The following is a 56,134-nucleotide window of genomic DNA, read 5'->3' on the forward strand; positions in this document are numbered from 1 at the left end:
GGAGCTGGTGTCGAAGACGTCCTACGTCTGCCGAAAGCAGATCTGAACGTGTGCCTCTATCCCGAGGTAGCCGAATCAACCTGCAGCTGGCTGGAACGCAACTTCGGCATTCCCTTCAGCCGAACAGTGCCGATCGGAGTTGGGGCGACCCACGACTTCCTTGTTGAAGTTCACAGGTTGCTGGGGATGGAGCCTCCTTCCGCTGAGGAGGGCTATCGGCGCTCACGCCTGCCCTGGTATTCCGAGTCCGTGGACTCCACGTACCTCACCGGTAAACGCGTCTTCATCTTCGGGGACGGCACCCATGCCCTTGCCGCAGCAAGAATCTGCAAGGAAGAGCTTGGTTTCACCGTGGTGGGCTTGGGCACCTACAGCCGTGAGATGGCACGACCGGTCCGGACAGCGGCGAAGGAACTGGGCTTAGAAGCATTGATCTGCGACGACTACTTAGCAGTGGAAACCGCCATGGCGGAGGCCGCCCCAGAGCTTGTACTTGGAACCCAAATGGAACGCCACAGCGCCAAGCGGCTCGGCATTCCTTGCGCGGTAATCAGTACACCAATGCATGTGCAAGACGTCCCGGCGCGCACCAGCCCACAGATGGGCTGGGAGGGGGCCAATGTGATCTTCGACGATTGGGTTCATCCCCTGATGATGGGCCTTGAAGAGCACCTGATTGGCATGTTCCGTCACGACTTTGAGTTCGTGGACGGCCACCAAAGCCATCTCGGCCATTCCGGCGGATCTGGCGCCGGCGTCGACACGAAGACAGCAGAACACGCGACCGTCGAGGTTGATGAACATGCGTTGATTTGGACTGACGACGGTGAGGCCGAATTAAAGAAAATCCCCTTCTTCGTGCGCGGCAAGGTTCGGCGCAATGCCGAGGCCTATGCCCTCCAAGTGGGCTGCAGGGAAATCAACAGCGAGACGCTGTATGACGCAAAGGCCCACTACAAAGCATGAGCAATTCCACTCAATTATTTTCAACCTATCCGAAGAAAAAATGTGCAGGGATGGCAACAGAACAGGCAGATCTTTCAATTTCTTGGTGAAAACCGGCAAGGACACATCCGCTGCTGTTGAATGAAATTGACTCCTCTTGAAAAGGTCGCTTCATGACCACGACCCTGACGCGACCGGCCGACGGCGAAGGCAGTGTGCAGGTCCACCAGGACCCAGCACTAGGCATCCAGGAGGAGACCTTGGTGATTGCCGTCTACGGCAAAGGTGGAATCGGCAAATCGACAACCTCCTCCAACCTTTCAGCGGCTTTTTCAAAGCTGGGCAAGCGGGTGCTTCAGATCGGCTGCGACCCCAAGCACGACAGCACCTTCACCCTCACCCACAAGATGGTGCCCACGGTGATCGACATCCTCGAAGAGGTTGACTTTCACAGCGAAGAGCTGCGGCCCGAAGACTTCGTGTTTACCGGCTTCAATGGTGTGCAGTGCGTTGAAAGTGGCGGCCCCCCCGCGGGCACGGGCTGCGGCGGCTACGTCACCGGCCAGACCGTGAAGCTGCTCAAGGAACACCACCTCTTGGAAGACACCGACGTGGTGATCTTCGACGTGCTTGGTGATGTGGTGTGTGGCGGCTTTGCCGCTCCGCTACAGCACGCCAACTACTGCCTGATCGTAACGGCGAATGATTTCGATTCAATTTTCGCGATGAATCGCATCGTGCAGGCGATTCAGGCCAAGGCCAAGAACTACAAGGTGCGTCTTGGGGGCGTGGTGGCCAACCGTTCGGCGGACACCGATCAGATCGACAAATTTAATGCGCGCACCGGCCTGCGCACCATGGCCCACTTCAAGGATGTCGATGCAATCCGCCGCTCACGCCTGAAGAAATGCACAATCTTCGAAATGGATGATGATGACGAGGCGGTGCAAGCCGTCCGCAAGGAGTATCTGCGCCTCGCTCAGAACATGCTGGACAAGGTCGAACCCCTTGAGGCCATCTCACTCAAAGACAGGGAAATCTTCGATCTACTTGGTTTTGACTAATCAAAAGGTGAGCCTTTAAAGGCCCACCAACTGCATCGATAGATCCCAGACCAGTTCAGCCGTGCGTGGATCCGTGGCTTTGTCAGACAACTCCTGGCTGAACTGTTCTCCATCCTTCTTCTGACGATTGCCCCAGCTCCAGTGCACGCCTGATACACCAAAATCAGGATCGGCCACCACCTGAGCAACACGCTCCCCCGCCAGAGACTGCGTCACATAACCTCCGGTGATGTTTTTCTGGAACCAAGGGAAGATCTTCCGAAACGCCCTTGGAGTGTTCCGAAACAGTGGCGTATCTGCGACACATCCTGGATAGAGGGAACTGAACACGATTCCAGTGTCATCGTGAAGTCTTCGATGCAACTCCTGGGTCGTGATCATGTTGCAAAGCTTGCTGTCCTTGTAGGCCTTACCAGGCTTAAAGGACTTACCACTTGCCATAGTGATCGGCGCCTTAAAGCCCTTCTCGAATCCAGAAAGGTCACCAAGATCCGCCGGTGCAGGGATAGGAATCTTGCCACCAAGTTCCTTGGAATTCGCCGTGACAGTGCCAAGAATGACGACACGACGCGATGGATGCTTGGACTGCTTCAAAGACTCCATCAGCATCTGGATCAACAAGAAATGGCCAAAGTGATTGGTGGCCATGGAGATCTCATAACCCTGGGGAGAACGCTCAGGCTGTTTGAGGCGTGGCTTGTAAACCGCTGCGTTGCAGACAAGAGCATCAATGGGCCCGAGAGTCGACACGGCACGACGGACGCTGTCGAGATCACCCAAGTCCATCTGAATGTGACGGACACGATCCTTGGGAATTTCGAGTGCATCCGCAGCACCGGCGGCGCGCTGAGGAGAACGATTAGCGGTAATCACACTCCAGCCCAGATTGGCCAGGGCCTTTACGGCATTGAGCCCTACGCCAGAAGTCGTTCCAGTCACCAGAACAACACCAGGGGTTCCGGTCATGAGCTCTTCTCAGAAGGCGACAGTATCGCTCCGCCGTGAAGCGTGTGAAGGGTGGTGGTCACGAAACTCAGCGCCAGATCACCCGCAACCGGTTCGGTGCGATCCACTGATCCTGCTCATCCATCAAACGCTGATCGCCACCAAGGGTGAACAGTCGATCGAAGCGTTGCTGGAGGTTGCGCAACTTCCCGGTCTCAACGTCGACAACGGCAGCAAGCTCACCATGACGCTCAAGGCGCTCCTGATAAGCGAAGGACAAGGTGACCAAGCTGATCGCCCCCACAGTGACGAGGCCGAATTTCACGCCTAGCGCCAGGAGGCTGCAAAGCTTTTCCCGTCGTTCCGTCTGAAGTTGCAGCACAGCCGCAACTGTGGCCGCATCAGGGGATGCGGCCACAGCCCGTGGATCTTCAGCACTGATTTGATTTGGAGCAGTTGCCGAAGCTCCCCGCCTTAAACGACGACGACGTGAAGCAGCACCAGCCGTAGACGTTGGCAAAGGGATGGATCGGATTCCCGCTTGTAACGCGGTGAGAAGGCCGTATCAAGGGGGAGCAGGCCCCCCTGAAACGATCAGGCGCGATAGAGACTGACGCAGAGACGCATCGCCAGCACACCAGCGTGGGCAGCCACCACGAGAGCGATGAGCACTTCTGACTGGGTAATAGAGGTGGCCATGGAATCCCTTTGAAACGCTTCCATTGTTCCTTCCCGGAGCAGCAAGACGCCATCATTCGCAAAGGCCTGTCACACCCGCATGGAAGCCTTGAGTCCTGATTCACTGGTGACGATTGACGCAAAAGCGATCAGGACACTGAACCTGCAGGCGCTTTCAGCCTGGATGGAACGCCCTCTTCAGGAGCTGCTCGATGCCGGCGCTGTCCTGGAATTGCGTTACGACTGGCCCCGTGAGGTCAATGACCCAAGAGAGCTGAGCGAATGTCCTGAACCTCGGCTGTGGGCTCTGCGTGCAGACGCGCACTACCCCTGGCTGCCTTTGTTGCTGGATCGGACCGGCGGAAGCCTGGCTCAACATGTGGCGATGTTGGTTCCCCACGATTTCAGCCCCAGCGAAGGCATTCGTTTCGACCCCCAGGCCCTTGAGATCTGGATCACTCACCGGCTGATGCTTCTAGATCAGCATGGGGCAGATGCGGGGATTCCTGGACATCAACGCGGCAATCTTTCCTTGATGGCGGCAAGCCTTGGATTCGAGTTAGATGGAGGGTTCTGGGAGCTGCTGGACCAGGCGCGATGACCCCGAGGAGAGCCGGATTTCAATGGTGCTGCCTAATGCTGGCGGGGGTTCTTCTCCAGGGCTGCTTGAGGAGATCACCAGCAGAGCAAGCCCTAACAGCACCAGCACAAGCCTCAATCCCTGCCGCGATTTCAGAATCACAGCCACAGGAACCTCCACCACCAGGGCAGCTCGGCCCAACCCCAGAGCTCATTGCCAATCTGAGCCAAGCGCCTCTCTCTTTGTCGGCTCGACGCACTGAAGACGAACGTCAGGATGGAGAACGCCTCTGGAAACTTGAGCTTCATCAAGACGATCGACGTCTGGCCAGCTGGGAGGCCGTGAGCGGATTTGCTTCCAGCCAATCACTCGATCGCCGCTGGTCTCCCGGCAATGGAGCCCCCCTGCCTTCGGGCAACTACTCCTTGGGTCTGCCTGAAGCCTTGGGAGATGACATCTGGCTCACCCTGACGCCACGCTTCGAAACGACCCGCTCCGGCTTGGGTATCCATGGTTGCAACCCCGGCAGTGGCTGCGTCTGTCTTCCAGATCGCACCTCACTGGAGGCACTCGCAAGTTGGGTGAAAACATTCCAGATCCAGTCACTGACCGTGGTGAACTAAGCCTTCAAAGAAGACAGCACGCAGGATGCGCAAAATCCACGTGTGGTTCACACAACACCAGCACCGCGAGACGCGTCCTAAAACCAGATGGAATTCATTGGATCGATGGACGCCAACATCTGGATGGCTATTGGCTTTTTGTTAGCTGCCTACTCAGTGGTGGCGAACGATTCGCTCTCTACACTCGGCACTTACATTTCATCCAACAAAAAACGCACTCCCAAGGTGGTGCAGATGATTTTCATCTGCACCGTCACGATCTTCGTGCTGATGCTCGGCTGGTCCATCAACGGCGGCGACCCTGCTTGGGGACGGCTGGCAAACTTCCCGACTCCTGAAACTTTCACCTGGGCCTACATCATTCCTCCGATTGCAGTGCTGGGGCTGACCGCCTGGGGCGCGCCCGTCAGCACATCCTTTCTGGTGCTTTCCGCATTTGCTCCCAAGAACATCCCAAAACTTCTCGAAAGCTCACTGGCTGGTTATGTCCTGGCGTTCTGTCTCGGACTGGCGGCCTGGGGCCTTGGAATGTGGCTACTGGAGCGTTGGGTGTTCAGGCGGACCCAGGAAGGCAAGGATTTCAACAAGGTTTGGTATGGCCTTCAGTGGTTCTCCACCGGCTTCGCCTGGAGCATGTGCATGGTGCAGGATCTCGCCAACATTTTCGTCTTCCTTCCCCGCGAGCTTGGATTATTTCCGATGCTGGTCTGCACCGCCATCCTCTGCATCGGACTGTGTGTGCTCGTCGCCATCGGCGGTGGTCCGATTCAGGGTGTGCTTCGCAGCAAAACCAACACCACTGATCTGCGTTCGGCCACGGTGATTGACTTCATGTTCGGACTTTGCCTGCTGTACAAGGCATTTCTCAGCAGCTTCCCGTTTAGCACAACGTGGGTGTTCCTGGGTTTGCTGGGTGGTCGTGAAATCGCCCTGCGCATCAAAGAACAGGAATTCGAATACGTGTTCACCAACCGATCCGCAGGCAGTCTCGGCAAGGTCGTCGGCAGCGATCTCTGGAAAGCGTCCATCGGCGTGATTGTCAGCCTGGTGATCGCTCTTGGCCTTCAGCCTCTGATCGCCTGGAGTGCAGCCTGAGAGCAAGCGACGACCAATCCGATCCGTGCTTTCGATCAGTGCATCTGGAGCGCTAGCTGCATGGCACGGCGACCGCTGTCGAGAGCGAGCAGCAAAGCCAGCCCCCGTAGCAACCACGCCAAGGTCTGGGGCTTGATCGAATCAAGCCGTGAAGCACTCCACTGAGCCGCCAGCGCAGCAGTCAAACCGAGCAACAGTCCAATGGAGAGCTGACCCCGACCTTCGAAAAAAAACTGAAGCGACGCGGCCGAAGCCGAACACGCCACCGCCAGCGTGCTGAACCTGATGGCCAGACGAATCGGCACATCCAGCCAGCGCACCATCAGCGGCACCATCACCAGGCCTCCTCCCAGGCCGAGCAGACCTCCTGCCAGTCCAGCCACAGCCCCAACCGCCCCCAGGCCTGTGAGAGGAACACGGAGGGAGTCATCGACCCTGCCGTCGCCCTGTTCGGCACGAATCGAGACGGTCAGCACCCAGTACATCAGGCTCTGCATCAACAACAGCTGCCAGCCAGCAGCAAACCTGCCAAGCCGGCTGAAGACCAATGCGCTTGCAAACGCCATCAGAGCAATCACCAAGCCTTCCTTCCAGGGAATGGCTCGGTGGCGCAAATGGATAGCCGTCCCGCCCAGAGCTGTGGGCACGATGGCGAAGGTGCTGGTCGCTAGTGCCTGATGGGGTGAGAGCCCCATCCAAAGCAGCAAAGGCGCGAAGATCAGACCACCGCCGATGCCCAGCAGGCCCGCCAGGGAACCCGCCAGCAATCCCAGCGGTACCGCCACCAGCAGATCACCAAGCTCCATTCGTGCCATGCCAACCACCGCATCCTGCCGGCCGGACCCTCGCGGTATCGGCCTGAGGCTGCCGTTGCTGGAGCTGGATGGCAGCGAACAGATGGCGCTGGATGCCTGGCTGCTGGACCAATGTGTGCAGGACAGCCTTGGCTCACCGGTTCTGCGCTTCTACACCTGGCCCGGTGCCTGGTTGTCGCTTGGTCACCACCAAAAAGCTCAGCCCAGCCAGTGGGAACAGCAGGCCATGGCAGGAGCATTGCGACGGGTCCGCCGCCCGAGCGGCGGCGGTGCCGTCCTCCATGCCGCTGGGCTCACCTATGCCCTGATTTGGCCCCAAGCGCCAAGGGCACGGCGTGAGGCCTATCAGCGCACGAGCCGCTGGCTGATCAATGGCTTCACTCGTCTCGGTGTGCATTTGCAGCCGGGCCAATCGGATGCTTCAGCAGGCGAGACCAACTGCTTCGCAAGTTCCACAGCAGCAGATCTGGTGGATGATCAAGGCCACAAACGCATCGGCAGCGCTCAGTTCTGGCGGCGCGGCCACCTGCTTCAGCACGGCGAAATCATGCTCTCCCCACCAGTTTCTCTATGGAGAAGTCTGTTTGAGAGCAGTCCGCCGCCGCCGATCGAGCGGCTCCAAGCAGACGCCATCATTGGGGCACTGACTGCATCACTGCAGAGCCTGTGGCCGGACTGCTCCTGGCAAGACTTCAATCTGAACCAGGAGCAATGGCAGCAGGTGCAGAGCCAAAGCGCCGCCTATCGCTGGTCTCCAACAGGCTCGTCTTCCAACAACCCCGAAGCCTGAAGAGATTCCACTGCCTGAAGCAGTGGCAACCCGAAGGGATACCCATTCTGGCGACGAGCCGCCTCCAACATCTGAGGAGGCAATCGCAGGTTGAGGGCCTTGAGCACAGCCTCGCCCACATCCCCCCGTTCCAGGGTCCCCCCAGGCAAGCCTGCACGGTTGATCACCAGCAAGCGTCCCTGGGCACTGGACTCCAAGGCCAGCACAGCTTTCCACAACGGTTCGGCCTCTCGAATGGAGGGCAGGCTGTCGAGTGGCTGCACATGATCCGCCACCGTTTGCCGATCCCACTGCTGAACAGGCAGATCCCGCAACGGTGAATCGTTGATGGTTCCGAGCCAGCGGCCACCCCGGGTGACGAGCACCCAATCCGCAAGCCGAACATCAGCCTCATCCGTCCCCTGGCCGGCAGCCTCGCCTCCCAGCCGAAGTTCGCTCATCCGACGCAGAGGCTGATCGGCTTCCAGCACTCGGAAACGACGGGCCATCGCCGATCCCACCGTGAGCTGTCGCAGCACCTTCTGGAGCATTAAAACCTGGGTCTGGCTGCGGGAGGCACCCAGGCCAAACCAGCCGAGCATCACCAGCCAAAGGGCACTGATCCCACCGCCTCTGGCAAGGAACAACCACACACCGAGAAAAATCGCGAACAGCGACAGAAAACGACCAGTGGCGGTGGCCACCTGAATGCCCCGGCGTTGACTGCCGGTGAACTGCCACACCAGGGCTTTAAGAATCAACCCCCCGTCGAGGGGAAGACCCGGCAGCAAATTAAACAGAGCCAGCACCAGGTTCACCCCTGCCAACTGGAAGACAAGATTGCCGAGCAAGGCGCTGAGGTGGGAAGCGGAATGCCCTGATGCAAACAACATCAGCGACAAAACAAGACTCACCAGAGGCCCAGCGGCAGCGACTCGAAATGCCCCCATCGCAGTGGAACACTCGCGCTCAACGCTGGCCACACCTCCCAGCAAAAACAGGGTGATACTTCGCACCTTGACGCCTTCACGCAAGGCCACGAGGGAGTGACCAAGCTCATGCAGCAAGACAGACAAAAACAGCAGCAGCGCCGTGACCAGGCCAATCAACCAGGTCAGGCCCGGGGGAAGCAGCTGAGAGGCGGGCAACTCACTCAACTGATCCCTAAAGGCAAGGGTGGCCAGTGCCAGGATCAGAAACCAGCTGGGATGCACCCGCAGAGGAATCCCCCGGATACGCATCAGCTGCCAACCTTCACCCACGGGAGTCCTCCTTCGGGCCGCATTGAGGCCCTCTTGCTTCCAATCCTAGAAACTGCTTTCCAGCAGCCTCGCCCCTGCTTCCATGCCCCACTCCGCCGTTGCCGTCAAAATCTGCGGTCTCACCAACATCAGCCAGGCCGATGCGGTCGCAGAACTGGGGGCGCAAGCGATTGGCGTGATCGGAGTAGAAGGCTCACCTCGCTTCGTTGCTGAGGCCAAACGGCGCGAGTTGTTCAAGCATCTCCAGCACCACCATCCCGCTGTGGAGCGGGTGTGGGTTGTGGCGGATTTGGATGAGCAAACCCTTGATGCGGCGCTCAGCGGCGACGGGGTCCCCTCCGTGGTTCAACTCCATGGCGATGAATCACCACAACGCTGTGCGCAGCTGCGCAGCCGACACCCCTGCACCCGCTGGTGGAAAGCCCTGCGGCTGCGCCAAGCTGAGGACCTGGTGCGTCTGCAGGGATACGGGGCCTGCGTTGATGCGCTGCTGCTGGATGCCTGGAGTCCTGACCAACTGGGCGGCACAGGCCACCGACTCAATTTGGACTGGCTCGAGACGCTGGACCGCCATCGGCCCGCTTCACTGCCCTGGTGGCTGGCTGGAGGCATCAGTGCCGAATGGATCCCAAAACTGCTCGAGAAGGTACGTCCGGATGGCCTCGATGCCTCCAGCCGCCTGGAGATCGCACCCGGCATCAAGAACCTCACAAAAGTGCAGGCCCTGATCGAAGCCGCCAGCCAAAAGCACTCCTAGCGTGGGTCGACTGCACGCCAACCATGGGTTCTACCCAGCATCGATTAATACGCCTGGGACTGCGGAGCGGTCTGATCGCCTGCATCGGCGCCCCGGTGATGCTCTGTTCAGGTGCCAGCTATGGCCAAGGAATGTTGACGGGCTGCCGACTGGAGAATGGCAGTCTTCAGTGTGTGCCTGGGCTCACCGCCTCGCCTCAGCAACAGATTCAAGTGCTGGAAGGACAAATCTCTGCCGACCAAGAACAGGAAGGTCGGATCGAGCAAACCATTGCAGGACTGCATCACTTCGTCCTTGAGGGAGACGCCCGAGAAGGCACGCTGATCAGAGCCCAACTGAAGCTGGATGGCAGCAACATCGAATCGGTGCACATCCATTGGTATCGACGCGCTGGGAATGGCCCCTGGCAACTGGTGACGAATGACTCTGAAAGCACCTACAGACTCAAGCCTGAGGATGCTGGCCAAGCTGTCATGGCAGTCCTGACAGTGACCAACGAGCAGGGAAGCGTGAGCCGTGTCAAGAGCAACACGATTGGGCCCATTGTTGGGCCCTGAGGTGCCGATCAGGTGCTCAGCAGCGCTTCTTGTTGACGAACCAGTTCAAAGAATTCCTGCTTGAGACTGGGATCGTGGCGGAAGTCACCACGCACAACCGAATTCACCATGCTCGTCTGGGGTTCGCGCACACCACGCCACTTCATGCAGTAGTGCTGTGCCTTCACGATGATCCCAAGACCCTGAGGCTGACACAGGCGCTCGATCTCGTCAGCCAGGATCATCACCGCCTCCTCCTGAATATGGGGACGGGAGAACACCCAGTCGGCGACACGGGTGAACTTGGAAAGGCCGATGACGCGACTGCCTGGTTTGATCCCGATCCAGCAGTTGCCCATGATTGGCACGAGATGGTGAGAACAAGCGGAGCGCACCGTGATCGGTCCAACGGTGTAGATCTCGTCCAGCTCCTTGACGTTGGGGAAGCTGGCCACCTTGGGCTGCTGGTGGTAGCGCCCCTTGAAGACCTCATGCAGATACATCCGAGCGACTCGCTCAGCTGTCTCTTCAGTGTTGTGGTCGTTCTCGATATCGATCACAAGGGTGCGCAGCAAATCACGCACTCGATCAGACACCTCGCTCTCGAGAGCCTGCAGTTCACCAGGGAGGATGTAGTCGGCGATGTTGTCGTTCGCCAGGAAGGAGACACCGGCGGACTTGAGACGCGCACTGATCTGTGCCGAAACGGTCGGCACGAGTTCAGCAAGGTCCTGCTGGACCAGTGCCTTGTCACTACTGAGTCCGTTGCCGTTGGCTGGAAGCGTTGAAGTCATGAAAGGCGAAATCAGAAAGCGCCGGTGGATGGCATGAGGGTGAGGTCTTCGATCACCTGTGTTGCCGGTTGCTGAGCAAGGTGAAGAAGTGCTGCGGCTGCTTGCTCGAGGGGCAGCATGGCACGCCGGTCGAAAGAGCTTTCAACCGTGGAGCTGTCCCAGAGTGGCGAATCAACGGCACCGAGTGTGAGTGTGCAGGCACGAATGCCGTTCGTACGCTCTTCTTCGGCGAGACAACGGGTAAAACTCGCCAGCGCCGCTTTTGTAGTGCAATACGCACCCCATCCGGGAAACGCATTGCGAGCTGCATGACTACTGACGTTAATCACCAGGCCACCGGCACCGCGCATGGCAGGCACAACCGCAGCACACATCTGAAACGTGCTTGTGAGATTGAGCTGTAACAACCACTGCCAGCGCTCCAACGTCATCGCAAGCAAGTCGCCGGTGTAAGCGGCACCAGCGTTGTTGATCAACACGGATGGACGCAAACCTTGCGCGAGCAATTGATCAACCGCTGGCGCAATCGCTTCCGGATCACAAAGATCACAAGCGCGATAGACAACCCTGCGACCGGTGGGGGTGAGTTCCGCAGCAAGTGACTGCAGAGCAGCCTCACTACGGGAGAGCAGGAGGAGATCCCAACCTGCTTGAGCGAACGCTTGGGCGGCCGCATGGCCGATCCCCCGAGACGCTCCTGTGATCAATACAGACGGCAACGAGCCTCAGCAAGCCAGTAGACCCTAAACAGCCAGATCGTTTTCTGTTGTTCCAGCGGTGAGGACCCGACCCATCGCTCGGAACTTGCGATAGCGCTGATCACGCAACTCCTTGGAACTCAGGGACTCCAATTCACCAAGATGGCGCTCAATCGCCTCCTTCAGCACCTCACCAGCCTGGAGCGGAGCCCAGTTATTACCGCCTGCCGGCTCGGGAAGAACCTCATCGACCACACCGAGACTGCGCAGATCCGGGCCGGTGATGCGCAGGGCAGCAGCTGCCTCAGGAGCTTTGGCCGCATCACGCCAGAGGATCGAAGCGCAGGCTTCTGGGCTGGCCACGGTATAGACACTGTGCTGGAACATCAGCAGACGATCGGCCACACCGATCCCAAGAGCTCCACCAGAGCCGCCCTCGCCGATCACCGTGGCGATGACTGGAACCCGCAGTCGAAACATTTCCCTGAGGTTGACAGCAATCGCTTCCCCCTGCCCCTGCTCCTCGGCGAGCAGACCGGCATAGGCCCCTGGGGTATCGATGAAAGAAAGAATCGGCAGCCCAAAGCGATCGGCATGATCCATCAGGCGCATTGCCTTGCGATAGCCACCTGGCGTAGCCATCCCAAAATTACGAGCCACGTTCTCTTTGGTATCCCGCCCTTTCTGATGGCCGATTAACAGCACAGATCGCTGACCGATGCGACCAACCCCCCCGACAAGTGCCTGATCATCACTGCCGCGACGGTCGCCATGCAGTTCCACCCATTCATCGCAGAACATCTGGATGTAATCCAGCGTGCTGGGGCGGTGAGGGTGGCGAGCCACCTGGATCTTCTGTGCCGGAGTCAAGCTCGAGAAGATTTCCTCACGCCTTCGGGCAGCCAGGGTTTCAAGCTGCAGGAGCTGCTGACTCACATCCACTTCCGAACTGCGCGCCAAGTCACGGATCTGCTCAATCTGCTGCTCGAGCTCTACCAGAGGCTTTTCGAACTCAAGCAGGTGACGTCGGGCCATGGCAGAAGAGGGAGGAGTAAGGGTTCAGGCGGCAGCAGCCTGGAGCTGGGGGTTGAGATTGAGGGTGGAGAAACCGTGCCGCACGGACGCATCTCCGATGAAATCCATCTTCTCAAGCGTGATGTTGTTGCGTCCCCAGCTGAAATTGGTGTGGCAGGCCTCGAACTCAAGCAGCATTGCTTCTGCGAAGCAGGCAAACATCTGTCGTTGTGGCTTCTCCATCTCGGCAATCTCCATCATCGACCAGCCAATATCACTGCCGAATTCAACGATGCCACCTTTCAGAACATGCACTCCTGCACCTGCAATCTTGGCGTCCAAGTTCTTGGGATAACCACCATCAATCATGAGGCAGGGTTTACGGAGAGAAGCTGAATCAATCTCCAGCGTGCGGGGCATGCTGGCGACCCAAACCACGACATCCGCTTCCGGTAGAGCCTCCTCGAGTGACAGGATCCGTCCGCCGCCGAGTTCCTTCTGAAGATCCTGGAGAGGCTGTTGTTGACGGGCCACAAGCAGCAGCTCACCGACTCCAGTTCGATTCACAAGCCAGCGACACACCGCACTACCGATATCGCCAGTGGCTCCCACCACAGCCACTTTGGCGGTGTTGAGGGAAATCCCCAGCAAGGGAGCATTGTTCTCAACCTGCCGACTGATGACCCAGGCGGTATGGGTGTTGCCTGTTGTGAATCGCTCCCATTCGAGGGTGGTGCTGCGCACGTGCTGATGCTGCAGCAAGTTGAAATTCTCGAAAATGATCGAGGTAAAGCCACCCAGGGCGGTGATGTTGATGCCCTTCTTCTGGGCGAGCTCCATGGCGTTCAGCACCTTGCGACGCGCCGTCTTGAAGCGGCTGAGCATCTCAGGAACGAAGCAGGAATCGATGTAGGCGCCTTGGATGGTCTTGCCAGTGGCACTGGTGACCTCGACATGCTCAACCAGTTGTGGTGGTGCACTGCACCACACATCGAGATCACCTTCGGCAATGTGATCGAACCCAAGCTCGGAAGCTTTGCGCCTTGCGGCCTCAAAACTGGTGGAATGTCCGATCAGACCAAACATGTACCGCTGTCGATCAACAGATTGAGCTTCCCTTGCCGAAACGGCTTCAGGGTTAATGCGGCCATGCTCTCACGAAAGCATGTAGCGGAAGCTACGCGAGGCGAGCGCTGGCGGTCCAAATGCAACAGGACCGCCAGGCGGAATCAGACGGCGAGGGCGGCTGCAGCCATGCGGGCGATGTCACGGGAGGTGAAGCCAATCTCGTTCAGCGCCTCTTGATACGCAATCAGGAAATCCTCGATCAGGTCTTCCTTCTCCATATGGAGCACAGCGGCATCCTTCGCCACCTCTTCAAGCATGGAGCGGATCAGTGGCAGGTTGACCCGATTGGCCTCCATCAGCTCGTCTTTGCTGGTTTCGAAATTGGCCTTGAGCCACTCCTGGCCGTAATTCAGATGGGTGTACTCGTCCTTGACGACCCCTTCAGTGATCTTGCGGGCGAAAGGATCGGCGACAGGGATATAAATGTGATAGGCCGAGATCGCAAAGGCCTCGATCAAGAGGGCCTGGATCAAGAGGCAGGTCACGACCTTGCCGTCCTTCAGAGCCTGTTGGAAATTCCCGTGCAAGGGAGCAAAGAAGGTGCGTGCGAAATCCATATCCGCGGCCACGCCCAGGTTGTTGCCGCAAGCGGTGAACCCCTTCATGTGCTTCATCTCCATCCTGGCCAGGCCCTTGAGCTCATCAGCCTGCTCGGGAATCAAGGTGCCGAGGGAGATGTAGTTGTCATGCGCTTCCTGCTCGCCCTCAATCACGATCGCGTTGATGCGGCTGTAGGCATCTTTGTAAGCCGCACTGCTGAAATCAGGCAACTGAATAGCAGTTGCGTCCTGATCACTGATGGCAGCGACCTCAGGCGAGTTGAGGGTCGGCATGGGTCGTTCCGCTAAGTAGGCAATGCGAACGACTGTAACCAGCACAACCACGATTGGCTCGTCTTAAGCCCAGGAGATCACGAGCTGAGAACAGAATCAACAGGGGGCCAGGCACTGGCAAGAAGGCTGAGAAACAAGTGCTGCCAGTGCTCAACAACGGTTTTTTCCAGCTGACGTCCGAGCTCAGCGGAGGCACCGCGGCTATCGCCCACGACTCCCGTTCGACTGAGATCGGCGGTCAACCAGGCGAAGGGAGCCGCCCCCTCCAGGCTCCATCCATCCGGAGGCGTCGCAGCGGCTGAAGGGTGGCGATGCTCACCATCCACGGGGCGCTGGTCACGCACCAAAGACGGTTCCAGCGCCAGCATCAAACTCGTTTCAGCCAGGCCGGCATGGAGACCACTATCCCCCTCCGGAAGCGGGAGCAGCTCCTTCAGACCAGGCACCCCACTCCAGAGAAAACAAGGAAGGACTGCCATGGTGGGGGTCTGCGCCCTTAGCTCCCTCGCCGCGGCCTGAAGCAATCCGATTTGGCCGCCATGGGCATTAAAGAGAACAAGACGGCGAACTCCCAGATCAGCAAGCTGACGCCCCACTGTCTCGACCAAACGGATCAGAAGATCGGACGGAAGAGAGAGCGTTCCGGGAAAGCCGACATGCTCTGGAGAGAAGCCGATGGCCTGCACAGGCAGCCGCCAGATTGGGGTATCAGGGGCTAGCCCCGACAGAATCTGATCAAGCATCCGATCCGCAAAGAGAGCATCTGTTGACAGAGGCAGATGGGGACCATGCTGTTCAAGAGCACCGAAGGGCCAGACAACGGTGGCCCCTTCTCGCTGGAGCTGCTCAGCGACCTCCGGCCAGGGGAGGCACTCAAGCCATCGCTGCGGGCTAGACATTGGACATCAGGTTGGCAGCAGACTCCCACCCTGCCTGTCAGACTGCTCGATCGACGAGTACCAGGGGCCCATGGCCGGATCAGGCAGCCCGCAGCCCAAACAACCCAAGGCCCAACCGCCTTCCGCCGAGGGGCCGCGCAAGCCCCCTCAGGTGATGCAGATCACCCGAAGGGAAGAGCAGGACCGGCTGCGCCGCGAAGCCGATGAAGCCAGAGCAGCTGCAGAAGCCGCCGTACAAAAGGCTCGTGCGCTGGAGCAAGCAGCGCAGGACGCTGGGGCTGCAGGCGGAAACACAGCCCAGCCTCCGACGCGTCCAAACGCTCCCAGCGTTGGGGATGACGCTTTGTTTGACACCTCCGAATTGGAGGGTCTATCGATGGCCGACCTGCTCGGCCCCTCTGACCGCAGCCCTCGGGCCGGGAACCAGCGCAGATCTGCTGGCTCCACCGCTTCCGCTTCTTCTGAAGACAGCCGTGCGCAGGCCCGCAGCCACAGCGTGGACGACTTCGACTTCGACGAAGAAGCATTCCTGGCGGCCCTCGATCAGAACGAGCCCATCGGCACAACCGGTGATGTCGTCGCTGGCACCGTGATTGGCCTTGAGAGCGATGGTGTCTATGTCGACATCGGCGGCAAAGCTCCGGGTTTCATGCCCAAAAGTGAATGCGGCCTGGGCGTGATCACCAACCTGAAGGAACGCTTTCCCAAAGGGCTCCAGGTGGAGGTGCTGGTCACCCGTGAACAGAACGCCGATGGCATGGTGACCATTAGCTGCCGCGCCTTGGCACTGCGTCAGAGCTGGGACAAAGTGAAGCTGCTGGAATCAGAAGGCAAGGTTGTCCAGGTGAAAGTGAGCGGATTCAACCGCGGCGGTGTGACCTGCGAACTGGAAGGCCTGCGTGGCTTTATCCCGCGCTCCCAGCTGCAGGACGGCGAAAATCACGAAGCACTCGTTGGCAAAACCCTTGGTGCAGCCTTCCTTGAGGTGAATTCAGAAACCCGAAAACTGGTGCTCTCGGAGAAAAGAGCAGCCACCGCCGCCCTCTTCTCCGAATTGGAAGTGGGCCAACTGGTGGAAGGTCACGTGGTGGCAGTCAAGCCCTACGGCTTCTTTGTTGACCTCGGTGGAATCAGCGGTCTGCTGCACCAGTCAGTGGTCACAGGCGGCAGCATGCGCTCCTTACGAGAAGTATTCGATCATGGCGATGCCGTGAAAGCCCTGATCACCGAGCTTGACCCGGGCAGAGGACGCATCGCCCTCAACACTGCCATGCTCGAGGGTCAGCCCGGTGAACTTCTGGTTGAGAAAGACAAAGTGATGGCCGAAGCCGTCGATCGAGCCAATCGTGCTCGTAACGTCCTCAGACAACAAGAACAATCAGCCGGATGATCACGGCCGACCAGCCCGCCAGCACCTCCCTGGATCGCCAGGCCGATTGGGAGCTCGATTTCTATTCCAGGCCGATCCTTGAACCGGATGGAAAGAAACGCTGGGAACTGCTGATTAGCAGCACACCTTTGCTGAACGGTGGCCAACCCTTTCGCTATTCGCGGCGCTGCCCTGCTGGAGAGGTGAATTCCACCTGGCTTGCCGCCGCCCTACGCGATGCCTTGGCCACCGCGGGAGCTGAAGGCTGGAAACCACCCAGGCGTCTGCGCTCCTGGCGAAGCGCCATGCGAACGATGGTGCAGCGGGCCGCCGCTGAACTCGACCTTGAAGTCGTGCCGAGCCGTCGCACCTATGCCCTGATCGACTGGATGGTTGAACTTGAGCGGGATGTCTACCCCCAAGAAGAGGGATTCATGGCGGGCCCCCTGGCGCCGCCACCCGTTCCAGTCAGCACCCCTGCGGTTCCTCTACCCGACGCCATCTGTGGTGACGCCTGGAGCTGGGCCAACCTTCCCCTTGGCAGCCTGGCCGAAGCAGGAGAATGGCCCATGGGATTCAATGGCCTGCTGCCGATCGACCCAGAGCTTGATCCAGACCTTCCCATCCCTGGCCTCCGCCTGTTCAGTCGCACCCGGGCCCTAGCCATCGCAGGCTGGCTGGGGGGGCTCGAACCAGTACGCCTACGAATCGATGGCCAGCAGCTCGTCCTGGATGCCGGCCAGGACGACAGTTGGCTGGTCACCGACCTCGACGCCAGCGGCACCGCGGCGGCCAAGGAAGCCCTCAGCCTGACGCGGGACCAAGCCGGCGGACTGCAGTTCATCGCCGTCCAGACCACCCCAGACAACCCCCGTTTTGAAGGCTTCTGGATGCTTCGGGATCAACCCGAGCCATGAGCAGGGCCGAGGAGACTGATCCTGATCCCTTCATCTCTCCAGACAGCACCTTTAACAGCCTTCCTGGCTGGACCTGGATCGGCTGTTATGGGGGGTATTACCTCAGCTGTGACCTGCTTGAAACCGCAGGCTTCGAGCAGGGCTTTTTCACCCGTCGCTGGCAAGGTCGAGAACCCGACGAGCTCGCCACTTACCTGTCGGCCGGCATCACGGTGCATCGTCCAAAGCAGGTGCACGGCAACACAGTGCTCGAGGCCACTAGCGCCGATCGCCCCCCCTGGCCGGATGCTGATGGTCTGGTCAGTGATCGTGGCAGTCAAAGCCTTTGGGTCTGTGGGGCGGACTGCACACCGGTTCTGCTCGCCGACCCAGAAAGCGGTCATGTCGCCGCCTGCCATGCCGGCTGGCGAGGTGTTGCCAGCGGCATCCTGCGGGAAGCGATCCAGCGGCTTGAGCAGCGTGGCGGCGGACGAGGACAACTACTCGTGGCGCTTGGTCCGGCGGTCAGCGGACAGTGTTATCAAGTTGAACAACCGGTTGCCGAGCAGGTGATGGCCTCTTTGGGGGGCGACGGGCAACGCGAACAGATTGACCCTGGCCTACGCGAACGCATCGTTCTCAACGATCCTGAGCGAGACCGCTGTCGTCTCGACATCCGAGCCGCGGCCTCAGCCCAGCTGCAGGCGGCCGGCATCAGGGCAGAGCACATCAGCCTGTGCCCTCTTTGCACCGTCACAGAAGCATCCTTGTTTCACTCGTGGCGAAGGGATCAGGTGAAGGCCGTGCAATGGAGTGGCATCGTCTCCCAAGCAGCGATCTGATCTGTTCAGTGATCTCCCAGCGTTGTCTGGATCAACGCTGGGAGATCAGACGCAGGGCCACCGCCTCAGCGGCCCTGATGCCGTCGATCGCAGCAGAGAGGATCCCACCGGCATAGCCGGCACCCTCTCCTGCTGGAGTGAGGCCGGCTGTGTTGACCGATTCGCAGTGGTCATTACGAGGGAGACGCACCGGCGATGACGTGCGTGTCTCCACTCCGGTGATCAGGGCGTCAGGATGGTCATAGTCTTTGAGACGACGCCCAAAGACCGGCAAAGCCTCCTGCAGCGCCGCGATCATGCCCACAGGCAAGGCCTGGCGCAGATCCGCAGGCTTCACCCCTGGCTGATAGGAGGGGGTGATGCTGCCGAGTTCTGTGCTGGGGCGGTCGGCCAGAAAATCCTCTAAACGTTGTGCGGGAGCGCTGTAATCGCAACCCCCTAGGGCGAAGGCCCTCTCTTCAAGAGCCTGCTGGAAGGCAACTCCAGCCAGCGGGTCCCCTGGGAAGCGTTGATGAGGTGCCAGATCCTCCTCAAGCACAGGCATCACAAGCCCGCTGTTGGCATTGCGCTCGTTACGAGAGTGCTGACTCATGCCATTGGTCACCACCCGCCCCGGCTCACTGGTGGCCCCCACCACCATCCCACCGGGACACATGCAGAAGCTGTAAACACATCGGCCATTCGTGGCATGGTGCACAAGCTTGTACTCCGCCGCACCCAACCGAGGATGGCCGGCCTTGCCTCCCCAACGGGCCTGATCGATGAGCGTCTGCGGATGCTCGATCCTGAAGCCCACCGCGAAGGGCTTTGCAAGCATGGCCACCCCCTGCTTCTCGAGCATCGAGAAGGTGTCACGGGCGGAATGGCCGGGAGCCAGCACCGCCTGCTGACAGGCCAACCGACTGCCATCTGCCAAGCGCAGACCCACTAAACGTTGCCTTGGGCCGGCAGCATCCCCCGATCCCTGCTGATCCTGGGGCTCGAGCAGGGGTTCAAGAATCAGCTCCTGTACTTTCGCCCCGAAGCGCACCTCCCCGCCAAGCTGCTCGATCCGGGCCCGCAGACCACGAACCACGGTGGCGAGTTTGAACGTACCGATATGGGGACGATGCACCGTGAGGATCTCCGGGTTGGCGCCGCTCGCAACCAACTCCTCAAGAACCTTGCGGCCATAGTGCTCCGGGTCACTCACCTGGCTGTAAAGCTTGCCGTCTGAGAAGGTACCTGCCCCACCTTCCCCGAACTGCGCGTTCGATTCGGGCTGCAAAGGCCCCTGGCCACGCCAGAAACCAAAGGTATCAGCAGTGCGCTGTTTCACGGGCTGGCCGCGCTCAAGCAGCAGCGGCCGGAAGCCCATCTGGGCCAGCAAAAGAGCCGCGAAATAGCCGCATGGCCCCGCACCGATCACAACAGGTCGACTTTGGCCATCGAGCCCGAAACCAGCCGGAGCCTGCACAACAAGCTCGTAGCCCATATCGGGCGCGATCCGCAGACGCTGATCGTCGCGATGCTTCTTGAGCAGCGCCGCCTCTCCACGCACCTCCACATCCACGCTGTAGATCAATTGGATGCGCTCATGGCGACGCGCATCGATGCTGCGCTTGATCAAGCGATGGTTCAGCAATCGATCTGGTGGAATGCGTAGGCGCCGCAGAAGCGCTGCCTCAAGATCCTGAGGGCCATGGTCGAGAGGCAGACGCACCTCGGTCAAGCGCAACACCGGCGTCTACTGCCTCAGTCATCCTCAAAACTTTACTGAGCCGGGATCAGGCGGGTTTCAGCCACCCCGGTAGGGGCACGTCCCGGACGCAGAGCGAAATCACTGGCCACACCGTCCAATCGGGCTGACCCTCCCTCGCGCCGCAGAGCGATCGCCTTGCAGAGCGAGACCGGCTGAGCAGAAGGGGCTAGCCAGGCCAGGGGGTCCCGAGTGCCATCACTGGCCAGGGGAGATGGGCCAATACTGGTGAGGGCCAGCACCCGGGCGGTTTCAAATCCGGCGGCGGCAACCAAATCGGGGGCATAGCCCCAGCGCTGTGAAAAGGCTTTGGTGAAGCCATTCCAGCCAGGGCCATGGGCCGGCTGGCTCAGCACAATCTGAGGCCAAGGCTGGGGAGAGACAGCAGAGGCTTGGGTACTGCTGAGCAACCAAATCCAACCGGGATCACGACCACTGACTAGTCCGATCTGACGCTCGCGGAGTGCGACTGCGAGGTCGCCATCAGGAGGAGCCGCCACCACCAAGGCATCAGGACCAAGCCAGTCAAGATCCTTGGTGAGCAGAGCCCAGCGTTCCCGATCACCCGGTGTGATCGACTGGACACCGTTCTGGGTGTACGAAAGCACCGTGCCGCCGAGGCCCTCAAACAGCTCTGCGAAGGGTTGAGCGACGTCCCCCTCCAAAGCCGTGGGATCACTCACCACCATCACTCGGGTCCAGCCACGATCGATGGCAGCCTTGGCAAGGGCTCTCAGGTCGTCCTGCCGAGACGGCAGCAAGGGCAACAGTCGACCCTGCTCATCAAGACCGCTGAGGCTGTCAAGAGAGGGGCCGCGCTGATGCCCCAGCAAGACGCGCGCATCACCAGCCTGCGCCAACCGGCTGAAGCGACGCAGATCAGCCGCATAGGGCGCCACCACCAGAGACGGCACAACCGGTTGATTGTCAGCATCTCGAGCGAAGAGAGCGGTCGGATCCTGATCCCAGCCAAGGGAATGAATCACGATTGCAACAGGATCCGCCCCGCAAGCACGCACCGCCTGCTCACCGAGCACAAGCCCCTGCAGAAAGGATTGCCGTGCGCTTTCAAGTCCCTCAGGGATCACCAGAACCACGGGAGCGGTGATCTGTCGGCTGGCAGCCATGGCCTGGCAACCCACAACGCTGGCCACCACAAATAGAGCTGAACGCCAACGCAAGGACGACAACCTTCTGAACCACGATGGCCGCTGAGTGTTGTCGTTGGGGTCCGCCTCGGGGGGAAGGGCCATGGGGGAAATCCCGGCCGTATCAAGCTAGGGAGAGCTGTCTTGGCCGTCCGTTTTTGTGACAGGATCTGACTCGGGGATCAGATAGGTCAGAAGTCCCACAGCCGGCAACAGGATGCCCAGTCCGACCGCGAGAGGTCGATTCGCTCCTGCCGCTTCATTCCAGATCGCTGTGCATAAGAAAGCAACTCCCAGCACGATGCAAGGCACCATCACCACTCCAGAAGCAACACGATTACGAGACACGGTCAGGCAGCGGAGCAAGTAAACCGGGCAAGGCCGGCATCCGCCAGTTCCAGACTGAGATCTTGATCCTCTCCAAGGGGAGTAACCCGTGCCAACAGTGTGCCTTCAAGCACTCCTTCAGGCCGAAAATTGACCCGTCGGCGTCGAGGGAGAGCCTTTTTCAACCATTCAGTGGCAGCCTGCTCATCGGCTGGGTCCACCTCCAGGCAAGCCAGCTGAACGGTGTAATTGCGGTTGCGATCACCGATCTGCAGCAAGGACGACGATCGGACCTGCAGCACCTCCGCCCCCCAGGCATGCAGTGGCCAGGCGATCAGAACCACCAACAGCAGGGCAACCGAACAGGCTCGACGGCTCCAAGCCGGGATCAACGCCGCCAGCGTCATCAAAGCGATGCCCCGCAAGAGGGACAAAAGCGATGTTCATGACTGGTCACTGCACCGCAAGAGCCGCAAGTTCGGGTCGGATCCATGGCCAATTCGGGATGGGAGGGCAAGCCCACCATCTGAGCATTGCTGCAGCCCGGCGGCACCATCGGATAGCAATTCTCACCGCGCCGCACTCGCACATCGATCAGCATCGGCCCTGGCGTCTGAAGGGCCTCCTGCAGTCGGGGCACCAGCATCTCGCGCGAATCGATGCGCATGCCACCAACCCCGAAGGATTCAGAGAGCGCAACAAAATCAGGCATGCCGGTCTGCATGTTTGAAGCGGAATAGCGCTCCTCGTAGAAACTTTCTTGCCACTGGCGCACCATGCCTTGCCATTGGTTGTTAACGATGACGACCTTCACAGGCAGTTGATACTGCGCGAGGGTTCCCAACTCCTGAATGTTCATCAGGATGCTGGCGTCACCCGCCACACACACCACCGTGCTTTCTGGGAAAGCGGCCTGTGCCCCCAAGGCAGCAGGCATGCCGAAGCCCATGGTGCCAAGACCAGCACTGCTGATCCACTGACGAGGTCCATTGCGCAGATATTGGGCCGACCACATTTGATGCTGCCCCACATCGGTGGTGACGATCGCCCCGGTGGCGAGATCGCGGAGGGCAATCAGGACTTCCTGGGGATAAATGGGCCCATCAGGCGTCGGCACGCTGAGTGGATAGCGCTGTTTCCAGCTGTCGATCTTCTCCAGCCACGGAGCGGTCGAAGGACTCACCTCCCTTTGGCGACTCTGCTGAACCAGCTGAGTCATGCTCTGGGCCAGATCACCCAGCACCGCCACATCGGCACGGCGCGTTTTGCCGATCTCAGCCGGATCAATCTCGAATTGCACAACACGAGCCCTAGGGGCGAATGTATCGAGCTTTCCTGTGACACGGTCATCGAAGCGAGCACCCACTGCGATCAGCAGATCGCATTCGGTCACTGCGAAGTTGGCATAAGCAGTGCCATGCATCCCGAGCATGCCCACTGCGAGAGGATCATTCTCGTCAAACGCGCCCTTGCCCATCAACGTGGTGGTCACGGGCAGCTTGTGGCGATTGGCCAACTCGGCCAAGGATTCATGCACACCAGCGGAAATCGCTCCACCCCCCACGTAAAGCAAGGGACGCTGAGCCGCCTGGATCAGATCCAGGGCTGCGGCAAGTGCAGCAGGATCAGGAGGCTGCGGCAGACGGAAGCCGACGGGCACCACGGAGCCTGGTTCCATCGGCACATAATCGAATTCCTCCTGTCCCACATCCTTGGGGATGTCGATCAGCACAGGACCAGGGCGCCCGGAAGCGGCGATAAAGAAGGCCTGGGCTACCACGGAAGCAAGATCGGCTGGATCCCGAACCACCCAGGAATGCTTCACAATCGGAAGGGTGATTCCGAAAATGTCGGTCTCTTGAAAAGCATCGGTGCCAATGGCCGGACGGGGCACCTGACCAGTGATCACCACCATCGGGACGGAGTCCATCTGGGCGGTGGCGATGCCAGTGACCAGATTCGTTGCTCCAGGACCTGAGGTTCCGAAGCACACGCCCACGCGCCCAGTAGCACGCGCATAGGCATCAGCGGCATGGGTTCCCGCCTGTTCATGGCGCACAAGAATGTGACGCACCCATCCCTGTTGCTCTGCCAGATGCAGTGCGTCGTAAATCGGCAGGATCGCGCCGCCTGGATAGCCGAAGATCGTGTCCACACCGTGACGACGGAGTGCATCCATCAGCGCTTCAGCACCGGTGATCCGTTGCCTGCCGTCCTGAATGGACGTACCAGAGACCGTCGGCGCAGAAGTCAGGGTCACAGCGTCGTCACACAGGGCCAACCTTCAGATTAAGGTCCAACCCGTCAGCTGGTGCTGACGAACGCTCAGAGCAGCCCGAGCGCATGCAGCGGACCGTGACCACTGACCAGTTCCAGGAGAAAAGCGGAGAAACCCAACATGGCCAGGCGGCCGTTCCACACCTCCGAACTGTTGTTCCATCCCCACTCCCATTTCTCCTGGGGATAAAGCTTGACAGTGGTGGGCAATTCAGCGGCCTGGTCGAGATTCACCTCCGGACCCGCAAGGCTGTCAGCCACCATGTCAGCCAGGCCTTTGATGAAGGGGGGATAGGTGTCAAGGGCACGGACACGCCGGAAGTTGACGACCCCTGCTTCGGTGGCCAACTCCCGGTATTCGATATCGATCTCTTCAAGAGTTTCAATGTGCTCGCTCACGAAGCTGATCGGAACGACAACCAGATCACGGGTTTTCGCCTCACCAAGCGCCTCTAGGGCTTCTTCGGTATAAGGCTTGAGCCACTCGACCGGACCAACCCGGCTCTGGTAGGCGAGGGTATGGGGATTGCTGGAGCCAAGAATTGACTCCAATTCGGCCATGATCAAGCCTGCACAGGCCTGGATCTCCTGCTGATAAGGGTCTCCCGCCTCTTCGACATAACTCTTGGGCACACCGTGGGCACTGAAGAAAACGTGAGCCTCCTCAGGCACATCTGAGGCGCGGATCTGCTCAGCGATCAGTTCAGCCATGGAGCGGACGTAGCCAGGATGGTCGTACCAGCTACGAATGCAGCGCAGAGGGAGGTTATGGAAAGCGGGGTCGAGCTGACGGAGACGCTGCAACTCACGAAAGCTTGAACCGCTGGTGCTGATCGAGAAATGGGGGTAGAGGGGAAGCACCACCACTTCATCAATGCCATCGGCCTTGATGTCTGCGACTGCAGATTCTGTGAAGGGATGCCAGTAGCGCATCGCCACATAGGACGTGGCCTCGATGCCGCGCTGACGCAACTCACTCTGCAGCTCACGGGCCTGCTGCTCTGTGATCCGGCGCAGGGGGGATCCTCCACCAATGGAGCGATAGGCCTCCTGAGACTTGCGACTGCGCAGGGTGCTGATCAACCAGGCCAGAGGTTTCTGCAGGGCCGGATTCGGCAATCGAATGATCTCCGGATCCGCAAACAGGTTGTAGAGAAAAGGCCCTACATCCTGGATTCGTTCCGGGCCTCCGAGGTTGAGCAGAAGGACGCCGACCCGGGCCATGAAACACCCGCACTTTCAAATTCGACTTGAGCGTAACCCGCATCGACGCCAAGGTGACGACAAAATGACGCCCGCCTCCCCATGACCACCACCGTGGATCTGAGCGACGATCTGGAGGTCATCAACAGCGCCATGAGCAGCGATGGCATTCGACTTCGCATCGAGAAGCGCGGTGAACGCCTGAATTTGCGGGGTCCGCTGCCCTGTCGAACAACGCCTGGTCGCACCAGGATGCAACGGCTCAGCCTCGGGGTGCCAGCCACCACTGACGGTCTGCAAGAAGCCAAGCAGCTTTTGCTTTTAGTGGATCTCCAGCTGCGCCGCGATCAGTTTGATTGGCAGCAATGGACGAAGCAGACAGCGCGCCCCGCCAGCGATCTCTCCAAAACGTCATCCAGGCGATCTGAAGGGAGGTCGTTGCAGAGCAGCGATCCGATCACCCTTCAGTTGGCGGGCTTTGAGAAGAGCTTTTTCTGCGACCCAATCCGGCGACGCTCACCTGCCGGCAGCCGCACGACCTGGAGTTCTGCCTACAGGCCCTACCTCAGACGCTTGAAGGGAATCGCTGAGGAGCGCAACCTCAGCCTGGGCACCGAACTGCTGGCCCTCACCCTCAGCAGTTATGCAGACGCCAGCCGCAGCCGTCAACAGTGCGCCACCAGTCTCAGCGCCTTGGCGCGCCACTACGCCATCCCCCTGCCTGACAACTGGCGAGCGGAAGCGGCGGGCTACGGGCTGCATCGAGCACGGTTCCGTCAGCTGCCCAGTGATGGCCAGATCTTGGAGGCCGTACTGCGAATCCCAAACCCCGGCTGGCGGCTGGCCTTCGGCCTGATGGCCACCTACGGGCTCCGGAACCACGAGTTGTTCTTCGCCGACCTCAGCGCGCTTGCCCCAGGGGGAGACCACGTGCTGCGAATCCTGCCCACAACCAAAACTGGCGAACATCAGGTCTGGCCGTTCCATCCCGACTGGGTGGAGCGTTTCCAGCTGTGCGAACTCGGTCGCACCCCCAACCTGCTACCGAGCATCAACACCGATCTGAACCGCACCACACTGCAGCAGGTGGGACGGCGGGTTGCTGAACAGTTCCGTCGTTATGAGCTGCCTCTCACCCCCTACGACCTCCGCCATGCTTGGGCCGTACGCACGATCCACATCGGCCTACCTGACACCGTTGCTGCCAGGATGATGGGCCACTCGGTTGCGATCCACACCCGCACCTACCACCACTGGATCACCCGACGTGATCAGCAGCAGGCGGTGGATGCGGCGCTCGCCCGTCAAAAAAACACTGGATGAGACGGCATTGGCTGCCGATAGCAGCGTTGCTGCTCAGTCCAATCCTTCAGCGGCAGGATGAGTGCTGTGACTGACGTCCGAAGTCACATCCTTTCCCGTTCCTGATGAGTTCGTTTCTAAGGCCCCTCGCCTACCGCCATCGCTGGATCTACGACACGGTCACAGCGGTGTCATCTCTGAGCGTGGGCGGGGTGCAGCGCCTCAGGGGACTAGGGCTTGAAGTCATGAAGGCCAGGCTTCAGCCCGGGGCTTCCGTGCTGGACCTGTGCTGCGGCAGCGGGGAAGCAGCAGCCCCCTGGCTATCGGCCGGCTTCAAGGTGACCGGACTGGATGTCTCGCCCCTGGCCCTGAGTCTCGCTGCCAGCCGCCATCCTGACCTGAAACAGGTCGAGGCACTCGCCGAGGCCCCGCCCTTAGCCGATGCGTCATTCGACGCCATTCAATTAAGCGTGGCGCTGCATGAATTTCCCCGCCACGAACGCGAGATCGTGCTTGGGCAATGCCTACGGCTGCTGCGCCCGGGGGGATGGCTGGTGCTGGTGGACCTCCATCCAGCTGGCCCTTGGCTGCGCCTGCCCCAGTGGCTGTTCTGCGCGCTGTTTGAAACCGACACCGCGACCGCCATGCTGGAGGACGACCTTCCCGCCCAGCTCAGAGGGCTTGGCTTCACCCAGGTGGAGCAGGAACTGCTGGCCGGCGAGGCCTTGCAGCGCATCACCGCCTCTCGCCCCACCGCTCGGCTCCCCGGAGAACAGTCATGAACAACAGCAATCTGGACCAGACCGCAGCCGAGCTGGGTATGGGCGGTCGACTGGCCCCTGAACAGGACAACGCGGGCTATCGCAAGCGGATGGAACGGCGTCAGCAGGTCCAACGCCAGCGCGTGGAAGAACGGAATAAGGAAAAAGGCCTCCTGCTGGTGTTCACCGGTCAGGGCAAAGGCAAGACCACTGCAGGACTCGGCCTGGTCCTGCGCACATTGGGCCACGGGGAGAGGGTAGCGATTGTGCAGTTCATCAAAGGTGGATGGGAACCGGGCGAGGCCAGAGCCCTGAAAGCCTTCGGCGATCAGGTGGCTTGGCATGCCCTTGGCGAAGGATTCACCTGGGAGACACAAGACCGTGAACGTGACCAGCAACTTGTGGGCAATGCCTGGCAGACCGCCCTGGGCTACCTGAAAGATCCATCCATCAAGCTCGTACTCCTCGACGAGCTGAATGTTGCTCTGAAGCTGGGCTATATCGAGGTCAGCACTGTGCTGGACGGCTTAAGCCAGCGCCCAGAGCTTTGCCACGTCGCGCTCACGGGACGGGGAGCCCCACCAGAACTGATCGAAGCAGCCGATCTCGTCACTGAAATGACGCTGGTTCATCACCCGTTCCGAGAGCAGGGGGTGAAAGCACAGGCTGGTATCGAATTCTGAATACTTGATTCAGCTCTGCTCAAGATCAGTCTTGAGCAGAGCTGTGGCTGCTGTCAGCACCGACAAACCGCTCACCAGCAAGGCGCGGTGAACGATCGGATCACGCCAGCAAGAAGGATCCTGACTGGCACGGTCAAGGGCCGATAACGTGAGCCTCGCCATCACCCCACTGCGTGGCTTGCCGTGATCAGGCATGTGGGGGTCTCGGTTACACCATGCAAGCGCGTTTTCTTGTCCTGACCAGCCCTCGGCGAGAGGTCAAGACACAGGGAAACCCCTTGCTACTGTCGACAAGATCTGGTGGCTGAATGGCATACAAGCGCGCCCTGCTCAAACTCAGCGGTGAAGCGCTGATGGGTGATCAGGGATATGGCATCGATCCCGAGATCGTTCAGTCCATAGCCGAGGATGTCGCCAGGGTGATCGCCAGCGGCACAGAGCTCGCCATCGTTGTGGGTGGAGGCAATATCTTCCGCGGCCTGAAGGGGTCTGCCGCTGGAATGGATCGAGCCACGGCCGACTATGTGGGCATGCTGGCAACGGTGATGAATGCGATCACCCTGCAGGACGGCCTGGAGCGAGCCGGAGTCCCCACCCGGGTGCAAACAGCGATTGCCATGCAGGAGGTTGCTGAGCCCTACATCCGCCGCAAGGCCATTCGCCACCTGGAGAAGCGAAGAGTGGTGGTGTTCGGAGCTGGCTGCGGCAATCCCTTCTTCACCACCGACACCACGGCAGCGCTTCGCGCAGCCGAAATCAATGCCGATGTGGTGTTCAAAGCCACCAAGGTCGATGGCGTCTATGACAAGGACCCCGCCAAGCACGCCGATGCCGTGAAGCATGAAAGGCTCACCTTTCAGCAGGTGCTCAGCGGTGAACTAGCCGTGATGGACAGCACTGCCATCGCCCTTTGCAAAGACAACAACATTCCTATCGTTGTTTTCAATCTGTTCGAACCTGGCAACATCGGCAAAGCCGTGGCTGGCGAGCCGATCGGTTCCCGCATCAGCAACTAAATCCGTTATGTCGAAACAAGAGCTCGAAACCAGCATGCAGAAGTCGGTGGAATCCACCCAGCGCATGTTCAACACCATTCGCACAGGCCGGGCCAACGCCTCATTGCTGGATCGCATCAGCGTCGAGTACTACGGCGCCGACACCCCACTGAAGTCGTTAGCAACCCTCTCAACACCCGATTCCCAAACCATCCAAATTCAGCCCTTCGACATCAGTTCCCTCGCCTCGATCGAAAAGTCCATCGCCATGAGCGAACTCGGATTCACCCCCAATAACGACGGAAAGATTATTCGTATCAACGTTCCTCCCCTCACCGAGGAGCGGCGCAAGGAGTTCTGCAAGCTGGCTTCCAAATACGCCGAAGAGGGCAAGGTGGCGCTGCGAAATATTCGCCGCGATGCGATCGACAAGATCAAGAAACAAGAGAAAGACGGTGACTTCTCTGAGGACCAAAGCCGCGACGAACAGGACATTGTCCAGAAGACGCTGGACAAGTTCATTGGCATTCTTGAGAAGCATTTGGCCGACAAAGAGGCCGACATTCTCAAGGTCTGAGCGCAAGAACCAGCGTGAGCAGCTCTGACGTGGTGGTGATCGGTTCAGGAGCAGCAGGTGCTGCCGCTGCCTTTCACCTCAGCCAAGCAGGCCATCGCGTCACGGTGCTGGAAAAAGATGGCGGCAGCGAGGCGCCATTGCTCCAATCACACCACTCGCGCATCAAACCCTGTGGCGGTGGCATGGCAGCCTCAGTGCAGCAGTGGTTTCCCTTCCCTCTTGCGCCGGCAGTTGATGAAGTCATCGAGCGAGTGGAGTTCAGCTGGTGTCTGACCGATCCAGTCGTCGCCGAGCTACCAGGGTCGGCCCCGTTCTGGATCGTCCGCCGCGAACGGCTTGATTCGCTTCTGATCGAACGGGCTGTTGAACGGGGTGCTCACTTGCACCAAGGCTTCGAAGTCACCGAGCTGAGCAGGCACGAGTCAGGCTGGCGAGTTCTCAGTGCTGATGGACGTGCGATCGAAGCGCGAGCAGTGGTGATCGCGGATGGTTCTGCCTCGCCTTGGCCCGAACGCTTCGGCCTTGGACCTGGCAAACCACATTGCGCCAGCACCACTTCAGTACGGCTTGAGGGGCGGGGATCACTGCGGCCTGGCTCCGCCCGATTCGAATTTGGGCTTGTGCATCACGGCTTCGCTTGGGCTTTCCCGATGGGTGATGGAGTGAATGTGGGCGTCGGCACCTTCATCGGTCGCCATGCCGCCGACAGTGACGCGATCCTGTCCCAACTATTGCCAGACCTGGGGTTCTCCGCTGACGCAGGTCTGCGACAGCAAGCGCAGCTGCGGGTTTGGAACGGCCATCACCCCCTGCACGCCGATGGCATGGTTGCGGTGGGAGACGCGGCGTCGCTTTGCGATCCATTTCTGGCAGAAGGCCTGCGACCTGCCCTGATGAGTGGCTGTGAAGCCGCCTCCAGCCTGGACCTCTGGCTTCGGGGAGAGCAAAAGGATCTCTCGCTTTACTCGCAGCAGATGCGAGCACGATGGGGCGATTCGATGGCCTGGGGAAGGCGCATCGCCCAAGTGTTCTATCGCTTTCCGAAAGTGGGGTATCAACTCGGCATCAAGCGACCCACCGCCCCGCAGCGCATCGCCCAGATCCTCTCTGGAGACATGGGCTATGGCGACATCGCCCAACGCGTGATTAAACGGCTGCTGCTGAAACGGAGCTGAAGAGACTAACCAGCAGCCAGCTCAGACCCAGAGTTGACAGCGTTGGATCAGGAGCGGTCGCTCAGTTTGAGATCACGCAAGCGCTCATCCACCGAGGCCAGCAACTCAATTGCAAACATTGGAGACTCCTGCACAGCAAAGAGAAACTTCTCGCGGTTCATTTCGATCAAACGACAGGCTGTTTCAGCCATCGCCGTGCCAAGACGACGATGATCCGGGGTCACCAGAGCACCCGAACCAAACACATTCCCTGCTGCGATCAATTCGTAGCCCTCGCTGCCATCCTCAGTTCTCCACCCCAATCGCACGGTCCCCTCAAGCAGACCAAACATCGAAGCACCGGATTCTCCAGCAGAGAAAATCACTTCTCCAGCCTGAGCAACTCTCACCTCACTGGTGGAAGCAAGAGCGCGCATGGTGTCAAGTGCGTTCAATCTCCCAGCTCCAGAGCCATGTCTGATTCAAGCTCAAGAGGGCTTCCTGACGATGTCAAGAGCCCTACCGAAGAGCAATCAGGTGTTGCGAGACAACTGTTGAGCGAAACGGTGCGGAGTTTGCACTCAGGCTGTCGTGAGTGAAAGAGCCGCGCCAAAACCAGAACGAACCTCCTCCGGAGTCAGGCGTCCATCGTGATCCTGATCAAGGGCGTCGAAGACAGCGTCACTACCCAGCCATTCATCACGCGTGATCGAACCATCTCCGTTCATGTCGTTGAGCAAGAAAATCTCCTGAACGGCATGCCGAAAAGCGGCCCCTCCCTCGAGTTCAGCCAAGCGGTGAGCCAGCTGCGCCTCAAGGGTTTCAATCGCCTTGCTGAAGCCCTTAATGCCCTCACTGAGCTTGTCGGTGGCCATGCGATCGTCGGCCATCATCGAATCGAAGCCCTGACGATCTAGATGGATTTGGGGCTCACCACCAGTGGGATTGCCTCCATCAAGCTTGCGCACGAGTGGAGCCTCCGTGCTGCGGAGTTGATCAAGCAGTTTCGGGGAAATGGTGAGAAGATCACACCCCGCCAACTCAACAATCTCATCGGTGTTGCGGAAACTCGCTCCCATCACCTCTGTGTTGTAGCCGTAGGTCTTGAAGTAGTTGAAGATGCGGGTTACGGACAGCACGCCGGGATCCTCTGGACCGGGATAGGCATCCCGCCCTGTCTCGGCCTTGTACCAGTCAAGAATGCGACCAACAAAGGGAGAAATCAGGGTGACGCCGGCCTCCGCACAAGCGACGGCCTGGCCAAAACCAAACAGAAGCGTGAGGTTGCAGTGAATTCCCTCCTTCTCCAGCACCTCCGCCGCTTTGATGCCCTGCCAGGTGGAAGCAATCTTGATCAGCACATGGTCATTGCTGATTCCTGCATCGTTATAAAGACGGATCAGCTTGCGACCCTTCTCAATCGTGGCCTCAGTATCGAAGCTCAAACGGGCATCGACCTCGGTGGACACACGGCCTGGAACGATTTTGAGAATCTCCTTACCGAAGATCACACAGATCTCATCAAGGGCCTCATGCACAACGTCCTCGACCGGCGCATTACTGCCAAGCAGTCGGCGTGAGGAATTCAAAGCCTCATCGATCAAGCTCTGGTAAGCGGGGATCTGAGCGGCAGCCAGGATGAGGGAAGGGTTGGTGGTGGCGTCCCGCGGTGTGAAACGACGGATCGCCTCCAGGTCGCCGGTGTCGGCCACGACAACGGTCATGGCGGACAGCTGTTCGAGAAGAGAGGCCATGGAAGCGAAGTACGGCTCTAGGTCCGTAACGTAGCCAGCCCAGCGGAACTGGCACCCCCCTGTTTGTTAACCCGCAGAAGCTGGTGCCCCATCAAGAGCAACAGCAGGACGACGCGCGGGCTGATGGGCAGTGCGGCCTCCGCTGGGCGGAATTTTCTCGATTACAAGCAGACCATCGATGATCTGTTTGGCCACCGGCACCGCAACGGTAGAACCGTAAGCATTCCCACCCTGGGGTTCATCCACCACGACCAACACCACGTAACGAGGGTCCTCGATCGGAAGGGTGGCCACAAAGCTGCAGATCTTGGCGCCTGGCACATAAACACCGTTGAGAGCTTTCTGGGCCGTGCCTGTTTTACCCCCAATGCGGTACCCCGCAGTTCTGGCACCCTTGCCGCTGCCTTTCTCCACCACCGATTCCATCCAAGCCAGCACGGTGCGCGTCACCTCAGGACGGATCAACGGTTGTCCCAGGGTGCGATTGCGTCTGGCCAGACCATCGCCGGAACGCAACCCACGGGTGATATGGGGACTCACCATGCGTCCACCATTGGCCAGCAGTGCATGCAGCTGCACCAGCTTCAACGGGGTGAGTGAAAAGCCCTGACCGAAGGCCGCAGTGGCGGGCTCGATTGGCTGAGTGGTGAATTGCTGACTGGTCTTGAGTTGCCCGGCAACAGCCCCGGGGAGATCGGTGTCGGGCTTGGACTCCAGACCAAGCTTCGACAACCACTGCCAATAGCGCAGTGGTTCCAGGTTGCGCATCGCCTGCACCATGCCCACGTTGCTCGACACCTGCAGCACAGTGGCGAAATCGATTACACCGTTGGCACCCTTGTCATGGTTGAAGATCGGCCATCCTCCGATCTGAAGCTGACCGATGTCATTCACCGTGTCATTAGGCCCGATCACCTTTTCCTGGAGCGCGATCGCCAGGTTGATCGGCTTAAAGGTCGAGCCGGGTTCGTAGAGATCCTGCACCGACCACTCACGAAACAGAGCTGGCGGGAAATCCCAGTAGCGGTTGGGGTCATAGGTGGGTGTCGATGCCAGTGCCAGGAGTTCCCCATTGCGCACATCCATCACAATCGCCACACCCTTCTTCGCGCTCCACTCCTTAACCTGCGCCGCGAGGGCCTTCGCGGCTAGCTCCTGAAGACGGGCATCAAGAGTGAGCTGAAGCCGAAGGTCATCACCAAAGAAAATCCCTGGGCTGAGGTTGTCCGGTAGGGGGGTGCCATCCGCTCCTCTGCGCAGACTGCGGGATTGCTCATGGCGTTGCAGATCGCGATCTCGGCTCTGCTCCAAACCCGCCTGTGGCTCACGCTCCAGGTTCAGGAAACCCACCACATTGGCGAACAGATTGCCCTGGGGATAGACCCGATGGGAGTAGGCCTCGAGATCAAGACCACTGATACCGAGACGTCTTACCTCTGAGGCGGTTTCCGGATCCAAGCCTTCCGCCAAACGAATCCCTGAGGGTCGATCGCCCATGCGCTGAACCAGATCGGCCATGGGCAGAGCCAACAAACCCGAGAGGCGACGTGCAAGATCAAGAGGCTGACGGACGACAGACGGGTCATCCCCTGGAAAGCGAAAGTTGTTGGGATGGGCCCAAAGACGAAAGCGTTCCTCATCCAGGGCCACAAGACGTCCTGCACGGTCGACGATCGGACGGCGGGTCCCAAGCGGATCGGTTCGCTGGGTCTGAACACTGCGGGCCCGGGCTTCAAGAGCGGAAGACTGCATCACTTGCAGCCAGGCCATACGACCCATCAGGCCGATTAGGCCCAGACAGAGCAACGTGAACACCCAACGCATGCGTGCTGCCGGGACAGGTTCAAGAGGAATCACCCGCTGGCGTGGGCGGCGACGGCTTCGACGACCGGCTTCCGGGTCGGTCATGGTGTCAATACCCCTGCTGGATCGGCTGATCCATCCAGGTCTGGATCATGGCCAGCTGGTCGACATCCTGAGCAGGCGCACTGGCCTGTGGGCGATCGAGATAAACGAGATTGGCCGCTTGAGTGGGCACCATCGTGGCCGGAAGACTGGCCTGCTGAAGCAGATGACGTTCAAGCGTCGCCGTTGACTCGGTCAGACGATGGGAGAGGCTGCGAGTTTCCTCCAATTGGCGGAACGCCACCGTCCAACGGTGCTGCCAGTGAAGCGTCAGACCCGACAGAGCTACGACAGCCAAAACGACACCACAAAGGGATCCATCTGCAACACGATGCAGACCAGCCAACAAAGGCGATCGACGCGCCATCCGCTGCGCCGACATCGATCCCTGGATCAGCTCGAATGCCCCTGACGCTGCAGAGCGCTCTGCAGGGACAATCCGTGACTGGGGAACGGCGCTCACGTCATCGACGCGTCAATGTGTCAGTGAACCATTCGCAAGGGCGTCCCGCAAGCCCGAAAACACCAATGAGAGCAGGGATCTGCTGATTAAGAGCCCAGAAGGATCAGATTGAGGAAGGTGGCCGCATTCCAGCAGGCGTGCATCACCACACAGGGCAGCAGACGACCACTACTCAGACGCAGCAGGGCGAGGCCGATGCCGAGCACCAGCAGGGGCGGCAGCTCACCAATGCTGAGGTGGGCCACGGCAAACACCAGGCCGCTGATGACCACGCCCCAGCCTCGACCAAGCACCCGAGCGAGAACGGGCAGAAGCACACCCCGAAACACCAGTTCTTCAAAGAGAGGTGCAAGCACAACAGCAGTGAGAGCCAGCAGGACAAGAGCCCAGGGATTGTCATTACGCAGCACCATCTCCAGCAGGGGGTTACTGCCGCCTTGATCACCAACCAGCTTCCCCGTCAGCCAACCTGTCAGCACCACGGGGGGCATCACCATCAACCAGCCGCGCACGCCCTGCAGCAGGCCCGTGAGCCAAGGAGAAGGGCGCCACTGGAGCCATCCCCCAACCGGCATCTCCACTCTCTCAAGGCCACCGAGTTGAAGGCGAAGGATTCCCAAGGGAGGAATTGCAAGGGCGATGTAACCGATCAGCACCGCAATCGCCTGACCGAGAGCCCCGGTCTGCCCCTGTGAGATCAGCGCGATCAGGGGACTGACCAGCACGGGCAGCAACACCTCCCCAAGCAAGACGAATCCTCCGGCCACGAGGATCGCCATGTCCGCCGGTGTGAGCAACGGACCAACCAGAGGGGGCCAAGCGGGCAGCTTTCCGCGAAAGCGCGACCAGAGATGGCGGATCAGCAGCCCCACTCCAGTCAGCAGCGCTGCGATTGGCAACAATTCGGCCAGCAACAGTCGCTGGGTGGCCTGCGCAGCAGCGTTCGCATCGCTGGGATCCGTGCACCAGACCTTGCTGCCACCTAAGGCCTCACAGCTGAGCTGTCGCAGCAGCGGATCCATCGCCGGATCGGAAAGCAGCGCCTCGTTGGCTTCTGTGAGCCTCCCACCTTGCTCATAAGTAGAAAGAGCTTGTTGCATTGCGCTCAATTCAGGCCTCTGCATCGGCAAGGCGAGGGCTGCACTGCGCTGAGCCTCATCCCTAGTCAGTGCCGCCAACAGAAGCCGCTGGCGATCATCGAGCCGATCGAGCGGCACCTCCTCTAGGGCTTCAAGCATCTGAGCAGAAGGATCCCCTCCCACCAGCAGGGGCCTCAACTGCGGTGGCAGGGACGGTTCTGCCAACAGGGCCTTCTCCTGCTGCTGCAGAGAGAGAGCCGGCGTGACGGAGTCGCGGCTGAGGCTACTGATCAACCCCATCACCCAGACGAGCATCGCCAGCACAAGGGAGATCAGAGCCAGCAATGATTTGGACAGCCGGCGATCGGTCGGCGAAGACGTCAACGGATGCGGAGCAACAGACACCGATTCTCTCCGCTGGCGACAGAAGCGGACGACAGAAAGGGGACCTGGCCCCCAATACGATGGCCGCGCCCCTCCCCACAAACCGTTGTCTCTCCGTCTTCTTCTGGTGCGCCACGGCCTGAGCAGCTTCAATGTGGAGCGCCGGATTCAAGGAAGGGATGACCTTTCCGTTCTGACAGCGGCAGGTGAGGAACAGGCGAGCCGAACGGGTCGAGCCCTGACTGACGTACCGATCAGTGCGGTGTACAGCTCTCCGCTGAAGCGGGCCAGCGCGACCTGTGAAGGCTTACTCAAGGCCAGGGGCGGCGACTCCCTCACTCCAGTCATGGATGACGGACTTCTGGAAGTGGATCTCGAACCTTGGAGTGGAATGAGCGCCGACGAGCGAGCCGCCCGCTACCCGGAGGCCTACCAGGCCTGGCGTCTTCATCCCGAAGAGCTGGAACTGACCCGGAAGGATGGCCGTGCCTACCGTCCTGTGCAGGAGCTGATGGCGCAGGCAAGGCATTTCCTCGATCGCCTCCTGGAGCAACATCCCACTGACGGCAACGACACAGTGCTGGTGGTGGGCCACAACGCCATTCTCCGTTGCTTGATCCTGGTGCTTCTTGGCGAACCCTCCCAGGGCTTCCGTCGTCTCCAAATCGACAACGCCTCGCTCTCGGTGTTCAACCTCAATCCGAAGGCCAGCGGCGGCCACCAAGTGCAGATCGAATGCCTGAACAACACAGCGCACCTTGGCCAGGGACTGCCGAAAAAAGGGGACGGAGCTCGACTGGTGCTGGTGCGCCACGGTGAGACCAACTGGAATCGTCAGGGCCGTTTCCAGGGACAGATTGACATCCCCCTCAACGACAACGGCCATGCCCAGGCTGAAGCGGCTCGAGGATTCCTCGAATCGGTATCGCTGCAAAGGGCTTACAGCAGCTCAATGACTCGGCCACGTCAGACCGCTGAAGGCATCCTTCGCTCCCATCCAGGGGTGCCCCTGACGGAGACTCGTGGCCTCGTGGAGATTGGCCACGGCCTCTGGGAAGGCAAGCTCGAAGACGAGATCAAAGCGGAGTGGGCAGATCTTCTCGAGGAATGGAAACGCACGCCTGAAACGGTGCAGATGCCAGAGGGAGAAACCATCCAAGACGTTTGGGAACGCTCTGTGAACACCTGGGACACGATCGCGGCAAGCCTTGAGCCTGAAGAAACTGCTCTGGTGGTCGCCCATGACGCGGTGAACAAAACCATTCTCTGCAAGCTGTTGGGCCTCACTCCAGGCGACATTTGGTCCGTGAAGCAAGGCAACGGTGGGGTGACGGTGGTCGACATGCCGACGGATCCGGGCCAGCCTTCGGTTGTGACCTGTCTCAACCTCACATCCCACCTCGGAGGGGTTCTCGATCGCACCGCTGCAGGAGCCCTCTGAGCTCATGCATCAGACCGTGCTTCTCGATCCCGTTCGGATCCTGGTTGGGTGTGGGCAGGATCCGATTGAGAAGGGTGCCGCCCTCATCCGGAACCATGAGCTGGTGGCCTTCGGAGAGGAGGCACGCCAGCAGGCAGCCAGCGAAGCGGTGCCGGTTCAGCCAGCACCCAACCAGCTGCTTGCCCCTTGCCTTGTGGATCCTCATTCCGTTCTGGAAAAGCCTTTCGGTGAGCAAGCCGAGAACCTCAACAGCCTGCGCCATGTCGCGGCCAGATCCGGGTATGGACAAGTGGCGCTATTGCCCCAAGCGAACGCCTGGAGGGATCGTGTCGAACGCCTCCAGGGATGGGGCAGCGATTGCAGTGATGTGCGCATCCACCTTTGGGGTGCGCTGAGCCTGGATGGTGCAGGCCAGCAGCTCAGCTGCCATGGCGATCTGCTCGACCAGGGAGCCATCGGTCTGTGTGACGGCGAGGCCATGCCCGCCACAGGGTTGCTGCAGCGCAGTCTGGTGCTGGCGGAGGGAGCGCATGCACCGATCCTGGTCGCGCCGCGGGATCCCAGCCTGCAGGGCGATGGCATGGTTCGCGAGGGCGTGGAAACGCTGAGGGCCGGATGGCCGATCGATCCGGTCGCCAGCGAGACCATCCCCATGGGGCAGTTGCTGGAACTGCAACGGCTCTATCCGGACCAACCCCTATGGGCGATGAACCTTGCCACAGCAGACGGTGTCAACCTGCTGGAGCAAGCGACTGTTCGACCCACGGCCAGCGTGCATTGGTGGCATCTCGTCACGGATCGGAGCAGGCTCCCATCAACGGCCCCGGGATGGTGCGTCACCCCTTCCCTCGGGGGGATCGATGATCAAAAAGCCTTGACCAGAGCCCTCAAGCACGGATTGATTGGCGCAGTCGCTGTTCATGCCGTTCCCCTCGACCCAGAGGATTGCCTGTTACCTCCCGGACAACGTCGACCTGGCCTGATCGGTCATCAGCTGGTGTTACCACTGCTCTGGCAAACGCTTGTGCGCGAACAAGGGTGGACGATTCCTCAGCTCTGGGGTGCCCTCAGTTTCGGCCCCTCACGCTTGCTGAATCAACCCAGTGAGGAGTTGGCAATCGGTAGCAATCGTTGGCTCCTATTCGATCCCGAGGCACTCTGGCGGCCAAGCCCCGACCATCCCGATGCTTCGAGGGGGGGCAATCAACCGATGCTCAATCTCGAGATCAAGGGGGCCGTGGTGGCCTGTGGACTCAGGAGTCCAGAGCGCCGGCCCGATCCCAAGGAAGAAAGCGCCAGATCGCTCGGCCGATGATCGCTGACTGGGGCAAAAAGTGAGTGCCAGGCCAATAGCGGCCATCCCAGCTATTGCTTCGGTTGTCGCCCAGCACCAGCACATGTCCGTCAGGAACAGTGACATTGAGAGGTGCACAGCGACTCATCCCCTGCGCATCAACAGGGCAGTAATTGGTGACATAGGGCTCGTTGAGCTTGTCCCCATTAACCGTCACATCACCTCGGGGGGTCACCACGACGCGATCCCCAGGCTCCCCGATCACACGCTTGATATAGGCATCACAGGATTTAGGGGAAACGTCAGGAATTCTGTTGATAAAAGGAATATTGGCAGGAAGACAACGCCACAGAGAAGGGGCGAGGCTGTCCGCCTTCAGCACAGGATCGAAGGCATAGGGCGCATCAAACACCACAATCTCCCCGCGGCGAGGCAGGCGGAAGCGGTAGGCCATCTTCTCGATAATCAACATGTCGTTGATTTTCAGACCAGGCAACATTGAACCGGATGGGATATATCGCGACTCGCCAACAAACATCCTCAGACCGAAGTAGAGGGCAATGGTGAAAAGAACAGGCGCCCAAAAATCCCAGAAGGGATGACCACGGTGCTTTGCCCCCAATCGGTCCTTCGTTTTTGCGTCGTGACCTTGCTGCCCCCTTTCTGCCGGCGTCTGATCGGCGGGCTGATCGTCTCTCTGCGCGTCGGCCAATGCGGCTTAAAAGGAATGATTGCTCAGGATAGGCGCGATGGGCCTCAGCTTCTAGCCTGGGATTCAGAGAAACAGCTCATGGTCCGCCCCCGCTGGCAAGCATTGCAGGCCACCTCGAAGGGCCGGTTCTGGAAACGCTGGGACCAGGGGCTGGCTCTGATCGCAGCAGCCAACCTTGCATGGGTTCTGTTTGACGCCACCTACGTACCGCTGCGCAACTTCTGGTTGCAGCGCACGCTGTACCCCCTTCCTTCAGTGAGCCTGGGGATTCCCCTGCCCTGGTTGCCGGACATTACCCCGTTCTATGACCCGGTGAAGGGGATTGCACCCCACCGCGACACGACCGCCTACATCGCCCATTTCCGCGCACTGGAGAAGCGAGCTCAAGCACAGGGCATCAACAGCACAGCGGCTCGCCAACATCGGCTCGAGATGGTGGTGCGCAACAGCCAGCTGATCGACGAAAACCCGTTCGTGGGTTCCGGCAATGCCGGCACGCTGGAAAAACTGAAAAATCGGCTCCGGGCAAGGGCGGGTCTTGACTCCCCCAAGCAAGCTGCCGCCCACCTACTTGGCGACACCTACCTGAGTGACCACGACTGGGAACAAGAGCGAGCATTCTGGAACCAGCGCATCCTGCCCTTAGCAGCCACCAACTACTGGCGTGGCATCAACGACAGCGGCCAGCCAATCGACCATTCCTGGCGGATTGATACGCCCTTTCAGATCCTTTTTCTGATCGACATCCTGCTCAGGGCGGTTCGGCTGAAACGTCGTTATCCGGCGATTGGCTGGAGAGACGCCCTGCTGCGTCGCTGGATCGACCTACCGCTGTTACTGCCGTTCTGGAGGCTGCTGCGCGTGGTTCCCGTGACAGAACGCCTTTCAAATGCCCAGCTCATTCAGCTGGAACCCCTGCGAAAGGTTGTGAGTCGCGGCGTCGTGGCCGTGCTGGCACTGGAACTGTTTGAGGTGCTCACGGTGCGCATTCTCGATGCGATGCAGCAACTGATTCGCTCACCCCAGCTACCCAAGCGCATCAGGAATCTGCGCAGCCATCAGTCAGTGGATGACAACGGTGAGCGTGAACTCGCGGAACTGCTAAGGCTGTGGATTCCCCTGCTTCTCACCCAGGTGAGTCCTGGCATGCGTCCCCAACTGGTTGCTCTATTTAGCCATGCTCTGCAGCGCAGTCTCAACGATGTGATGCTGCCGACAGCGCTCAGGGATCTGGCTCCGGTCCAGAAAGCAGAAAACGAATTCAGCCGCCAGCTGGCCGTTGGGATGGTGGATGGACTTCTAGGCCTGTCACGATCAGCCGGTGACAGACTCGGGAAACGAGACATCGAACTGGAGGATCTCTCCATTGATGTGCTCGATCGGTTCTGGGAGGAACTGGCCCGAACCCTGGAGCAAGGACCGGTGCTGGACCGCAGCCAGGAACTGGTGGCAACCTTCCTCGAGGAGCTCAAACGTTCGAGCATTCGTCAACTGAGGGATCAAGGCGGAGTGACCGAACTGATCACTGAACTTGATGGCCTCAGCTTCAGCGACCAAACGCCTCGACCCACTGGTCCTGCTTGAAGCCGACCAGAAATCGCCCATCTGGCAGGGCAACGAAGGGACGCTTGATCAACTTGCCATCAGCGGCAAGCGCATCGAGAGCTTCTGGATCTGACATCGCCTTGACAACAGCAGAACCAAGAGCGCGATAACTCTGACCACTGGTATTGAACAAAGGAGCGCGACGGCCCAAATAATCAACTGCTGCGGCAAGCATTGATCGATCAGGAGGACACTCGGTGATATCGACAACCTGATGGACAATTCCCTGCTGCTCAAGCCATGCCAGCGCCTTGCGGCAGGTGGAACAGCGGGAATAACTCCACACAAGGAGTGGTTCAGCCAAGGATCACTTTCCGAACAGGTTCTTCACAGCACCGATGAGGCTGTTCGAGCCTTTACCCACACCATCGGAAGGGCGGGTGCGCACGGTCACGTCACCATTGACGCTTGTGCGGCAGCTCAGGCGGTAATTGGAAGGGCGATCAGCCAGATACACCTCTTCGACATCGCTGCGTGGGGAGAGGTTCTGGGAACCTTCAACAACCTCGACCACGCAAGTTCCACACTGGCCAACGCCACCGCAGTTGTTGAGATTGTTCAGGCCCTTATAGGGATTGATTCCTGCAGAAAGCGCTGCTTTGCGCAGATTGGCCCCCTCGATGCAACCGACCTGCTGGCCTTCCTGCTCAAAACGGATGGTGGGCACGGGTCGTTCACATGCTGGGCGCGCACCAACCTACAAGCTTGCGGGCACCATCCAACGAATCTGCAACGAATTTGCCCGGAACGTCACCGAGGGAAGGCTCAAGCCTGGGCCGCCGTAATGCAGTCCTGGAGTAGGGGCAGAACGGCATCGACATCCCTCCAGCCACCGATCGACGTCACGCGCCCTTCAAGGTTCTTGTAGACACGAAAGAATTCAGCCACGTCCTCAAGCTGATGTTCAGCGATCTGGCGAATGCTCTCGATCCCTTTCTGACGGGGATCGGCCACAGGGACGCACAGAATCTTGCCGTCGTAATGACCGGTGTCATGCATATCGAGAACCCCGATCGGCCGCGCCACAATCAGACAACCGGCAAAGGTGGGTTCCTCCATGATCACCATCGCATCTAAGGGAGATCCATCCTCAGCAAGCGTGTTGGGGATGAAGCCGTAATCAAAGGGGTATCTGACCGAGGAATGAAGCACTCGGTCGAGGGCCATGACCCCAGCCTCTTCGAAGTATTCGTATTTGTTGCGACTTCCCGCTGGTATCTCAACCACCAGGTTGACGAGACCGGGTGACGGCGAGGGAAGAAGGGAGCGAAGATCCATCCCGATCCTGCGCAATGGGGTCGTGAACGGAGACAGATGGGCGGTCTGTGAGCACTGCAGCCACCGGAAAACCAATGGTGGCCAAGGCCAAAGTGAAGCCGATCAGGAGAAGAGATGGTCCTGAGAGATCAATGCCTTCTAGGCCAGGAGGTTCAGGCGGTGAGGGCTCTGATTGAGAACCGTTGGCAGGCTCAGGGTCCATGCAAGGGTGATGGGGGACAACCCACTCGACCGTTCCGAAAGAAGAGGGTGGAGCAAGCACCACGCACAGCGTTAGCAGCGTGTGGCCTCCCAATCATGCCATCGATTTCGGCTGAAGACAGCCTGATCAGGCAGCCGGTCGTTCCTGGCGGTCCCGACGGGCTGCAAGATCAGCAGGATCAGCAGGGGCCGTCGGCAGTGAATCCAAGTGGGAACGGATCATGCGCAGCTCCTCGAGAATCGCCGAAAGGCACTGCTGTGTGGCCGTCGATGGCGAATTAAGCACCTCAACGGTCACTTCCTTAATCCGAAGCACATCCTTGGCGAAACGCGCCACCTCGTTGGGATGGAACAGGAGTGGATCCTTCTGATCGCTGCGGTACTCGGAATTGAGCTTGCGTGGATTAAAAGGTGGATTGAGATTGCGAGGATCGGTGTTGGTGTAGCGATACACCGACGCCCTTGAACGATTGAGGGATTTCTGAACTTCGTCAATCCCAACCAGGGACTCTGAACGGGCCATCACTGCATCCACGTCGGTGCCGCTTTCAACGCTCCGAGCAGGGACGGAAGGAGGAGAGTCAACCGAACGGGGAAACATGCAAGCTGCCTTCTCAGGCCAAGCGTCCCGCGGAGATTAGCAGTTGAGACTCATGTTGCAGTCTCCAATGAGACCGGTCGTGCCAGTTCAACAATCGCCTAAACAGCCTGCCTGATTCGCAGCGGTGATAGCTTCCGGCTTCACTGCAAGTCCACTCCCATGCGCGTCTCCCGCCTGATGCTGGTGACGCTGCGGGATGTGCCCGCCGACGCGGAAATCGCATCCCATCAGCTGCTGTTAAGAGGCGGCTATATCCGTCGGATCGGATCCGGGATCTACGCCTACCTCCCACTGATGTGGAGGGTGTTGCGCAAGATCAGCGCAATCGTGCAAGAGGAAATGAATGCCACCGGCGCACTCGAGACGCTGCTTCCTCAATTGCAGCCTGCAGAGTTGTGGGAACGCAGTGGGCGCTGGCAGGGCTACACGGCGGGCGAAGGGATCATGTTCCACCTACAAGACCGACAGGGCCGAGATGTGGGCCTCGGGCCCACGCACGAAGAGGTCGTGACCACCCTCGCCGGCGAGCTGCTGCGCTCCTACCGACAGCTGCCTGTGACGCTCTACCAGATTCAAACCAAGTTCAGAGATGAAATCCGCCCCCGCTTTGGCCTCATGCGCGGGCGTGAATTCATCATGAAAGACGCCTACTCCTTTCACACTGACGAAGAGGACCTGCGTCGCTGTTACAAGGAGATGGATTTGGCGTACCGCCGGATCTTCGAGCGTTGTGGGCTTGAGGCCGTGGCCGTTGAGGCAGACAGCGGTGCCATCGGCGGCGCAGCGTCCCAGGAATTCATGGTGACCGCCGATGCGGGAGAGGACCTGATTCTTACCAGCGAGGACGGCAGCTATGCCGCCAACCTCGAGAAAGCGGTCTCGATCCCTTCTGAAGCCACCCCCCTGCCCCCAGGGGAAGCCGTTGTTCTGAACACCCCTGGGCAGAAGACCATTGAGGCCCTATGCAAAGCCCAAGGCCTACAACCGCAGCAAGTGGTCAAGGTGATCGCATTGCTGGCGCGGATGGAATCCGGTGCCCAGCGGCCTGTTCTGGTTTGCCTAAGGGGTGATCAACAGCTCAATGACGTGAAATTGAGCAATGCCCTAACGAACGATCAACAGGACGGAGTGCTCGACATCACCCCGATCAGCGAGGAACAAATCGCCAATCAGGGTTTAGAAGCATGGCCTTTCGGTGCCCTCGGCCCCGACCTTGCAGACAGCTGCCTGCAAGGATCCAAATCCTGGGTGCCAGCCTTCCTGCGCTTCGCCGATCCAACCGCCCTGGAGCTGGAACGATTCGTATGCGGCGCCAACGTCGCTGATCAGCATCGCTGGGGAAGCCGCTGGGAGGAACTGGACTGCGCGCCAAAGACGGTCGATCTACGCAATGCTCAAGCAGGCGACCACTGCCTGCAGGCCCCGGACCAAACGCTGATCGCCCGTCGCGGCATCGAAGTCGGACACATCTTCCAGCTAGGCCGAAAATATTCCTCAGCTATGGAGGCCACATTCACGACGGCCGACGGCGACCAGGAGCCCTTCTGGATGGGGTGCTACGGGATTGGCGTGTCCAGGCTGGCCCAGGCCGCCGTTGAACAGCACCACGACAAAGCCGGGATCTGCTGGCCCCTTGCGATCGCACCTTTCCAGGCCGTGATTGTGGTGGCCAACATGCAGGACGAAACCCAGAAGCAGCTGGGTGAGCGGCTTTACCAAGACCTGCTCTCCAGTGGCGTTGATGCGCTGCTGGATGATCGCAGCGAGCGGGCCGGCGTGAAGTTCAAAGACGCCGACCTGATCGGCATCCCTTGGCGAGTTGTCGTAGGTCGCGACGCAGCCGAGGGCCAGGTGGAACTGGTCGACCGTGCCAGCCAAGAAACCCAGCGCCTGCCTCACGCTGAAGCTCTCCAGATTCTCCAGGACGCAATCAGCGGCAAGACCACCCGTACAGTCGTCTCAACCTGACTCCTGATTCATGCTGTCCGCCTTGAATCGTTTGACCAGCCAACTGATGCGCATCACCCTGGCCGCCTGCCTTGGGCTGTGCCTGATGCTCACAGCCTGTTCCGGCGCCGGGGCCTCCGGCCTCACCGGTGATTACGTGGAGGACACTGTGGCGGTGGTGCACACCCTGCAGTCCACCATTGCCATGGCGCAGGACGACGAGGGCAGGGCCGAGGCCGAAACGCAAGCAACTGCTGTGATCAATGCGTACATGTCTCGCTATCGCCCCCGTCCCAAAGTGAACGGATTGAGCTCGTTCACAACGATGCAAACAGCCCTGAACTCCTTGGCTGCTCACTACAAAACCTATGCCAACCGTCCCCTGCCAGACACGCTGCGCAGCCGGGTTGACAAAGAGCTGGGCAAGGCCGAGAAAGCGGCCGTTCGCGGCAACTGATTCTCAACCAGTTCGCAACAGTTCCCCCACCCCTTTTGACTGAAGGCGGGGGGAGCTGCGAAAATCGTAGATTGTGCAGATTGGCGGCTTCGGGCCGCAGTGTCTTTGGCCAACGTTGTCGTCATCGGTGCGCAGTGGGGTGACGAAGGAAAAGGAAAGATCACGGATCTCCTCAGTCGATCCGCTGATGTAGTCGTCCGGTACCAGGGCGGCGTGAATGCAGGTCACACGATCGTCGTGGACGATCAAGTGCTGAAGCTGCATCTCATTCCCTCAGGCATTCTTTATCCAGACACCGTCTGCCTGATTGGCTCAGGCACGGTGGTGGACCCCAAGGTGATGCTGGGGGAGCTCGACATGTTGATCGAGAACGGCATCGATATTTCCGGGCTGAAGCTGGCGTCGACTGCGCACGTCACCATGCCCTACCACCGCCTGCTCGATCAGGCGATGGAGAAGCAGCGCGGCGAGAGACGCATTGGCACCACAGGCCGAGGCATCGGCCCCACCTATGCCGACAAATCCCAGCGCAGCGGCATCCGCGTCATCGACCTGCTCGATGAAGCACGGCTGCGGGATCGGCTAGAAGCCCCCTTAAAAGAGAAGAACCAGCTTCTCCAGACCATCTACAACGTCGATGCTCTGGACGCAGAGGAGGTGATCAGCGAATACCTGGCCTATGGCAAACGACTGGCTCCCCACGTGGTCGACTGCACGCGCGAGATCCATCAGGCCGCCCGCAAACGCCAGAACATCCTGTTTGAAGGCGCCCAGGGCACTCTGCTGGACCTGGACCACGGCACCTACCCATATGTCACATCATCCAATCCGGTGTCGGGCGGTGCCTGCATCGGAGCCGGAGTGGGACCAACGCTGATCGACCGCGTGATCGGCGTGGCCAAGGCCTACACCACCCGCGTTGGCGAGGGACCATTCCCCACCGAGCTCGACGGCAGCCTTAACGACCACCTCTGCGACAGGGGTGGCGAATTCGGCACCACCACCGGCCGTCGTCGCCGCTGCGGCTGGTTCGATGGCGTCATCGGCCGCTACGCCGTCGGCGTGAATGGGCTCGACTGCCTCGCGATTACCAAACTCGATGTGCTCGACGAGCTCGATGCCCTTCAAGTGTGTGTGGCCTACGACCTCGACGGAGAGCGGATCGAGCATTTCCCATCCTGTGCTGAGGAATTCGCTCGCTGCCAACCCATCTTCGAAACCCTGCCAGGCTGGCAGTGCTCGACCGCGGAGTGCCGCTCCCTTGAGGATCTGCCCGAGAAAGCGATGGCCTACCTCCGCTTCCTCGCCGATCTGATGGAAGTACCGATTGCGATCGTCTCTCTCGGTGCCGGCCGCGATCAAACGATCGTGGTGGAGGATCCAATTCACGGTCCCAAGCGAGCCCTGCTCAGCGCCTGATCCTTGCCGATCCAAACCGCAATGGGTCTCGGGCCCATGAGGGGTGATACTGCCTTGATTCCACAGTGACAGCCTGATGAGTCCATCCCGGTTCGGATCCACCCGCTCACTTGATGTTGTGGGGATCGGCAACGCCATCGTGGATGTGCTCGTCCAGACCGATGACGCCTTCCTCAGCACACACAACCTCAACAAAGGGGCGATGGCGCTGGTGGATGAAGAACAAGCACAGCGCCTTTACAGCGCCAGTGGTGCGGGCATGGAGACCTCGGGTGGTTCCGCCGCCAATACCCTGGCAGGTCTGGCCCAACTGGGCAGCAAGGCAGGCTTCATCGGCCGGGTGCGAGATGACCAGCTAGGCACGATTTTCAGCCACGACATCCGAGCCGTCGGAACCCGTTTCGAGACACCTGCAGCCACGGAAGGCCCAAGCACAGCACGCTGCCTGATCTTGGTCACACCAGATGCGCAGCGCACGATGTGCACCTACCTCGGTGCATCCGTACAGCTGGAGCCGGAGGACCTGGATCTGTCCATGGTGCGGGAGGCCAAAGTTCTGTATCTCGAGGGTTATCTCTGGGACAGCCCCGCAGCGAAGCGGGCCTTCATCGCTGCAGCAGAAACCTGTCGACAGGGCGGCGGCCAGGTGGCCCTCTCCTTGTCTGATGGCTTCTGCGTTGACCGTCACCGCGACAGTTTTCTAGAACTCGTGAACGGCCATGTGGACGTGCTCTTCGCCAATGAGGACGAAATCACCTCCCTCTACGGCACCGACGATTTCGAAGCGGCTTTGGACCAAGTAAAAGGCTGTTGCAAGGTCGCGGCGCTCACCCGCAGCGAGCAGGGATCGGTCGTGCTCAGCGGCGATCAACGCTGGGACATCCCCGCCTACAGCCTTGGCACCCTGGTGGACACCACCGGCGCAGGAGATCTCTACGCCGGTGGCTTCCTGCACGGCTACACCAAGGATCTGCCACTGGAGACCTGTGGAAACATCGGCTCGATTTGTGCCGGCCAAGTCGTGACCCAACTCGGCCCCCGCTCGCAAGTGTCCCTGAGCGAGCTGGTCCAGAAGCACCTCAGCTGAGCGGCACGGGCGGACATGTGACGGCGTCCGCCACCCAGGCGCTGTAGGCGGCGGACGCTTCGGCCACCCAATGGATGATCTCGGGGGTGTCATAACTGTGCAGCTCTCGGATGCCATGTTCGAGCCGCGGCCAGCCATCACGACTGGTTTTGATCAGGAGCTGCACCTCCTCCGCACACTCGCGCCGCCCCTTCCAGCGGTAGGTGGAGCGCACGGGCCACTGGGAAACGCAAGCGGCTAGCCCCTGGTCAACCAAGGCCTGAGCCAAGGCATCGGCATGCGCCGCATCCGCCTCTGTGGTGAGCACAAGCACCAGGATCTGATCGGATCGCGACCCACGACTCTCCTCAGCAGTTGGGGAATCCATAGGAGTTCAATCCAGGCGGGCCAACATCTGCTCCACGCTATGCACCAGCAGCAGCGATGACGGCGGTGCAGGACGGCGCAGCAACCACAGCGGCAGCCCCCGATCGACGCAAACCTCATGCCAGCAGCGTTCGGCAGCACCACCAGACTGACGGCAAAGCACAGCAGTAATGCCCCAGTGGCGACAGAGAGCCTGTTCCAGACTCCCGGGACTCTCTCCCTGCAAAGGCCGAAGCAACGCCAGATGATGATCGGGCAGGCCAGCGGCCACCGCCTGACGAAGGGCCAAAGGCGTCGGCAGAACCCTGGCATAGAGGAGCGCACCTGCAGCGCGAAGCGGTGGCACCAGCCCACCTAAGTAGCGAGAGCCAAGAGCCAGCAGCAGGCGTTGACCAGCGAGGGCTTCGGCAGGAATCGACTCCACCGACTCGATCACTCGACTGGAGGACGCTGGTTGAATCGGCCGCTCATAGCGCATCAACGGACATCCGACCTGGCGAGATGCCATCACCAGCTGGGCGGTGATCTGCGTGGCGAAAGGGTGGGTGGCATCCACAAGCTGGTCGACACCCTCTTGGCGTAGACGATCGACAATGGCCTGCTCGTCTGAGAGTGCTCCGACCCAGACCCGATGCAGTGACAACGACCTGTAGGGCAGTGCTGCCGCCTCAGTCACCACACTCACACTGACTTGAAAACCTTTCGCCTGCAAAGCCGCCGCGAGGGCGGGTCCCTCCCCAGTTCCGGCAAGAAGCCACACATGCCCCTGGCGATTCCTCGGTTGGTGCATCAGGATGGCGCTCTCATTCAAACCAGCCGACGGCGATGAACCACTGCGTGCTCGAAGTGGAAGTGATCCAGGCACCCACCCTTCGCTACACCCAGGACAACCAGACCCCGATCGCCGAAATGGACGTGCGCTTCGATGGTCTGCGGGCGGATGACCCGCCTGGTCAGATCAAGGTGGTGGGCTGGGGAAACCTGGCACAGGAACTTCAGAGTCGGGTCCAACCCGGACAACGACTGCTGATCGAAGGCCGCCTGCGCATGAACACCGTGCCCCGTCAAGACGGCATGAAGGAAAAGCGAGCGGAGTTCACCCTGTCGCGCCTTCATCCTGTCGGTGGCGAGATGTCCGCCCCTGCGCCGGAAGGCGCCACCGGTCGTGCACCTGCTCCGGTCCGCCAGGCGCCCCGGGCTGCAGCCACGCCAACGCAGCCTCCGGCTCAGGAGAGTGCAGCGCAATGGAATAGCGCCCCACTGGTGCCTGACACCGACGACATCCCCTTCTGATCGCTCAATTGAGCTGACCATCCCCCTCCATGCGTTCACCTGCGCGGACCAGGAGCTGACCCAGTTCGCGCTCGAGGGCAGCAAGATCCAAGCGCAGCTCCGGCCAGCGTCCCCGGTCAATCTGTTCAAGCAACCAGGCCCGATCCTGATCGAGATCACGGATGAGGCTGTCGAGATCGGATTGATCTGGCTGGCTGGGGGAGCTGCTTTCCATCGGTCCTTTGGCATCGACTTATCCCTCCATTCTCGGGGGTGCGTCCGCAGTTGCGCGCAGCGTGCATCAGAGTGAGCCCCATGAAAGATCTGTTCTCCCCAGGCAACCTGATCACCGTTGCCGGCGGCGTTCTCACCGTTGTGGGGGTCGTGGCGTACACCACAGGTAATGCCAATCTCAGCCTGCCGACCATCTTTTACGGGATTCCGATCCTGCTGGGGGGGCTCGCGCTGAAGTCTTCTGAGCTCCCTCCAGCCCGCCGGGTGGTACCCGCTGCCACCTTCAAGGCCCAGCGTGATGGAGCCCCCCCTGAGCTGGGCAAACTTCTGGCGGATGTGACCCGCTGGCGCTATGGCCAGAAAGCCCATCTCGAATCCTCCCTTGAAGCCCTCAAGCTTTGGGATGAGGACACCCCTCCCCAGCTGCTGGAAATCGAGGAATTCAGCGAAACAGAGAGCTATGGCCTGCGGCTGCGCTTTTCGCTTGGAGCCGTTGGTTTGGAGCGCTGGCAGGAGAAACAGGAGCGCCTTGGACGTTTCTTCGCCAAAGGGCTAAGGGCCGATCTGCACGAGGTGGATCCAGACCACATTGATCTACTCCTCCTCAGCGACGCTGTACCGGCTACAGGTCAGCATGGGGAGCAGTGAACGGAATCGATGGCCAGCGATGACGCCCTGAGGGTTTCCGTCCTCAGTGAAGCCCTCCCCTATATCCAGCGGTTCGCCGGTCGGCGAATCGTGGTCAAGTATGGCGGTGCCGCCATGGTCCACGCCGAGCTCAGAGAAGCGGTGTTCCGCGATCTTGCGCTGCTCACCAGTGTCGGAGTGCAACCGGTCGTCGTGCACGGTGGCGGGCCTGAGATCAACACCTGGCTCAAACGTCTGGACATTCCGGCTGAATTTCGCGACGGCCTACGCGTCACCGATCCCGACACGATGGATGTGGTGGAAATGGTGCTGGTGGGCCGGGTCAACAAGCAGATTGTGAATGGCCTCAACAAGCTCGGGGCACGGGCCGTGGGCCTGAGCGGCAGCGATGGCGTACTGGTGGAAGCACGCCCCTGGGGGGACGGCAGTCATGGCCTTGTCGGCGATGTGGCCCGCGTTAACCCCGAAGTGCTCGAGCCCTTGCTGGAGAAGGGTTACGTTCCGGTGATCTCCAGCGTGGCGGCCACCAGAGCAGGAGTGGCCCACAACATCAATGCCGACACGGTGGCTGGAGAACTAGCGGCAGCCCTTGAAGCAGAGAAACTGATCCTGCTCACCGACACGCCTGGCATCCTTCAAGATCGGGACAACCCCGAATCATTGATCCATCAACTGCGCCTCTCGGAAGCCCGACAATTGATCGAAGACGGCATCGTGGCTGGGGGTATGACTCCGAAAACGGAGTGCTGCATCCGTGCCCTTGCCCAGGGGGTCGCCGCAGCCCATATTCTCGATGGCCGCGTGCCCCACGCCCTACTGCTGGAGGTGTTCACCGACGCGGGAATCGGCACGATGGTGATGGGACGCGGTTGATCGATGAGCTTGCCCACGGCCTTGGCTGAAGCAGCCCTGGAACGGGGCGATTACGGCCAATGCCTGGAACTACTGGAACCGCTGACTCACGATCGGCCGATCTCGGATCCTGAAGGAGCCCGCATCCGGATGTTGATGGTCACCGCCTGGATGGGACAAGGCCAGGAGGAGAAGGCACTCAGCACCTGTCGCCTGCTCACCCGCTGCCGCGACACAGACCTGCGGAACCGCGCCAAACAACTGCTGGAGGTGCTCGAGGCACCGAGCCTGCAGCGTCCTGCCAGCTGGTCGATGCAACTGCCCACACTCGACATGGACCCCACGATGGGTGGAGCTCCTGCCTCAACGCGGCGCAGCAGACGGAAAGGGCCACCACCACCGCCGCCGCCGCCGACCGGGCCCACCAAAGCAGCGGCTCCAGGTTTCGCCGTGCTTGTGATTGCCGTGTTGGTGGCGCTCACCCTGTTGCTGGGGGGATGTGGACGCCTGAACACAGAGATCGACCTGGTTGGACCGAATCGGATCCAACTGGGCTGGAGCAGTGATAGTGGCACCGGCCGCCTACTGCCATGGCAGACCGCATTCGCGAGGGAGCTACGCAGGGGGACTTGGCCGTGGCAACAGAAGACGACCGGCCTGCAACAGGGGAGCCAACGCTTCCAGGCGCCTGTCCTGAGGGCTGCGGCAGCCGAGCAGCTGCTCAGCGACACGATGGCCAGCGCCGGACAGGCCACGGGCCTGCAGCTTCCGAAACCAAGTCTGCAGCTGCATGAACGCAACTGGCTGATCGGCGTGCAACAGCGTCTGGAGCTCGATGTCGATCTCCAGCCCCTGAAGGATCTGCCACTGCCAGACCTGAGCGTGAGCATCAGCCCGGTGCCAAGACAGATCAACAAGCGACGTAGCACCCCCCTTTCGACCGTCACGCATAACACCCGATTGGAGTGGCCCCTGCAGCCGGGAGCCCGCAATCAGCTGACCCTGCAGTGCTGGCACTGGAGCCCGCTTGGCCTTGGCACAGTGTTGGTGCTATTTCTGCTGGGGTTCAGCTTGCTGTTGCAGCAACTGCGCCTAAAGCTTGGTTTCGGCTACCCGGAACTGCCCTCCTAAGCGTCCAACAACCGCCCTTGCAGGCTCAGAGTTGAAGAGGGTCAGGATCCACCGCAAGCGCCACATCGGCGGGAAGAGCCTCCCAAAGGGCAGTACCGGGAGGCAGGGGGAGATCACTACCTGCAGGGCCATGAAGCAGCAGTTGCCAGCGACTGCGACCGGCCACCCGGGCCACCGGTGCCGGTGCCGGCCCAAGCAGCCACCACCCGGCCGCGCTGCAAAGCGGGCGCAAAGACTCGGCAACCAGGCTCGCTGCTGTGGCCGTAGCCGATGCCGATTCGCCTGAAAGACGCAACAAGCAAGCGCGACTAAAAGGCACCAGACCGGCTTCACGGCGCAGAGCCACCTCCTCCTCCAGAAAGCGTTCGTAACGCCCATCCACCAAATGGCGAATCACCGGATGGTCAGGTGAATAGGTCTGAACCAACACCTGACCCGGACGCTCGCCACGGCCTGCCCGCCCTGCCAGCTGAAGCAGCAATTGCAGGCATTGCTCACCGGCGCGCAGATCCGGGCGGTGCAACAGCCCGTCCGCAGCCAGCACAGCCGCCAACGTGACGCGGGGCAGATCCATTCCCTTGGCAAGCATCTGAGTGCCCACAAGCACATCAGCCTCGCCAGCGGCGAACTGCTCGAGCAGACGCCGATGGCCATCACGGCCACCGGTGGTGTCACGATCAAAGCGGAGTAAACGCAATCCCTCCAGCTCTTCGGAGAGACGTTCCAACACCCGCTGGGTGCCAGCGCCGAAGGGTTTAAAGGCCAGGGAGCCGCAATGGCTGCAACTGGACTCCATCTCGGCCCGATAGTCACACCAATGGCAACGCAACCACTGGTGTCCAGGGCGACTGCCATGAACGGTAAGGGCCACGTCACAGTGAGGACACTGCACCACCTCTCCACAGCTGCGGCAGCTGAGGAAACTGCTATAGCCGCGCCTGGGCACTAGAACAACAGCCTGCTCTCCGTTCTCCCTTAAACGGGCGAGCCGCTCCATCAGGGCACGGCTGATCAAACGCTTGTGACCGTCCGCTAGCTCCGCGCGCATGTCAATGACATGCACAGGCGGCAGTTCCTGGCTGGAGATCCGCCGCGTCAAACGCGCTAGGGCCAAGGGACCGGCGGGTGACAGCTGGGTCCAGGTCTCCAGCGAGGGCGTGGCACTGCCCAGCAGGACCCGCCCGCCGAGAGCACGCACCCGCTCCAGAGCCAGATCCCGGGCGTGATAGCAGGGCATCGGTGACTCCTGCTTGTAAGAACTGTCGTGCTCTTCATCGAGCACGATCAGACCCAGTGGATCGAGAGGAAGAAACACCGCCGACCGGGTCCCCACAACCACCAAGGGGGCACCTTGCTGCTGCGCCGCTTCCAGGCTTCGACGCCAGGTACGGACACGCTCTCGGTCGCTGCAACCGCTGTGATATTCAACAACCCGGGCACCGAAGCGACGGCGACAGCGATCCACCAGTTGGGGAATCAGACCGATTTCAGGAGTAAGGACCAAGGCATGGCGGCCAGCCTCCAGCTCTTGGGCCACCAGCTGGAGATACACCTCGGTCTTACCTGAGCCAGTGATCCCCCACAGCAGCATTCCACCACCCTCTGGCTGACGGAAGAATGCCTCCACCACCTGCTCCTGCTCCGCCGTGAGTGTGCGTGGACTCTCGAGCGCGACTCCAGAATCAGAGCTGACGAGCGAGCCCACCACTGCAGCAGGGGAGGGCCGCTGCTCCCTCTGAGCCAGGCCACGCTGCACAAGGGCTTGAACCACAGAGCCACTAAACCCCTCCGCTAACAACTGCCGCTGCCACCCCCCACCCGTTGTGATCAACAGATCCCACAGCTCCTTCTGTCGTGCTGGCAATGCCGGCTGTGCTGAAGCAACGTCATCGGTTTCGATCGCGCATGGCTGGACCCACCACATCAGCCGCTCCGACGCCTGCTGAAGAGGACGCTGACCCAACCAGCCTGGAGGCAAGGCAGCCTTGAGCATCCTGAACGGACTGGTATGACAGCGTTTGGCCATGGCATCCAGCCAATGGCGCCAGATCGGATCCACCGCTGCGCTTTGAACAAGAGCCTGAACCGGTTGAAGCGTTGGTTCGCTTAACTCTGAAGTCACCACCCGAGCGCCCACCACCAGTCCTTGTAAGGGCCGACCGCGCAGCGTCACGCGCACGAGATCGCCGATGCCAATGCCGAGCTGGTGACGATCGCAATAGCTAAAAGCACGACCATCTCTGCCGGCCTCGAGCCACACATCCACCTCAGTGATCGGCGCAGTTGCCTGCCTAGCTGTCACCATCGCCTCCATCGCTTGCTACTGCAGTGGGGTTGCAGGTGTCGCAAGTTTTTTTTAAGATAAGGATGTTGGACAGCACTGCGCTGTTGTCGGAACCAAGCAGAGTTCCGTCCAGAGGGAAGACACGAAGCTCGAGCAAGGGATCCATCCCAATGTTGATCGACCGGTCTAAGAAAGCCCCTGACAGCCCTGCATCGGTCCAAGAATCCAGTCAAACCTTGTTGATTCAGCTGCGTCACCGCTTCTCCTCGGTACCGAAGAACGCCTGAACATTTTTCACCGCTCACGATCCGACCATCGAGCCGGTTTTTGAGTGTCGTACTGCTAACCCCGCTGCCCCTTCTGCCGTTATGAGTCCTGCTGCGAGCAAAACAGCACAGGCCAAGCCCAAAGCCGCTGCTAAGCCATCGATCATGATGCTGGCCGACTCACGTGGCAAATCCAAGGTCGTCAAAGCTGCCGGTGCAGAGGCCAAAAGCAAAACCAAAGCTGACGGCAAGACCCGTTCCAGCAAAAGCAAAACATCCGATCTCCCTGCCGGAACTGACTTGAAGGCTGCCGCCGACCAACTGCTGGCCGCTGCGGACGGCAAGAGCAAAGCCGCCAAAACAACCAAGACAGCCAAAGCAACCAAAACCACCGGCACCAAGGCTGCCGCCAAGACCAGTAGCGCTAAATCCTCAACAACCAAGGCTGCCGCCTCAAAAGCAGCCACAGCATCGATGAAAGCTGGAGATGCCAAGGCTGTCACGGCCAAGGCTGTCACAGCCACGGCCACCCCAACGAGCGCCGAGAAGGAAGCCAAGGCAAAGGCCCTGGCCAGCATCAAGATCGGCCCCAAAGGCGTTTACACCGAAGACTCCATTCGGGTCTATCTCCAAGAGATCGGACGCATTCGCCTGCTGCGTCCTGATGAAGAGATCGAGCTAGCACGGAAAATCGCCGACCTGCTCTACCTCGAGGAACTCGCTGCCCAATTCGAAAGCGACAACGGC

Annotated in this window: 61 protein-coding genes (2 of these 61 running past the window's edge); 29 read left to right on the top strand and 32 right to left on the bottom strand. The window is 60.2% G+C overall.

Translation table 11 applies throughout. The annotated features are described in order from the left end of the window. Together DXY10_RS05805 and bchL are read left to right on the top strand one after the other, a co-directional pair. Positions 1–966: the 3' portion of a ferredoxin:protochlorophyllide reductase (ATP-dependent) subunit B gene (locus DXY10_RS05805; RefSeq protein ID WP_115017067.1), read on the top strand. 615 nt of this gene lie to the left of the window's left edge; the window shows 966 of its 1,581 coding nt (coding positions 616–1,581); its start codon lies beyond the left edge, outside the window; it ends in the stop codon at positions 964–966. Between the two features lie 152 nt (positions 967–1,118). Beyond that, on the top strand, positions 1,119–2,009 hold the full coding sequence (bchL, locus tag DXY10_RS05810; protein WP_115017069.1) for a ferredoxin:protochlorophyllide reductase (ATP-dependent) iron-sulfur ATP-binding protein: 891 nt from the start codon (positions 1,119–1,121) through the stop codon (positions 2,007–2,009). Positions 2,010–2,024: 15 nt separating this feature from the next. Here bchL and DXY10_RS05815 read toward each other — a convergent pair whose 3' ends face one another. The 3 genes from DXY10_RS05815 to psaM all read right to left on the bottom strand — a co-directional run bounded on the left by DXY10_RS05815 (position 2,025) and on the right by psaM (position 3,653). After that, positions 2,025–2,975 (bottom strand): protochlorophyllide reductase, encoded by a 951-nt coding sequence (locus tag DXY10_RS05815; protein WP_115017071.1) that lies wholly within the window; start codon positions 2,973–2,975, stop codon positions 2,025–2,027. A 67-nt stretch (positions 2,976–3,042) separates the two neighbouring features. Continuing rightward, positions 3,043–3,372 carry a hypothetical protein gene (locus DXY10_RS05820; protein ID WP_371411124.1) on the bottom strand — a complete coding sequence of 110 codons (330 nt, stop codon included), beginning with the start codon at positions 3,370–3,372 and terminating at the stop codon, positions 3,043–3,045. Between the two features lie 176 nt (positions 3,373–3,548). Next, positions 3,549–3,653 (bottom strand): photosystem I reaction center subunit XII, encoded by a 105-nt coding sequence (gene psaM, locus DXY10_RS05825; protein WP_115017424.1) that lies wholly within the window; start codon positions 3,651–3,653, stop codon positions 3,549–3,551. 79 nt (positions 3,654–3,732) lie between these two features. On the opposite strand from psaM, the gene DXY10_RS05830 reads away from it, so the two are divergent. The 3 genes from DXY10_RS05830 to DXY10_RS05840 all read left to right on the top strand — a co-directional run bounded on the left by DXY10_RS05830 (position 3,733) and on the right by DXY10_RS05840 (position 5,930). Continuing rightward, positions 3,733–4,233: a CRR6 family NdhI maturation factor gene (locus tag DXY10_RS05830; protein WP_115017072.1), complete on the top strand. Its 501-nt coding sequence runs from the start codon at positions 3,733–3,735 to the stop codon at positions 4,231–4,233. Positions 4,234–4,454: 221 nt separating this feature from the next. Further along, positions 4,455–4,835 (top strand): hypothetical protein, encoded by a 381-nt coding sequence (locus DXY10_RS05835; RefSeq protein WP_244281952.1) that lies wholly within the window; start codon positions 4,455–4,457, stop codon positions 4,833–4,835. Between the two features lie 105 nt (positions 4,836–4,940). Then, entirely contained in the window at positions 4,941–5,930 is a 990-nt protein-coding gene (locus tag DXY10_RS05840; protein WP_244281953.1) for a hypothetical protein, read from the top strand. Positions 5,931–5,965: 35 nt separating this feature from the next. On the opposite strand, the gene DXY10_RS05845 is transcribed toward DXY10_RS05840, so the two are convergent. Beyond that, positions 5,966–6,736, bottom strand: a complete 771-nt coding sequence (locus DXY10_RS05845; protein ID WP_115017076.1) for a sulfite exporter TauE/SafE family protein — start codon at positions 6,734–6,736, stop codon at positions 5,966–5,968. A 7-nt stretch (positions 6,737–6,743) separates the two neighbouring features. Here DXY10_RS05845 and DXY10_RS05850 point away from each other — a divergent pair, with 7 nt between their 5' ends. Then, positions 6,744–7,535 (top strand): lipoate--protein ligase family protein, encoded by a 792-nt coding sequence (locus DXY10_RS05850; RefSeq protein ID WP_115017078.1) that lies wholly within the window; start codon positions 6,744–6,746, stop codon positions 7,533–7,535. Here DXY10_RS05850 and DXY10_RS05855 read toward each other — a convergent pair. Then, on the bottom strand, positions 7,487–8,776 hold the full coding sequence (locus DXY10_RS05855; protein ID WP_115017080.1) for a site-2 protease family protein: 1,290 nt from the start codon (positions 8,774–8,776) through the stop codon (positions 7,487–7,489). The two genes, DXY10_RS05850 and DXY10_RS05855, sit on opposite strands and share 49 nt — an antisense overlap. Positions 8,777–8,858: 82 nt before the next feature. Between DXY10_RS05855 and DXY10_RS05860 the strand changes: the two genes are divergently transcribed. Continuing rightward, positions 8,859–9,533, top strand: a complete 675-nt coding sequence (locus DXY10_RS05860) for a phosphoribosylanthranilate isomerase (protein WP_115017082.1) — start codon at positions 8,859–8,861, stop codon at positions 9,531–9,533. A 23-nt stretch (positions 9,534–9,556) separates the two neighbouring features. Continuing rightward, positions 9,557–10,090: a hypothetical protein gene (locus tag DXY10_RS05865; RefSeq protein WP_115017084.1), complete on the top strand. Its 534-nt coding sequence runs from the start codon at positions 9,557–9,559 to the stop codon at positions 10,088–10,090. Positions 10,091–10,098: 8 nt separating this feature from the next. On the opposite strand, the gene folE is transcribed toward DXY10_RS05865, so the two are convergent. The 6 genes from folE to DXY10_RS05895 form a co-directional block, all read right to left on the bottom strand. After that, on the bottom strand, positions 10,099–10,863 hold the full coding sequence (folE, locus tag DXY10_RS05870) for a GTP cyclohydrolase I (protein WP_115017086.1): 765 nt from the start codon (positions 10,861–10,863) through the stop codon (positions 10,099–10,101). A gap of 11 nt (positions 10,864–10,874) precedes the next feature. Further along, positions 10,875–11,582 carry an SDR family oxidoreductase gene (locus tag DXY10_RS05875; RefSeq protein ID WP_115017088.1) on the bottom strand — a complete coding sequence of 236 codons (708 nt, stop codon included), beginning with the start codon at positions 11,580–11,582 and terminating at the stop codon, positions 10,875–10,877. 24 nt (positions 11,583–11,606) lie between these two features. Continuing rightward, positions 11,607–12,596 (bottom strand): acetyl-CoA carboxylase carboxyltransferase subunit alpha, encoded by a 990-nt coding sequence (locus DXY10_RS05880; protein WP_115017089.1) that lies wholly within the window; start codon positions 12,594–12,596, stop codon positions 11,607–11,609. Positions 12,597–12,620: 24 nt separating this feature from the next. Next, the gene (locus DXY10_RS05885; protein ID WP_115017091.1) at positions 12,621–13,661 is read right to left on the bottom strand and encodes a long-chain acyl-[acyl-carrier-protein] reductase; all 1,041 of its coding nucleotides are present in this window, start codon (positions 13,659–13,661) and stop codon (positions 12,621–12,623) included. Positions 13,662–13,804: 143 nt separating this feature from the next. After that, positions 13,805–14,536, bottom strand: coding sequence for an aldehyde oxygenase (deformylating) (locus DXY10_RS05890; protein ID WP_115017429.1), 732 nt, complete (start codon positions 14,534–14,536; stop codon positions 13,805–13,807). A gap of 77 nt (positions 14,537–14,613) precedes the next feature. Next, a complete protein-coding gene (locus DXY10_RS05895; RefSeq protein WP_115017093.1) occupies positions 14,614–15,435 on the bottom strand; it encodes a creatininase family protein in 822 nt (273 codons plus the stop codon). Positions 15,436–15,505: 70 nt separating this feature from the next. On the opposite strand from DXY10_RS05895, the gene DXY10_RS05900 reads away from it, so the two are divergent. The 3 genes from DXY10_RS05900 to pgeF are packed head-to-tail and all read left to right on the top strand — an operon-like array spanning position 15,506 to position 18,542. Beyond that, a complete protein-coding gene (locus DXY10_RS05900) occupies positions 15,506–16,825 on the top strand; it encodes a S1 RNA-binding domain-containing protein (RefSeq protein WP_115017095.1) in 1,320 nt (439 codons plus the stop codon). Beyond that, positions 16,822–17,721: a Tab2/Atab2 family RNA-binding protein gene (locus DXY10_RS05905; protein WP_115017097.1), complete on the top strand. Its 900-nt coding sequence runs from the start codon at positions 16,822–16,824 to the stop codon at positions 17,719–17,721. Before DXY10_RS05900 ends, DXY10_RS05905 begins: the two co-directional genes overlap by 4 nt. Next, on the top strand, positions 17,718–18,542 hold the full coding sequence (gene pgeF, locus DXY10_RS05910) for a peptidoglycan editing factor PgeF (RefSeq protein ID WP_115017099.1): 825 nt from the start codon (positions 17,718–17,720) through the stop codon (positions 18,540–18,542). Before DXY10_RS05905 ends, pgeF begins: the two co-directional genes overlap by 4 nt. Before the next feature lie 31 nt (positions 18,543–18,573). On the opposite strand, the gene DXY10_RS05915 is transcribed toward pgeF, so the two are convergent. The 6 genes from DXY10_RS05915 to hemH form a co-directional block, all read right to left on the bottom strand. Then, a complete protein-coding gene (locus DXY10_RS05915; protein WP_115017101.1) occupies positions 18,574–20,262 on the bottom strand; it encodes an NAD(P)/FAD-dependent oxidoreductase in 1,689 nt (562 codons plus the stop codon). A 32-nt stretch (positions 20,263–20,294) separates the two neighbouring features. Beyond that, positions 20,295–21,533 (bottom strand): histidine kinase, encoded by a 1,239-nt coding sequence (locus DXY10_RS05920; RefSeq protein WP_244281954.1) that lies wholly within the window; start codon positions 21,531–21,533, stop codon positions 20,295–20,297. A 24-nt stretch (positions 21,534–21,557) separates the two neighbouring features. Continuing rightward, the gene (locus tag DXY10_RS05925) at positions 21,558–21,776 is read right to left on the bottom strand and encodes a GIVxVP protein (protein ID WP_115017434.1); all 219 of its coding nucleotides are present in this window, start codon (positions 21,774–21,776) and stop codon (positions 21,558–21,560) included. Between the two features lie 2 nt (positions 21,777–21,778). After that, positions 21,779–22,162 carry a nuclease gene (locus DXY10_RS05930; RefSeq protein ID WP_115017102.1) on the bottom strand — a complete coding sequence of 128 codons (384 nt, stop codon included), beginning with the start codon at positions 22,160–22,162 and terminating at the stop codon, positions 21,779–21,781. Further along, on the bottom strand, positions 22,162–24,015 hold the full coding sequence (ilvB, locus tag DXY10_RS05935; protein ID WP_115017436.1) for a biosynthetic-type acetolactate synthase large subunit: 1,854 nt from the start codon (positions 24,013–24,015) through the stop codon (positions 22,162–22,164). Before ilvB ends, DXY10_RS05930 begins: the two co-directional genes overlap by 1 nt. Positions 24,016–24,080: 65 nt before the next feature. Further along, positions 24,081–25,256, bottom strand: coding sequence for a ferrochelatase (gene hemH / locus DXY10_RS05940; protein WP_115017104.1), 1,176 nt, complete (start codon positions 25,254–25,256; stop codon positions 24,081–24,083). 81 nt (positions 25,257–25,337) lie between these two features. Here hemH and DXY10_RS05945 point away from each other — a divergent pair, with 81 nt between their 5' ends. The 3 genes from DXY10_RS05945 to cobO all read left to right on the top strand — a co-directional run bounded on the left by DXY10_RS05945 (position 25,338) and on the right by cobO (position 27,981). Then, positions 25,338–26,558 (top strand): site-specific integrase, encoded by a 1,221-nt coding sequence (locus tag DXY10_RS05945; RefSeq protein WP_115017105.1) that lies wholly within the window; start codon positions 25,338–25,340, stop codon positions 26,556–26,558. Between the two features lie 104 nt (positions 26,559–26,662). Then, entirely contained in the window at positions 26,663–27,319 is a 657-nt protein-coding gene (locus DXY10_RS05950; protein ID WP_115017107.1) for a class I SAM-dependent methyltransferase, read from the top strand. Next, on the top strand, positions 27,316–27,981 hold the full coding sequence (gene cobO / locus DXY10_RS05955; protein ID WP_115017109.1) for a cob(I)yrinic acid a,c-diamide adenosyltransferase: 666 nt from the start codon (positions 27,316–27,318) through the stop codon (positions 27,979–27,981). Before DXY10_RS05950 ends, cobO begins: the two co-directional genes overlap by 4 nt. Positions 27,982–27,990: 9 nt before the next feature. On the opposite strand, the gene DXY10_RS05960 is transcribed toward cobO, so the two are convergent. Next, a complete protein-coding gene (locus DXY10_RS05960) occupies positions 27,991–28,176 on the bottom strand; it encodes a hypothetical protein (RefSeq protein ID WP_115017110.1) in 186 nt (61 codons plus the stop codon). 113 nt (positions 28,177–28,289) lie between these two features. Here DXY10_RS05960 and pyrH point away from each other — a divergent pair, with 113 nt between their 5' ends. The 3 genes from pyrH to DXY10_RS05975 are packed head-to-tail and all read left to right on the top strand — an operon-like array spanning position 28,290 to position 30,728. Continuing rightward, on the top strand, positions 28,290–28,997 hold the full coding sequence (pyrH, locus tag DXY10_RS05965) for a UMP kinase (protein WP_115017112.1): 708 nt from the start codon (positions 28,290–28,292) through the stop codon (positions 28,995–28,997). Positions 28,998–29,004: 7 nt separating this feature from the next. Next, entirely contained in the window at positions 29,005–29,553 is a 549-nt protein-coding gene (gene frr, locus DXY10_RS05970; RefSeq protein WP_115017114.1) for a ribosome recycling factor, read from the top strand. Positions 29,554–29,567: 14 nt separating this feature from the next. Continuing rightward, complete coding sequence (locus tag DXY10_RS05975) at positions 29,568–30,728, top strand: NAD(P)/FAD-dependent oxidoreductase (RefSeq protein WP_115017116.1); 1,161 nt, start codon at positions 29,568–29,570, stop codon at positions 30,726–30,728. A gap of 47 nt (positions 30,729–30,775) precedes the next feature. Here the strand turns inward: DXY10_RS05975 and DXY10_RS05980 are convergent, their stop codons facing one another. The 5 genes from DXY10_RS05980 to DXY10_RS06000 form a co-directional block, all read right to left on the bottom strand. Beyond that, a complete protein-coding gene (locus DXY10_RS05980) occupies positions 30,776–31,162 on the bottom strand; it encodes a Crp/Fnr family transcriptional regulator (RefSeq protein ID WP_115017117.1) in 387 nt (128 codons plus the stop codon). Between the two features lie 126 nt (positions 31,163–31,288). Beyond that, on the bottom strand, positions 31,289–32,461 hold the full coding sequence (locus DXY10_RS05985; protein ID WP_115017119.1) for a transaldolase: 1,173 nt from the start codon (positions 32,459–32,461) through the stop codon (positions 31,289–31,291). 66 nt (positions 32,462–32,527) lie between these two features. Then, positions 32,528–34,369, bottom strand: a complete 1,842-nt coding sequence (locus tag DXY10_RS05990; protein ID WP_115017121.1) for a penicillin-binding protein 2 — start codon at positions 34,367–34,369, stop codon at positions 32,528–32,530. Positions 34,370–34,373: 4 nt separating this feature from the next. Continuing rightward, positions 34,374–34,829, bottom strand: coding sequence for a hypothetical protein (locus DXY10_RS05995; RefSeq protein ID WP_115017122.1), 456 nt, complete (start codon positions 34,827–34,829; stop codon positions 34,374–34,376). Positions 34,830–34,915: 86 nt separating this feature from the next. Continuing rightward, entirely contained in the window at positions 34,916–36,292 is a 1,377-nt protein-coding gene (locus DXY10_RS06000) for a lysostaphin resistance A-like protein (RefSeq protein WP_371411125.1), read from the bottom strand. Between the two features lie 106 nt (positions 36,293–36,398). Between DXY10_RS06000 and DXY10_RS06005 the strand changes: the two genes are divergently transcribed. Next, entirely contained in the window at positions 36,399–37,733 is a 1,335-nt protein-coding gene (locus DXY10_RS06005; RefSeq protein WP_115017124.1) for a histidine phosphatase family protein, read from the top strand. A gap of 4 nt (positions 37,734–37,737) precedes the next feature. Next, a complete protein-coding gene (locus tag DXY10_RS06010; protein ID WP_115017126.1) occupies positions 37,738–39,048 on the top strand; it encodes a dihydroorotase in 1,311 nt (436 codons plus the stop codon). Here the strand turns inward: DXY10_RS06010 and lepB are convergent. Continuing rightward, positions 38,987–39,649, bottom strand: coding sequence for a signal peptidase I (gene lepB / locus DXY10_RS06015; RefSeq protein ID WP_244281964.1), 663 nt, complete (start codon positions 39,647–39,649; stop codon positions 38,987–38,989). The genes DXY10_RS06010 and lepB overlap by 62 nt on opposite strands. Before the next feature lie 168 nt (positions 39,650–39,817). On the opposite strand from lepB, the gene DXY10_RS06020 reads away from it, so the two are divergent. Then, complete coding sequence (locus tag DXY10_RS06020; RefSeq protein ID WP_115017442.1) at positions 39,818–41,323, top strand: hypothetical protein; 1,506 nt, start codon at positions 39,818–39,820, stop codon at positions 41,321–41,323. On the opposite strand, the gene DXY10_RS06025 is transcribed toward DXY10_RS06020, so the two are convergent. The 4 genes from DXY10_RS06025 to DXY10_RS06040 all read right to left on the bottom strand — a co-directional run bounded on the left by DXY10_RS06025 (position 41,286) and on the right by DXY10_RS06040 (position 43,424). Continuing rightward, positions 41,286–41,648, bottom strand: a complete 363-nt coding sequence (locus tag DXY10_RS06025; protein WP_115017129.1) for an arsenate reductase family protein — start codon at positions 41,646–41,648, stop codon at positions 41,286–41,288. The two genes, DXY10_RS06020 and DXY10_RS06025, sit on opposite strands and share 38 nt — an antisense overlap. Positions 41,649–41,651: 3 nt before the next feature. Continuing rightward, positions 41,652–42,011 (bottom strand): 2Fe-2S iron-sulfur cluster-binding protein, encoded by a 360-nt coding sequence (locus DXY10_RS06030; RefSeq protein ID WP_115017131.1) that lies wholly within the window; start codon positions 42,009–42,011, stop codon positions 41,652–41,654. A 98-nt stretch (positions 42,012–42,109) separates the two neighbouring features. Then, positions 42,110–42,622, bottom strand: coding sequence for an inorganic diphosphatase (locus DXY10_RS06035; protein WP_115017133.1), 513 nt, complete (start codon positions 42,620–42,622; stop codon positions 42,110–42,112). Between the two features lie 328 nt (positions 42,623–42,950). Beyond that, positions 42,951–43,424 (bottom strand): resolvase, encoded by a 474-nt coding sequence (locus DXY10_RS06040; RefSeq protein ID WP_115017134.1) that lies wholly within the window; start codon positions 43,422–43,424, stop codon positions 42,951–42,953. 159 nt (positions 43,425–43,583) lie between these two features. Between DXY10_RS06040 and DXY10_RS06045 the strand changes: the two genes are divergently transcribed. The 4 genes from DXY10_RS06045 to DXY10_RS06060 all read left to right on the top strand — a co-directional run bounded on the left by DXY10_RS06045 (position 43,584) and on the right by DXY10_RS06060 (position 48,334). After that, positions 43,584–45,392: a proline--tRNA ligase gene (locus DXY10_RS06045; protein WP_115017136.1), complete on the top strand. Its 1,809-nt coding sequence runs from the start codon at positions 43,584–43,586 to the stop codon at positions 45,390–45,392. A gap of 10 nt (positions 45,393–45,402) precedes the next feature. Then, a complete protein-coding gene (psb27, locus tag DXY10_RS06050) occupies positions 45,403–45,828 on the top strand; it encodes a photosystem II protein Psb27 (RefSeq protein ID WP_115017138.1) in 426 nt (141 codons plus the stop codon). A gap of 99 nt (positions 45,829–45,927) precedes the next feature. Then, the gene (locus tag DXY10_RS06055) at positions 45,928–47,247 is read left to right on the top strand and encodes an adenylosuccinate synthase (RefSeq protein WP_170953899.1); all 1,320 of its coding nucleotides are present in this window, start codon (positions 45,928–45,930) and stop codon (positions 47,245–47,247) included. A gap of 76 nt (positions 47,248–47,323) precedes the next feature. Further along, positions 47,324–48,334: an adenosine kinase gene (locus DXY10_RS06060; protein ID WP_170955713.1), complete on the top strand. Its 1,011-nt coding sequence runs from the start codon at positions 47,324–47,326 to the stop codon at positions 48,332–48,334. Here the strand turns inward: DXY10_RS06060 and cutA are convergent. Continuing rightward, positions 48,327–48,701, bottom strand: a complete 375-nt coding sequence (gene cutA, locus DXY10_RS06065) for a divalent-cation tolerance protein CutA (protein WP_115017141.1) — start codon at positions 48,699–48,701, stop codon at positions 48,327–48,329. The two genes, DXY10_RS06060 and cutA, sit on opposite strands and share 8 nt — an antisense overlap. A 6-nt stretch (positions 48,702–48,707) precedes the next feature. Further along, positions 48,708–49,490: a precorrin-6A/cobalt-precorrin-6A reductase gene (locus DXY10_RS06070; protein WP_115017446.1), complete on the bottom strand. Its 783-nt coding sequence runs from the start codon at positions 49,488–49,490 to the stop codon at positions 48,708–48,710. A gap of 35 nt (positions 49,491–49,525) precedes the next feature. Here DXY10_RS06070 and DXY10_RS06075 point away from each other — a divergent pair, with 35 nt between their 5' ends. Further along, a complete protein-coding gene (locus DXY10_RS06075) occupies positions 49,526–49,993 on the top strand; it encodes a single-stranded DNA-binding protein (protein WP_115017143.1) in 468 nt (155 codons plus the stop codon). Positions 49,994–49,997: 4 nt separating this feature from the next. Here DXY10_RS06075 and DXY10_RS06080 read toward each other — a convergent pair whose 3' ends face one another. Next, on the bottom strand, positions 49,998–50,207 hold the full coding sequence (locus DXY10_RS06080; protein WP_115017144.1) for a hypothetical protein: 210 nt from the start codon (positions 50,205–50,207) through the stop codon (positions 49,998–50,000). A gap of 80 nt (positions 50,208–50,287) precedes the next feature. Between DXY10_RS06080 and DXY10_RS06085 the strand changes: the two genes are divergently transcribed. From DXY10_RS06085 to DXY10_RS06095, 3 genes are read left to right on the top strand one after another with little or no spacing between them, the layout of a single operon-like run. Further along, a complete protein-coding gene (locus DXY10_RS06085; RefSeq protein WP_115017146.1) occupies positions 50,288–50,854 on the top strand; it encodes a DUF2854 domain-containing protein in 567 nt (188 codons plus the stop codon). A gap of 9 nt (positions 50,855–50,863) precedes the next feature. After that, positions 50,864–51,727 (top strand): acetylglutamate kinase, encoded by an 864-nt coding sequence (argB, locus tag DXY10_RS06090; RefSeq protein ID WP_115017147.1) that lies wholly within the window; start codon positions 50,864–50,866, stop codon positions 51,725–51,727. A gap of 3 nt (positions 51,728–51,730) precedes the next feature. After that, positions 51,731–52,837, top strand: coding sequence for a DUF3153 domain-containing protein (locus DXY10_RS06095; protein ID WP_115017149.1), 1,107 nt, complete (start codon positions 51,731–51,733; stop codon positions 52,835–52,837). Between the two features lie 25 nt (positions 52,838–52,862). Here DXY10_RS06095 and priA read toward each other — a convergent pair whose 3' ends face one another. Further along, positions 52,863–55,142, bottom strand: a complete 2,280-nt coding sequence (gene priA / locus DXY10_RS06100; protein WP_244281955.1) for a primosomal protein N' — start codon at positions 55,140–55,142, stop codon at positions 52,863–52,865. A gap of 347 nt (positions 55,143–55,489) precedes the next feature. Between priA and rpoD the strand changes: the two genes are divergently transcribed. Next, positions 55,490–56,134 carry the 5' end (the start) of an RNA polymerase sigma factor RpoD gene (gene rpoD, locus DXY10_RS06105; protein WP_115017154.1) on the top strand. The gene runs 951 nt beyond the window's last position, so 645 of the gene's 1,596 nt are visible here — the first part of the coding sequence; its start codon is at positions 55,490–55,492; its stop codon lies off the right edge, out of view.

The organism is Synechococcus sp. UW140, from assembly GCF_900474295.1.
In the GTDB taxonomy this organism is placed as follows: domain Bacteria; phylum Cyanobacteriota; class Cyanobacteriia; order PCC-6307; family Cyanobiaceae; genus Synechococcus_C.

Coding starts and splice junctions, on each gene's coding strand:
- DXY10_RS06085 (WP_115017146.1), top strand. CDS start 50,288: ATGAAAGATCTGTTCTCCCCAGGCAACCTGATCACCGTTGCCGGCGGC.
- DXY10_RS05990 (WP_115017121.1), bottom strand. CDS start 34,369: ATGACCGACCCGGAAGCCGGTCGTCGAAGCCGTCGCCGCCCACGCCAG.
- DXY10_RS06035 (WP_115017133.1), bottom strand. CDS start 42,622: ATGGATCTTCGCTCCCTTCTTCCCTCGCCGTCACCCGGTCTCGTCAAC.
- DXY10_RS05900 (WP_115017095.1), top strand. CDS start 15,506: ATGGCCGGATCAGGCAGCCCGCAGCCCAAACAACCCAAGGCCCAACCG.
- DXY10_RS06060 (WP_170955713.1), top strand. CDS start 47,324: ATGAGTCCATCCCGGTTCGGATCCACCCGCTCACTTGATGTTGTGGGG.
- cobO (WP_115017109.1), top strand. CDS start 27,316: ATGAACAACAGCAATCTGGACCAGACCGCAGCCGAGCTGGGTATGGGC.
- DXY10_RS05895 (WP_115017093.1), bottom strand. CDS start 15,435: ATGTCTAGCCCGCAGCGATGGCTTGAGTGCCTCCCCTGGCCGGAGGTC.
- DXY10_RS05850 (WP_115017078.1), top strand. CDS start 6,744: ATGCCAACCACCGCATCCTGCCGGCCGGACCCTCGCGGTATCGGCCTG.
- DXY10_RS05920 (WP_244281954.1), bottom strand. CDS start 21,533: ATGGCCCTTCCCCCCGAGGCGGACCCCAACGACAACACTCAGCGGCCA.
- DXY10_RS05950 (WP_115017107.1), top strand. CDS start 26,663: ATGAGTTCGTTTCTAAGGCCCCTCGCCTACCGCCATCGCTGGATCTAC.
- priA (WP_244281955.1), bottom strand. CDS start 55,142: ATGGTGACAGCTAGGCAGGCAACTGCGCCGATCACTGAGGTGGATGTG.
- psb27 (WP_115017138.1), top strand. CDS start 45,403: ATGCTGTCCGCCTTGAATCGTTTGACCAGCCAACTGATGCGCATCACC.
- bchL (WP_115017069.1), top strand. CDS start 1,119: ATGACCACGACCCTGACGCGACCGGCCGACGGCGAAGGCAGTGTGCAG.
- DXY10_RS05985 (WP_115017119.1), bottom strand. CDS start 32,461: ATGGCCTCTCTTCTCGAACAGCTGTCCGCCATGACCGTTGTCGTGGCC.
- DXY10_RS05890 (WP_115017429.1), bottom strand. CDS start 14,536: ATGCCGACCCTCAACTCGCCTGAGGTCGCTGCCATCAGTGATCAGGAC.
- DXY10_RS05880 (WP_115017089.1), bottom strand. CDS start 12,596: ATGGCCCGACGTCACCTGCTTGAGTTCGAAAAGCCTCTGGTAGAGCTC.
- DXY10_RS05865 (WP_115017084.1), top strand. CDS start 9,557: ATGGGTTCTACCCAGCATCGATTAATACGCCTGGGACTGCGGAGCGGT.
- DXY10_RS05815 (WP_115017071.1), bottom strand. CDS start 2,975: ATGACCGGAACCCCTGGTGTTGTTCTGGTGACTGGAACGACTTCTGGC.
- DXY10_RS05840 (WP_244281953.1), top strand. CDS start 4,941: ATGGACGCCAACATCTGGATGGCTATTGGCTTTTTGTTAGCTGCCTAC.
- DXY10_RS05860 (WP_115017082.1), top strand. CDS start 8,859: ATGCCCCACTCCGCCGTTGCCGTCAAAATCTGCGGTCTCACCAACATC.
- DXY10_RS05905 (WP_115017097.1), top strand. CDS start 16,822: ATGATCACGGCCGACCAGCCCGCCAGCACCTCCCTGGATCGCCAGGCC.
- DXY10_RS06020 (WP_115017442.1), top strand. CDS start 39,818: ATGGTCCGCCCCCGCTGGCAAGCATTGCAGGCCACCTCGAAGGGCCGG.
- DXY10_RS05830 (WP_115017072.1), top strand. CDS start 3,733: ATGGAAGCCTTGAGTCCTGATTCACTGGTGACGATTGACGCAAAAGCG.
- folE (WP_115017086.1), bottom strand. CDS start 10,863: ATGACTTCAACGCTTCCAGCCAACGGCAACGGACTCAGTAGTGACAAG.
- pgeF (WP_115017099.1), top strand. CDS start 17,718: ATGAGCAGGGCCGAGGAGACTGATCCTGATCCCTTCATCTCTCCAGAC.
- DXY10_RS05885 (WP_115017091.1), bottom strand. CDS start 13,661: ATGTTTGGTCTGATCGGACATTCCACCAGTTTTGAGGCCGCAAGGCGC.
- hemH (WP_115017104.1), bottom strand. CDS start 25,256: ATGGCCCGGGTCGGCGTCCTTCTGCTCAACCTCGGAGGCCCGGAACGA.
- DXY10_RS06045 (WP_115017136.1), top strand. CDS start 43,584: ATGCGCGTCTCCCGCCTGATGCTGGTGACGCTGCGGGATGTGCCCGCC.
- DXY10_RS05930 (WP_115017102.1), bottom strand. CDS start 22,162: ATGACGCTGGCGGCGTTGATCCCGGCTTGGAGCCGTCGAGCCTGTTCG.
- DXY10_RS06095 (WP_115017149.1), top strand. CDS start 51,731: ATGAGCTTGCCCACGGCCTTGGCTGAAGCAGCCCTGGAACGGGGCGAT.
- DXY10_RS05945 (WP_115017105.1), top strand. CDS start 25,338: ATGACCACCACCGTGGATCTGAGCGACGATCTGGAGGTCATCAACAGC.
- psaM (WP_115017424.1), bottom strand. CDS start 3,653: ATGGCCACCTCTATTACCCAGTCAGAAGTGCTCATCGCTCTCGTGGTG.
- pyrH (WP_115017112.1), top strand. CDS start 28,290: ATGGCATACAAGCGCGCCCTGCTCAAACTCAGCGGTGAAGCGCTGATG.
- DXY10_RS06010 (WP_115017126.1), top strand. CDS start 37,738: ATGCATCAGACCGTGCTTCTCGATCCCGTTCGGATCCTGGTTGGGTGT.
- DXY10_RS06070 (WP_115017446.1), bottom strand. CDS start 49,490: ATGCACCAACCGAGGAATCGCCAGGGGCATGTGTGGCTTCTTGCCGGA.
- DXY10_RS05960 (WP_115017110.1), bottom strand. CDS start 28,176: ATGCCTGATCACGGCAAGCCACGCAGTGGGGTGATGGCGAGGCTCACG.
- frr (WP_115017114.1), top strand. CDS start 29,005: ATGTCGAAACAAGAGCTCGAAACCAGCATGCAGAAGTCGGTGGAATCC.
- DXY10_RS05845 (WP_115017076.1), bottom strand. CDS start 6,736: ATGGAGCTTGGTGATCTGCTGGTGGCGGTACCGCTGGGATTGCTGGCG.
- DXY10_RS06080 (WP_115017144.1), bottom strand. CDS start 50,207: ATGGAAAGCAGCTCCCCCAGCCAGCCAGATCAATCCGATCTCGACAGC.
- argB (WP_115017147.1), top strand. CDS start 50,864: ATGGCCAGCGATGACGCCCTGAGGGTTTCCGTCCTCAGTGAAGCCCTC.
- DXY10_RS06040 (WP_115017134.1), bottom strand. CDS start 43,424: ATGTTTCCCCGTTCGGTTGACTCTCCTCCTTCCGTCCCTGCTCGGAGC.
- cutA (WP_115017141.1), bottom strand. CDS start 48,701: ATGGATTCCCCAACTGCTGAGGAGAGTCGTGGGTCGCGATCCGATCAG.
- DXY10_RS06075 (WP_115017143.1), top strand. CDS start 49,526: ATGAACCACTGCGTGCTCGAAGTGGAAGTGATCCAGGCACCCACCCTT.